This window comes from Actinomycetota bacterium, from assembly GCA_030018275.1.
Classification (GTDB): Bacteria; Actinomycetota; Aquicultoria; order Subteraquimicrobiales; family Subteraquimicrobiaceae; genus Subteraquimicrobium.
Window position 1 is genome coordinate 68,618 of record JASEGB010000001.1, and the last position, 57,671, is coordinate 126,288.

Consider the following 57,671-nt stretch of genomic DNA (forward strand, 5'->3'; position numbering starts at 1 on the left):
AGACAAAAGCTTGAGAAAGCTTTAGGTACCAATATTTAACAGAAACCCACTCGGGAGGATCTACATGGAACCAAGCAAATCTATAGCCCAAAATGAAATACATTCCTCCGCCAAGGACACAAATGGATAATCCCAGAAGATTGTGGACGACCTCTGGGCTTGTGAGAAATGCATGGGTTTTAGGATCGTAAAGAAGTGGTATGGTTGATCTCAATCCCGTGGCATGAATATTGTACAGTATATGATATGGATGAGATGCTGGGTCAAAACCGAAGTTTGCGAGAGCCGGCCCGATGAACTTTTCCAACAACCAGTTGGGCTTAAGTCCTATGAATAAAATTGTTGCGGATATGGCAAGCATGGCTATCCGCATCGATAGGGGTTCGGGCTTAACATCCTTGAACTTCTCCGGTCTTTTCCATATAAACACAAATGACCACATCTTCATGTTGGAGCAGAATGTACCGAATGCCGTGAGGACGAAGAATACTTCGGCTATTTTGAGCAGAATATCCGGTCGATGAAAAACTGAATAATGCGCCGAGTGATCAAAAGCTTCCAATATCGCATGATGGAGTATGGTCTTGGAGGCGAATCCGTTAAAGAGAGGTATTCCAGAGATGCCGCAGACGGCAATGAAGCATGCCAAAGCTGTGAAGGGCATATTTCTCCACATTCCACCCAGTTTGTACATATCCAGTTCACGGGTCCTAAAGTATACGGCACCCACAGCCAAAAAGAGTCCCGCTTTAAACAGGGCGTGATTGACTATGTGATAGAGTCCCCCTGCGAGACCCATGGCTCCATCCTTTCCCAGGTACGCAGCACATCCCAATCCCATCACAATGTAGCCCATTTGGGAGACGGAATGGTATGCAAGCATCCTCTTACAATTCGGAGAAAGCAATGCGTTTACCACGCCAAAGAACATGGTGACGACGCCCACCCATATCAATCCGTAACCCAAGCTGGTGAGTATGGTCCAGCCGGCTCCATGAGCAGCCTGGGCAGCCTGAGTTGCGTGTGACGCGTGAGTGCTACTGTGTGCTGCCGTTGCAACCGGGGCAAATAGAGTATTTACGGTTCTCAAGATTCCATAGGCTCCCGCCTTTATCATCAAACCGGAGAGCAATGCAGAAGCGGGTGTTGGAGCTATGGGGTGAGCTTCAGGAAGCCAGACGTGGAGAAGGAATATACCAGCTTTGCTCCCAAAGCCCGCAATCATCATGATGGCCACCAGATATTTCAGATAACCGGGCAAGGTTTTCTCTATAAGTGAAGCCATGGGGACGATATCTATCTTCCCAGCTCTTGCAGCCAGGATCATTATTCCCCCGATGAGAAGTAATCCTCCAATGACGGACATGAAAAGATACAATTTCCCAGCAGCCATGGCTTTTTCGTCTTCCTCGTGGATGACCAGGACATATGAGAAGATTGCCATGAGCTCAAAGAAGAGGAATAGGGAGAAGAAATCCTTGGTTAAAAGGACTCCGAGGTTTGCTCCCAAGGTGAGAAGGACAAAGAAAAAGTATCTCGTTTGGGCATGCTCAACGCTCATGTATGAAGTTGCATAGATACAGGAAAGAGCCCAAATGAATGCAGTTATTGCGGCTATTAGCAGCCCAACGGCATCCACTCCGAAGTTTATTCCAAAACCAAGACCTGAAGGAAAAGGACATTCAATGCCCTTGTAAAAATGTTCACCGATGTGGATGCCTTGGACCACTGGTTGATACATACAAAGGACGATGATAAAGGTCAAAATGGTGGTGGAGACAACAATGGCATTTCTAATCTTCGTCTTCGCATTGAAAATTGCCGCAAAAGTTGCTCCAATAAACGGAACGAGCACCGCAAGGAAAGGGAGAAAAGCTATGATGCTCACCTTAGGTGTTACAGGTCCCAAAACTTCAAGATGCATATATTAACCTCCGATTTGCAAGATTTTGAGCCTGGGTCGCAATTCTTAAGTGTTCTCTATTTTAAACCATAGGAAAATGTAAAAATCAAAGATCAAAAATCAAAATTACAGATCAAAATCCAAAAATATTTTGAGTTCCATGTTTCCTGTTTTCAAAGTCCGAAATCCAGATACCTCATTTAGACATCCTACAGACCTACAGAGGATATGCAGAACAGTTCCATAAGTATCTCCGTCGGACATAGGACTTGTCATTTTTCATTTTGAGTTTTAAATTTTGAATTTGTAGCTCCTGGTTTTAGATTTATGAGCCACGTTAATGATTTTATATTTAATGACCGAAGTAAATGTGAGCTAATGCTTTCGCCAAATTCAGTGGGAACTGAGGATAGATACCGAAGATTAAAGTACCCAGGGCCAGCACAAACATCGGAACAAGCATCAGCCAATTTGGATCAGCCCTCTCCACATGCGGCTTCTCGTGAGAATGCTCGTGAGCACCATGACCCTGCTCTTCCTCGGCGTGTTCTCCATGTTCGACTCCAAACCAGGCTCCGATGACGATCGGCCCGTAATAAACGACATTAAGTAAGCTGCTCAAAAGAAGGAAGCCAACTACGGCTATCCCAGCTGCCCTGCTGATAATGCCCATCGATGCAGATTGTAAAGCCCCTTCAGCTAATATCCATTTACTGATGAACCCACAGAACGGCGGAAAACCGATCATCGAACAGGCAGCAAGGGTAAAGCAGATCATGGTCAGGGGCATGCGGAAGCCTATGCCCCTCAAATCCTTCAACTGCCTCAAACCAGTCTTGTATATCATTGCCCCAGCACACAGAAATAATGTCCCCTTCATCAAAGCGTGATTGAAGATGTGCAAAACTCCTCCCGTTAAACCCAAGGACGACAAAAGAGCTACACCCGTGATCACGTAGCCAATTTGAGCGATGGAGGAGAATGCAAGAAGTCTCTTTATCTCCTTCTGAAGGATGGCACATCCGGAACCCAAAATCATGGTGATTATTCCCAAGATCAGTAAGAATTTGCCGGTGGCGGGATTCGCCAATACGGTTGGTCCGAAAACAGCATAAATCGTTCTGACAATCCCATAGGCTCCCGCCTTTATCATCACTCCGGAAAGAAGAGCAGAGGCGGGTGTTGGGGCAACGGGATGAGCATCAGGGAGCCAAACGTGCACCGGAAACATACCCGCTTTGACGGCGAATCCAAAGATAAAACACCAAAAAATCCAGGTAAAATAGGGACTTTCCCTAAGAGGAGCCAGTCCAGCGCGAGAGAGTGTAGTCGTTCCGCAAACACCCTGTGTGGCTACGATAGCCAAAAATAAAAGAAGCCCTCCGACTATTCCCATAAATAAATATTTGAGACCAGCCCTCATGGCTTCGGTGGTTTCCTCGTGGATTACAAGCACATAGGAAAGAATGGCCATGAGTTCAAAGAAAATGTAGAGGCTGAATAGATTACCGGTGAATCCGATGCCCATCATTCCACATAAGGAAAGAAGGGAGAAAATATTGAATCTAGTCTTTGCATGCTCGGGTTTCATATATTCGATGGCATACAAAGAAGCCATGAACCATAGCAAAGAGGAGATAAAGCCCAAAAGGAAACCCAGAGAATCAACATATAAAGTTAAGACCACCGGAAGAAGCGAATAAAACCTCAATTCCACGATGTATCCCCTGGCGATTGCCGGATACATCAAGCACACCAGGAAAAATGTTATCCCGCAGATTATAGCCGTAAGGGTACATCCTCGCTCTTCAGAAACTTTCTTCGAGATATAGTAAACACCTATTGCTCCCAACGCGGGAGCTATGATCGCAAGTAAAGCAAATACACCCAATTCAAATTCCCCCAAAATTTATCGATGGGATAATTCATTCAATGATGTGCATGCGGCGAAGCGTGCTCATCGTGGGAAGCTATCCCCTTGTGAGCGGAAGCATGTCCTTCATGTGGGGGAACATGCTCTTCATGCTCTTCATGTTCCTCATGGCGCCCCAGAATCCCGTAAACGGTCACAAAGGCTCCCGCGAGGATCATGATACCGAATTTGAGAAAGCCCACAACTGATGGTTCATGATATGCATGCATTGATGGATGATAATTCAAAGCGTAACAAATAAGTATCAAGAAAGTTAAAATGTAAGCCAAAGTTAAACCTTCATGGTGAGACCTCCCACGGGTTCGAATCTTTCGAACATAGGAAGTACTTAGTCCGAAAATAACTAATAGGAACCCCCATTGGAGGAAATAAAGCAAAGGGGGACCATGATGCTCCTCGTGTTCTGCTTCATGTTCAGCTTCGTGTTTCCCCGTTTCATCTTCAGCATGAACCTCTTCATGAGGCTTTTCGTGCGTGGCGGGTTTTTCGGTGGCAAGGACGGGAACCGAAAAACTAATGATTAAAATGAAAATCAAACTTAGAATTAAAAGCCTTTTAATCATCTAATTTTTTATTTCCTCCTCATGTGACAGCATTCACTTCACATTTTACTTTAAAAGAAGCTTTACAGCAACCTTGGATAAGGGCAAAGCCAGCCAGTGTATCATGGATCCAAAGCCGAGAATAACAACACACAATGTTCCAACAAATATGGGCAGGAGCATCGTCCAAGGGACGCTTCGTGTTTCGAATTGAATCCTTCTCTCCTCCACGTGGGTTTCCTCTCCCTTGGTATGAGCTTCTTCAAAAGCCTCCATTTCTTCCCTCGGTCTGGCAAAGAAAGCGGTGAAAACCACGGGTAGCAAATAGGCTGCGCAGAGCAGAGAACTAATGAGCAGAACCACAACGAAAATGGGTTTCCCCGCCTCGAATCCTCCCACACAAAGCATCCACTTACTTATAAATCCCGCCAATGGTGGACATCCCATCATACCCAAGGATACTATAGCGAAGCAGGCCATGGTTATGGGGAGCACATAACCGATCCCTTGCATCTGACTTATATTCCTTTTTTTAACCCCTTTTATGATCACCCCAGAACAGAGGAATAAAGTCGACTTCATGAGGCCATGATTGGCGATGTGGACCATGCCTCCGATGAGGCTACTTGGTGTGAGAAGGATGGCTCCCAAAACGATATAAGACATCTGACCTATTGTGGAATAAGCGAGCCTACGTTTGAGATTATCTTGATCCAAAGCGATGATGGAGGCAACGACTATCGTTGCCGCAGCGACATAGGCCAGAATCGTCCCAAATCCCAATCGCCTCAAAAGTTGAGTCCCAAAGACGTTATAAATCACACGCATAATCCCATAACAACCGGCGCAAACCAAAACACCGGAAAGTAATGCCGATGCGGGCGCGGGAGCGGCGGGGTGGGCGTCGGGGACCCATCCGTGGAGGGGCATGATCGCGGCCTTTACTCCGAAACCCACCACAAAAGTGGCGAATAAAATTGCTAAGGTATTATAACCATACTTCATGGAGAGTATCCCAGTTTTCACCAGAGTCTGAGAGTTGGCTAAATAAAAGGTCAAAACGATGCCCAATAATATAAAGGTTCCTCCGACCAGCACATAAATTATGTACTTTTTACCCGCCGCCAATGCTTCGGGGGTTTCTTCGTGGGCGATTATCGGATAGGAGGAGACCGAGAGCAATTCGTAGAATATGAAAAGCGTGAGTAGATTACCTGCAAAGCCAATGCCCATAGTCCAAGCTAGACAGAGTATTAAGAAGCCATAATATCTTGTGAGCGCATGTTCGCCTTTCATGTATCCCAAGGAAAAAACGGTGGCTAAAACCCAGAGTAAAGACGCGGTAAGGGCAAATACAAGGCTTAATCCATCCGCTCGGAAATGAAGCCAAATGCGAGGTGTCATGTGTAGAACATGGCATTTGTAAATGATTCCTTTTAGAGAACCGGGGAGCATCAAAAAACAGAGAAAAAAAGCGAATAACGTGGCAAAGACGGCAGCCCATTCCCTGAGCTTTTCCAATCTATTCCCGAAAAAAAGAATGATAGCTGCGAATAAGAAAGGTACCACCACAGCGAAAGCTGGAATAGCCCAAGTCACCACCCTAGGCATGATCTCACCCCCAAGTTATCCAGACGGATCCGTAGGACGCACCAACTCCATTACTTAAGAAAAATCCCAACCGCCGTTTCCGCTAAGGAGACGGGCATACCTGGAACCATGGACAATGTTCCCAAAGCAATCACATAGATGGCACATATGATGCAAGGATAAAGCAAGAGCCAATGAGCTTCATCCATCCTTATATCTCCATCGGGAGGATTTTTGAAATAGGCTATGTAAATTATGGGTAACCAATAGGCAGCATTTAGTAAAGCGCTTACGAGCATGACGACCACGAAGATCGGGCTCCCCGCTTGAAGTGAGCCAAGGCACATGTACCATTTAGTTATAAATCCAGCGAAGAGTGGAATTCCTATGAAACCTAGGGAAGCGATGGAGAAGGTGGCCATAGTTATGGGCATCTTGTGACCAATCCCCTCCATTTCACTTATATTCCTCTTGCCCGTTTTCCTCTCTATGGCTCCGGCCACGAAGAACAATGTTATCTTCTGAAAACCCTGATGAGCAAGGTGAATTATGCTCGCAAGAGCCGCAGAGGGAGCATGAAATGGGGCAAGGGATGCCCCTAAGATGATATATGACAATTGACTCACCGTTGAATACGCCAACCTACGTTTGAGATTGTCCTGTAAAAGTGCCAATATTGATCCACAAATGATGGTCACCACAGCCACCCAAGCGAGAATGAGACCCACACCCATTTGACTCACCAGAGCAACTCCAAAAACGTTGTAGATAACGCGCAGAACTCCAAATACACCAGCTTTAACAACGGCGACTGCATGAAGCAAAGCGCTGACGGGGGTTGGAGCTACCATCGCCGTTGGCAACCAACTATGGAGGGGCATGATTGCGGATTTCACCCCGAAACCCACGATGAAGGTAGCAAACAGGAGATACAAGATTTTCCCGTGCTTCTCTAGCGACAGTATTCCATTTTTGCTGAGTTCGGTGGTACCCGCAAGATAAAAGGTCATGACGATGGAAAGCAAGAGAAAGGCTCCCGCCGTAAGAGTATATACGAGATACTTTCTACCAGCCTTCATGGCTTCAGGAGTCTCCTCGTGAATTACCAGAGGATAAGTAGCTATGGTAAGCATTTCATAGAAAATGAATAGGGTGAAAAGATTCCCAGAGAAGGCTATTCCAACGGTGGTTGAGACACATAGAGCAAAAAAACCGAAGAATCTCACCTTGGCATGTTCTGGTTCCATATAGCCGATGGCATAGACCGTGGTAACTATCCAAAGTGTGGAAGTTACCAAGGCGAAGAACAAACCCATGGGATCGACTCTGAAATAAACGGTTACCCCTGGAGCGAAGGGTAAAAGTTTTGTATAAAAGATCACCCCTCTCAAAGCCGCGGGCAGCATGGATAATACAATGACAAATTTTATTGCCGCGGCGCCCAAGCTCCAGAATCTTCTTAAGAAAGTATTTGCACCCGTTAAAAAGACTAAAAGGCTACATAACATCGACACCGTCGGAGCCAAGAGAGGCCTCCAAGAAGCGATTTCCATTCTCGCAACCTCCTATCCTCGAAGTAAGGCGACGATCCAAGGTTTAACGTAACGCACTGGAAGATATGCTAAAGGCAATCCCATCATCAGACAGACTAAAGCGAGTATCGCTACGGGTATGAGCATGGACAAAGGTGCCTCCTTTGCCTCTGCAATCTCTTTCCTCGTGGGCTCCCTGAAATAGGCGGCATTAACAATCTTGATATAGTAAGCAAATATGAATAGTGCTCCAAATAACAAAGCTGCGGCGAAGAGCGGTGCATTTGCTTCCATGGCTCCCAAAGCGATGAACCATTTACAGATGAATCCGTTGGTGGGAGGAATCCCCACGATGGAGATTATTCCTATGCTCATTGCCGCCATGGTGATGGGCATTCGTTTCGCTATACCTCTCAAATCGGTGAGCTTTCTGAAACCCGTTTGATGGATTAAAGCACCCGCGGTTAAGAATAGTGAAACCTTTATAATGGCATGATTAAATATGTGTACTACGCCCCCACGCAAGCCATCGAAGGAGGCAAGACCTATACCCAAAACGATGTAGCCAATGTTTGATATGGTGGAATAAGCGAGCATCATTTTGATATCGTCCTGGAAAAAGGCGAAAAATGCCCCCATGACGATGGAGATCGTCCCCAACCAGGCCAAGATCGTGGTGATGGGGGTGAGATCTAAAACTCCTCCGGTGAGTCTGTACACCTGGAAAACCCTCAATATCCCCAAAAGTCCCGTCTTCACCACCAATCCGGAAAGGATGGCACTGACGGGACATGGAGCAATGGCATGGGCATCCGGTAACCAGATGTGGACGGGAAATAGAGCCGCCTTGACGCAGAAACCCACGATGAATAGGGCAAAGGCCACAGCGGCCACTCTCAAAGAATGGACTTCAGGAAGTCTCAATGTCATATCACGCATATTCAAAGTACCCGTTATAGAGTAAACGAAACCGATAGCTAGAAGAATGGAGAGTGAGGAGACTGCCCCCACTAAAAGATATTTAAACGCCGCCATTTCTGCAATTTTCTCGCCACCGATGGCCACCAGGGCATAGGCACTCAGCGATAAAATCTCGGTGAATACGAAGAGGTTAAACATATCTCCAGTGACCACGAAACCAAGCATCCCAGCGATATTCAGGAGAACAAGCGTATAATAAGTGGAGACTTTCTCCGCGGGGAGCTTTTTCTCTATATATCTTTTAGAAAATATGAGAATGAGAAGGCCTAGGACTGTAATTAGCAGAGAGCTGGCACTGAGCTCATCGAAGTATATCTCTATACCAAAGGGTGGTTTCCATCCACCTAGGTAATAACTTACGGGTCCAATAAAATAGACCTTAGCGGTGAGATAGGCGGACATGATCATCGAAAGAAAAATGGCAAAGGTGGCAAAGGGCATACATGCTTTCCTCCGCCACATGCCGATTATTGGATTTATTGCGGCAGCTGCCAAAGGAACTACCACTACTAAAATTGGGAAATGGTGTGCGATACCCATTTTTTACTCCATTTTTTTAAGCTTATCCGCTTCAAGAGTTCCGCAATGTTCGTAGATTTTGATCATCAAGGATAAAGCCAAAGCAGTGGTGCTCACGGCAACCACGATTGCAGTTAGAATTAAAGCTTGAGGAAGAGGATTCACAAAGGGACCTTTGATCGTTCCCATCATAATCGGAGCTTTTCCTCCCCTCACGGCACCAAGGGAAATAAAAAACAAAAATACCGATGTCTCCATGATGTTTAAACCCATGAACTTCTTTATCAGATTAGACTTCATGGTCACGGTGTATAGACCGATGAGAAAAAGGGTCATGGATACCACGTAATTGAAATTGGTTACGAGTTTTTGGAGAATTTGCAAGGTCATGCTCTCTCCTCCCTCTGCATCGAGAAAAATATGGACGTGAATATGGCGCCTCCACCGACTCCGATGCCTACCTCGAGCAAATCCAACATCACTTTCGCTAAGAAGTGCTGATAATACGGTGATAGACCTGGGAGCATAAAGGACAGGAAATTGAGCCCGGAAAGCAATCCTATGAGTCCCACGATGAAAAAGGTAAACGGGGCTATGCCTTCAATGGAAACCCTTAAGCTTAGTGGAATCCTCCTCATACCAACCAGTAGACCGAATACTAAAGCGTAAATGATGAAAGCCGCTGCCATTATTGTCCCCCCTTGAAAACCGCCTCCAGGAGAAACGGTGCCAAAAGCTATCACATAAATCGCAAATAGCAGGATGAATGGAAAGATGATGCGGAGTATGGTGTAGACAATCAAGCTCGATTTGACGGGGGAGACGTCCATCACGGAAAAACTGGTCTTCGCTTTCTCCCTCATGAGGAGAGCGAGCACGCCACAGAGGGCGGTAAATATCACCGTTACCTCCCCCATGGTATCATATCCTCTATAGTTTAGGATGACAGCGGTAACGATATTTGGGCAAGCGGCCTCTTCCTTTCCCCTCTCAAGATAGCGTTTAGTAACTTCATAATCATTGGTGGGGTTCTTTAAGCTGCCCATAGGGGGTATGTCCACCACGGCCGAAAGCAACATCACCCAGAATACGAGCAAACATATGACCATTAAAACCCATCTCATTGGGAACTTTCTCATTCTTCCCTCCGCGTGGTCTTGCTTATGGTCACAATGAACAAAACCGTAGTCAACCCGGCTCCCACGGCGGCTTCAGTCAGAGCGATATCCGGGGCACCAAGCTGTTGCCAAACTATGCACATGATGAGACTATATCCCGAGAAGATGAGCGCTGCCGCCAGTAAATCCTTCATGCGAACAACGGCCAACGCCGTGGCAATCAAGAATAGTAAAAGTAAAACGTCCAATCTCCAAATCATTCCGCTTTTGCCTCCTTTTTCTCTTCAATTAAGGGAGGTGGTGCTACCTTCCTCCAAGGTTGAAGACCCCTTCTGAATGAGGCTCTGGCAATGGCGTGACCCATGGTCGGGCTGGATATCAAAACCAGAGCGAAAAGAACCAATATCTTAAGGGCATCAAAGGAAAATCTCTCGTATATTGCCAGTCCGAGCAAGATTGAGCACGCCCCCAAGGTGTCACATTTGGTGGCGGCATGAGTTCGGCAGTAAAAATCGGGTAAGCGCAATATACCTGTGGTCCCAACGATAAAGAAGAATATTCCTATAACTGCAAAAATCATGGCGATTATGCGCGTGATTATCTCTATAATCTCAATCATGCTCCCAATCACCCCTTATCTTTCCAGTCTCCAGGTATCTTGCCGCTACGACGGTAATAATGAAGTTTAACAGACCATAAACCAGAGCCACATCCAAATACATCGCCTGACGGAATATATAGGCTATGAGTACCAAAATTACCAGGGTTTTAGTACCCACGATGTTCACGGCGAGGATCCTATCGGGGACAGTTGGACCCCGAAATGCCCTGTACAGACAGAGAAAGGCATTGGCTATTAAAATTATTCCAACATATAAGTAAAACGTGCTCACTTTTCTTTCTCCTTATATACCCCAATGACGTGCTCCTGAAGGGTCCAACCGAAGATGCTCTCGACATGTTCTTCAGCGAGGCAATGAATGAAAAAGGTGTTATCCCGAATGTCAACGGTTAGCGTACCTGGGGTAAGCGTTATGGAATTAGCCATGGTGATTTGGGCAAGATGAGAGTCCAAGGGAAATTCGAATCTTATGATTATGGGACTTATTGGCAATCTGGGATCGAGAACCCTCTCCGCCACATCGATGTTTGCTTTGATGATTTGGGTAATCAAATAGGGAACGTAAAGTATAAAACGTCCAAGTTGCTTCCTTGACATCTTGATTGTCTCCATATGACCAGCTAATAATCCTCGGCAGAGAATGGCGACAAAGGTGGACAAAATAAGACCGATTATTAAAATGGCAACTTTGAAACTCGCCGTAAGAATGATCCAAAAAATCCACAGCGAAAAAGTTAAAATAATGGTCTTCTTATCCATATTCCAACCTCAATTAGTGAATTTTTTCTCAAAAACTTTTGAAAAACTCCCACCAAAAATTCAAAAAATCTAAGGATTATACCGAGATTAGTCCTCTCTAACTTGCTCCTTAGGGACAGACTCGCGAGAATAAATGCAAACCCTATTTCTTCCAGACTCCTTAGCCGAATATAGTGCTTGATCCGCGTTAACAATTAATTCAGTATCATCGCCAGCATTGTAGGGATAAATGGCTACACCCGCACTTATAGTCTTTTTGACCCTGGGATTCTCCACGTCACCTTCGAATTCCTCTGCTTCTACGGCTTTCCTTATCCGCTCAGCCACAATCCCCGCTTCTTTCGCCACGCCTGGTAGGAGCACTGCGAATTCTTCTCCTCCATATCTGGCCACGATATCTATATCCCTCAGCCTTCTCCTAATGATCTTTGCGAGCCTGTTCAAAAGTTTGTTTCCTTTCACGTGTCCAAAGGTATCATTAAACTCCTTGAAATGATCGATATCTATCATGATCAAAGAAAGGGGCATTCCAAACCTATCAGCCCTTTTTACCTCCTCATTCAGTCGATCTATGAAATAGCTATAGTTATAAAGACCAGTTAATTTATCATGAATGGAGAGCCGTTCCAACAAAGCTTGCTGTGCCTTTTGTTTTGCAGATAAAAAGCCAAATATTATCCCCGATACAAAGAAGATGAAAGTACCAAGGGATATCTCGTAAATAAGATTGACCAAATTTCCAGTGATTAAACCCAGAGAAACTTCCCTATATAGCCATAAAGCCATCAACCCAATGCTCAATAATCCAGTGACTATAGCTCCTACCACATCGAAGGTGAGAGCGGCGATGAAAATGGGGATAATGTAGAGATACCAATATAACTGTAACTCGCGCGTGTAATAAATGAGCAAAGATACAAAGGCCAAACTGATGAAAACCAAAAGCAAATATCTCAAGCGAATTGCCGGTCTCATTACCGTTTTCCCTTCTAGAAATTTTCCCTATAATTTTACAACATAAAGCCCGAAATTTCTCTTATTTTCCGAAGATAAACCAAATTAAATTTAACTTATTTATATACTTAAATGCAAGCTTTTTTAATCCTATGAGAGCGTTCTAACAATTGGTGATTCACTTTTCAGAACCCACCACTTGGTAGACTGGATTACATTCTCTTCAGTTTAACATATGCCAAGTGAGCTTCTTTAGCCAATCTTCCCCGCTGTAGGTTGAGTTTATCTTCTCCCTCCAGATATCGAGATAGGTCTGGATGTAACGTTCCGAACGAAAGATCTCCATGGGCCTATACATCCTCCTAAATTCTCTGTTTGTCCGCTCCACGTGGCTTGTGGTCCTTCTCGCAAAGGGAAGCTTATAAGATAAGTTAAGTGATTTAATCCGAAACCAGAAGCCCTTAAGATGCTCTGGCAGACCTCGGGCTCCTCTCTCCTCCAGCGGGATAAGAAGGCTTTGAGCTTTTCTTGGGCGGGCTCTAAGGTTTTCTCCTCGAAGATGGCCTTGGCCTGGGATAGAAGAGCATTCCGCCTCGTCTTATCCCTGGCTAAGAGGGCCACATTTCTGTAGATATGCCAGAGGCATTGGCCCTCACAAGGATTGTTCAGCAGATCTCATTTTTTCTATTTCCTCTTGGAATACTTTCAGTGCGGCTTTCGCTCTTTCGCAATCACGATAGGTAGCCCAAATAATGCAATCGGCAGGATCCTTCATAGAATCTCGCCTAAAATTGCGCAGAGGGCCTTTAAAATTGGGCTTATTCTGGCAGTTTCCTCTTAAGCTCCTCCTCGATCTGGTCGAGCAGATTTTCTACTATTGAAATGCAGTAATTAGCGTCTTCTGCTGTTACTTTCTCTCCTCTATGCATTATCCTATTCCTCGTGGGGATAATCTTATTTTCGAAATCGCTCCACCCTTTAAATTTCTGAGGATCTATGTTCCATAGTCTTTGGACTAGTTCCCTGAACTTACCAGTCATCCTTGGACCTCTACCAAATATTTGCTCCAAGAAAAAGTCAGCTAAGTCTGGTGCGTTCTGGAACAATCTTTCCTGAAAATATGGTCTTAAGATCGCCTCCCTGGCAAAAAATTCAAACGCCGTAACTGGCCGAATATAAGCACTAGCATAAAATCCATTTTGGATAAGTCTCCTTGCTTCCTGAAGAAACTCGTCTGTTCTTTTCCTCTTACCGTCAACAACCTTTCTTGTTAAACTGAATTTCCAAGCAACAACCCTGAGTACGATGTCAGAACTTCCCATTTAAAAAGTCAAGTAAAAATAGAAAGTTTTTTCTAAGCAGCCTTCTCCATTTCCTCTTTTAAAATATAATCTCGATCCTCTTTTAACATCTTAAAAATAACTTTTATTAGCTGTCTGGCAAGGCAACGTAAAGTATGGTTATGCTCTTTTCCTTCAGCTCGTTTTTTAGCATAGTAGGTCATGGATTCTGGAACGAATCGAATTGTAGAGCCTGCAATTGCAATCATGGTTGCTTTACATATTTTATTAGCTTTGTAAACAACTTTTGTTGTTTTCTTTTTACCAGAATCATCATCTATACAGGCTACACCACAGTAGATGGCAAGTTGCCTTTCATTTTTAAACCTGTCGATATTACCAATTTCCCCAACAAATCTGCTTGAGAGTTTTGTTCCTATCCCAGGGATATTTTTAATCGCTTAGCTTCTGGACTCTTTTCTCCCATCTCTTTAAGCTTCTTATCCACTATTTCAATCTCGTCTTTTAATTCCAAAATGCGCCGCGCATATGACAATATAATCATTTTGTAAATATCTACCAGTTCTTTAACATATTTTATATTGCGCAGGTCTTCCAATATTAAAGAAGCTTGTTTTTCCCCAATCATTTTTATTTTCAGTAAAGACCTAAGAGTAAGTTTTTTATAGCTCGAAAAATCAGGGTATTTTGCCAAAAGCCTTAACATCTTCTTGCTATCTATATCGCCAAGCTCTAATATATCAGGACATACTTCCAATAGCTTCTTTCTAAGCCGGTTTTGTAGCCTTGTCTTCTCATCTATCAAAGTTTGTTGATGCCGGGACAATATTTTTAACTTCTCATTGATTCCTTTTATCTTCTCTAATGGAATGAGTGCCTTCTCATCTTCAGCGTTTAAATAATCTCTTAATTTCAGCATCTTTGCTAACATTTTTGCGTCTCGCCTGTCGCTTCGCCATTCTGCTCCAAATACATCCCGAAACCGTTTTAATTTTAGGTTATCTACATTGTACAAAGTAAATCCCTGCTCTATGAGTATCCGGTCAAATGGGGCTCCGTATCCATTCTTTCCTTCAATCCCAAAAGATACTATCCCTTCTTCTCTTTCCTCGATTTCTCTGAACTCTTTGACAGCTTTATCAAATTCGCTGAGTTTGTGGGCTATCTTCTTATCGTACAATACTTTTTCTTCATCGTTCATAACAATTATGTGATGATGCTTACTGCCAACGTCTACTCCTCCGGATAATCTTTTCACTTGCTTTACCTCCTTTTACGTTTGATTTGATGTTCTATGGCTCTGCCAATACCCTTTATCCCGTCTATAATAGCCACTTAAAGGCATCTTCCCATTAGACAAGGTATTGGCAGGGGAACATCCGGCAGTTCTGACAGAGTCACCTTATTCCAACATTATGTTGGACTGACACCGCTGGCCACAAATGCTCCCCTTGCCATTTATTATTCATATCACATAAAGAAGGCTACTTGACTTCATTCCCCCTTTTTTACTCTTATTATTTAATTATAGAACTGTTTTGAAGTTGTGTAGATTAGATAGATTATTTTGGGGGGAATGAGTGTAGCAAATCGGAGACGATTTTCATTCCAAAATTCGGTTGTCTGGTTCATGCTCTAAAATGTTGAGTGAAACTGAATCGCAGTGATATTTTCGTCGGAGACTGCAAATTTCTCCCTTAAATTATTTGCAGTTTCGGTTAAAATAGCTGGAGATAATCACATCATTTCGACTTTTGGGGTCTGGCGATTCTTTCGGGGATGGCGAAATTTTCTCCACCCAGGTGCATGAGGGGTTTTGCTTTGAGCAGATCAAATTCCCCTTCACGGAAGAACTCATCCTTTACCTCAGCATTTAACACTCTGCCAACCACAATTACGTGGTCTCCCGCCTCTTTTTCAAACTCCAATGTACATTCAAACCAACCTATGCACTCCTCAATACCAGGGGCTTTAACGATCTTTGATTTTCTCTCAGTGAGACCAGATTCCCTGATCTCACTTACCCCTTTGGGGAAAGACTTGCCACAAATCCATAGTTCATCGAGGATTTCCTCTGGGGCGATGTTGACCACGAATTCCCGAGTTTCTCTGATATTCGCCAAAGTGTGTCTCTGAGGTGCCAAGGCAAAAGCGATCAAGGGAGGAGTGCGTGAAACCGGCATCACGAAACTGAAGGGAGCCGCATTCGTCCTTCCCCGAGCGTCGATGGTTGAAATGAGCACCGCTGGTCTCGGTGCCAAAATCTTGTAGAAATTCCCCAGTTCAAGTTTCATTATGCTCCCTCCTAAATACCCTCATTTTAATTCCCAGTATCACCGCTTATCACCGCGTAGGTGATAATTATGGTTTTTATTATTTTAAACCTATGGTTTTACGAAGGGCTTTTATCTCAGATGGATGTAGAAAGCGGTAACGACCGGGGGGCAGATATCCCAACTCGATGGGACCAAGGGAAATCCTCCTTAGCCTTATGACCGGATGTCCCACCTTCTCAAACATCCTTCTGACCTGGCGCTTACGTCCTTCCCAAATCGTGATCTCCACCACCGTGCTCTCCCTCCCTCTCTCGAGGACATCGACTTTTGCCGAAGCGGTCAGCCCATCTTCCAAGACCACTCCCCTTCGCAACATCCGCAGGATAGTCTCCTCTGGATGACCTCTGACCTCAGCCAGATAGGTTTTTTCCACCTTATATCGGGGATGAGTTAGGCGATAAGCTAGCTCTCCATCGTTGGTGAGTAGGAGTAAACCCTCCGATTCCCTATCCAATCGACCGACGGGAAAAACTCTGGTCTCCTCCTCGATTAAATCCACGATGGTCGGTCTATTGAAGGGATCCATCATCGTGGTGAGATAACCCGCCGGTTTATTGAGTAGGATATAGAGCCTTTCCGCGGTGAACTGGAGCGCCTTACCATTTACCTCGATTTTGTCCTCGCTGGGGTCGACCTTTGCCCCCAACGTTTGGACGACCTGACCGTTGACTTTGACGCGACCTTCGAGGATAAGATGCTCACATTTCCGTCGGGAGGCTACCCCCGCTTGAGCCATGACCTTATGAAGCCTCTCCAACCTCACTCACTTTCACCCTCTTCTCTCGTGGTTAACTTCTGTATTATTTCTTTTCTGGTCCTCTCATCGGGTTCAAACTCCTTTAAAGGAGGTAAATCGGAGAGATCCTTTAGACCGAATGTCTCCAGGAAAACCTGAGTTGTTCCATAGAGTATGGGTTGTCCCGGTGAATTTGCCCGACCCATCTCACGGATCAACCCCTTCTCAAGCAGTGAATTAAGCACGGTTCCGGCATCCACCCCTCGAATGGAGCTTATTTGGGCCTTAGTCACCGGCTGTTTATAAGCGATGATGGCCAGGGTCTCCAAAGCTGCTTGAGTGAGCCGCCTCTGATCCCAGGAAAGGACGAGCTTCTCAACGTAAGGAGCATATCCGGGATGAGTATAAAGTCTGTAACCGCCGGCGATCTCTCGAAGCTGAAAACCCCGACCCTGCTTTCGATATTCCTCCCCGAGCTCATCGAGGATTCTCTTGATGGTGACTTCGTCAACCTCCACTATTTCACTCATTTTCCGCAGGGAAAGAGGTTCAGTGGTCACGAAGAGGAGTGATTCAATTATTCCCCTTAATTCCGTGAGTTCCATCATCTTTTACTTCTCCGAGGTCAAGCCTATCTCTATATCTCCGAAGGTTACAGCCTGGCTAAGGGATATGAATCCCCTTTTATAGAGTTCGAGCAAGGCGATGAAAACCGTGACGATTTCGATTTTATCCTCAAGCTCACTGATCAAGGAGGCAAAGGTCTGGCTGCCTCTTCGATCCAGTTCCCCAAGCACAAAATCGATCTTTTCCTCCAGGTTTAAAATGATGGAGACAACAGGCGGCTCTTGCTCTTCTGCGATCTCGATGGTTTTTCTCGCCAATATGCCTCGCATCGCTTCGGTAAGATCTGCGACCGTGACCCCTCTTAGGTAATCCGGGAGAATCCGAGTAAATCTTTCCTCCAGATGCTCTCGACCGTAAAATCTTCTCTCAGCTTGGGCTCTCGCGGCTAATTCAAGAGAGACATTTTTAAATTTCTTGTATTCTAAGAGCCTGGCTATGAGAATATTCCGAGCCTGAGTGGGAGGGATTTCCTCCTCCCAATCCTCCTCCTCTGGAAGGAGATTAGAAGCCTTTATCTCAAGCAAAGTCGCGGCGACGAGTAAAAACTCGCTGGCGACTTCCAGATCCACATCCCTCATATGTTGTAAATAGGCTAGGTATTCTCGGGTAATTTTGGCGATGGGGATATCGCAAATATCTATTTCTTTCCGGGATATGAGATTGAGGAGTAAATCGAAAGGTCCCTCAAAAATCTCAAGCTTAACCTGATAACCCATATTAACACCACGGACTCAAACATTAATTCTTCGACGGACTTCCCGCAGAGTAGCTCCGGCGATTGGGCGCGCCCTTTCAGCTCCCCGCTCCAAAATTGTACCAACCAGACCCGGCTCCCTCTCCAACTGGGTCCTCTTCTCTCTAAATTCGGCATGGAAGTCGCTGATCCTTTCGGCCAGAAGATCCTTGCAATCGGTGCACCCTCTCACTGCTTTCTCGCATTTCTCCCTTATGTCCTGAATTTCATGGGAACTGTACAGCTCATGTAGGGAAAAAACGAGGCAGATATCGGGATGTCCCAGATCGGTACGATAAACCCGCTGGGGATCGGTGATCGCCATCCTTATCTTTCTTCTGATTTCACTGGGCGAATCACTTAAATTGATGGCATTATTATAACTCTTGCTCATCTTCCGCCCATCGATTCCCAATAGCTTTTTAATGGGAGAAAGAAGGGGCTGAGGTTCAGGGAAATAATCCCCGTATAAATTATTGAAGCGACGCACGATTTCCCGAGCGAGCTCGAGGTGGGGTAACTGATCCTCACCAACGGGAACAAATTCTCCATGATAAAGGATGATATCCGCCGTTTGAAGGACGGGATAACCCACAAATCCATGGGTTGCTATCTCCTTGCCCCTTAACTCACGTAGCTGTTCTTTGTAGGTTGGACAGCGCTCCAACCAAGCTAGAGGGGTGAGCATGGATAAATACAGACTTAACTCCGCCACTTCGGGAACACTCGATTGCTTGAAAATCACACACTTTTCTGGATTAAGCCCTGCAGCAACCCAGTCTATTATCATTTCGTTTATATCCTCTTGTAAGCCCGCAACGTCATCGTATCTCGTGGTCAGGGCGTGCCAGTCCGCCACGAAGAAAAAGCATTCATATTCATCCTGCATACGAATCCAATTGGTCAAGGTACCATGATAGTGGCCTAAATGTAATTTCCCAGTGGGGCGATAACCACTAACAACCCTGGCTACTTTCATTTCTCCTCTCTAATATAATGATTAAAAAGATTTTATTACATCCTGATCTTTATAGGATGTCTAATGCAATTCCCAGAAGTCCCCATGTACTACTTCAACATCTATTCTACAAGACCTTTCCCTTTCATCGCCAGGTAGCGCCGGGCAGGAAAAGCCCTAGAATGAGATCGATAATTGGAGTCAAAAAATAATCAAAAAGATAGCGAGGAAAGACGAACATCAAAAGAACCAGGAGTAACACCCCATACCTCTCAAGCCACCTGTAAAAAGAAAATCTACCGCTGGGGATAAATGCCGCCATTATCCTCGATCCATCCAAGGGAGGAATGGGTATTAGATTAAATACCCCCAGGGCTACATTGATTAGAACTATATAGAAAAAGATCGAATAACCGAGACCACTGGGGATAAAACCCGATTTCACCAGGAAGCTGGCAACAAAAGCGGTGATAAAATTGGCCATCGGTCCAGCCAGTCCCACGTACATCATATCCCTTTTAGGATTTTCAAAATATGCCGGGTTGACGGGTACTGGCTTTGCCCAGCCGATGTGGAATATGAGAAGCATGAGCGTTCCCAGGGGATCCAGATGGTGGATGGGATTCAAGGAAAGCCTTCCCGCATGGCGAGCGGTTGGATCGCCTAGCATTTCAGCCACTTTGCCATGAGCATATTCATGAACGGTAACGGCGATGAGCAAAGCTGGTACTACGAGTACGAGCTCCAGTAAACTTCCCAATTTCACACCTCAAAGAGTTCCGTGCTCAGATACTTCTCGCCACAGTCGGGGAAAATTACTACCAAAACACCATCATCCATCATCTCGGCCTGCCTCATTGCCTCAAACATGGCAGCTCCTGAAGACATACCCACAAAAAGTCCTTCCTCTTTGGCCAGTCGTCTTGCCGTGGCAAAAGCATCCTCATCCGTAACTTTGGCTATGTCATCTATCATCTCGCTGTTAAATATGGCAGGAATGAATCCCTCACCCAGACATTTCAATCCCTGTATCTTCGATTTGCGATAGGGCTCAACGCCGATTATTTTTACCCTGGGGTTGCTTTCCCTCAATCTTTTGCCCGCACCCATTATGGTTCCACTGGTGCCGATTCCGGCGACGAAGACATCCACCTGTCCCACCTGCTCAAGAATTTCTTTACCAGTCGTCTCGTAATGAGCCAATACATTGTTTGGATTGGCGAATTGATCGGGCATGAAATATCTTGGATCCTTGGCCAATCTTCTTGCCTCTTCATATGCTCCTGATACACCAGCTTCCCCCGGAGTCAGGATCAACTCCACACCATAAGCTCTTAAAACCTTCCTCCGTTCGATGCTCATGCTCTCGGGCATCACGATTTGAACCCTGTACCCCTTGATTCTCCCAACGATAGCCAGACCAATACCCGTATTTCCGCTTGTGGCTTCAACTATGATCTTGTCCTTGGTTAATTCGCCGGTTTCTTCCGCTTTCTCGATCATGTATTTGGCAATGCGATCTTTCACTGAACCGCCCGGATTAAAGCCCTCAAGCTTGGCATAAATCGTTACCTTGGGGTTCGGATTCATCCTATTGATCCTCACCACGGGGGTATTGCCAATCAATTCCAATACATTCCTTGCCACAGCAACCTCCTGGCAATCGATTTCAAAATCTTCACGTTTCCCCGCTTGCTCATCTACCCTTTTTATTTTCGGTGATTATATCACAAACTAAAGGTCTAGGTTGAGGTCTTTCATCGGAAATTATGATCGCCTCTTTTAAGATGGAAATCGCCTTTTGCAGCTTACTGTAGTTGTTGGCATGAATTTTGATGGTTTCTTCCTCATTTAATCCTCTGATGTATGCAGCCATAAGAAATGCAGACATCTGATAGTCCGGGATATCGCCCTCAACAAAGCCTTGAACCATGAAATCGATCTCTTCTGCATTAAGCCTTAATCCATCTCCCTTTCTAGCTATAATATCGCATGCCCTCATCATCAACTCTCCCAAACATCAATCAAAGCAAAACTCAAAGGTCTTCTCATAAAATCCTCATAAAAATTGCTTTATTCTAATATTCTTAAGAACATTGGAATATGGCAATCAGCCAGGGTTAATGATTCAAGTTAATAGTCACCATCAAGAGCTTGTATTAGCTTTTTGAGTCGAGGTTTGAACATGGCCGCTGCCAATCATCATCTAAACTGTTATCACCTACGCGGTGATAAATGGTTTTTGAGGTTATCACAGTCTTAATATCTGCTTTAAAAAGCTGGTTCCCTCAACTGGTGCCTCGAATCCTAGCAGGTCAGCTACTGTTTTGCCTACATCGGCGAAGGTTTTGCGAATCCCCAAATTTACCCCAGTTTTGATTTGTTCTCCATAGACCAAAACGGGTGCATATTCCCGAGAGTGGTCGGTACTTGGAGTGGTGGGGTCACAACCGTGATCTGCCGTAAAGATCAAAACGTCCTCCGACGTCAATGCGTCTAGAATTTCGGGGATGCGGGCATCCACCTCTTCTAACCCCTTCGCATACCCAAGGGGATTATTTCTATGACCCCAGAGCATATCGAAGTCGACTAAATTGGCGAAGATGATACCAGCCGCGATGCGGTGCATATACTCGAGGATCTTGTTTATCACATCCATATTGTTTTCGGTGTGCTGACATTCGGTTATACCTCTATATCCAAATATCTCCCCTATTTTTCCAACGGCATAAACTCTTACTCCACCATCCAAGGCGTAATCCAAAACAGTTTTGGTTGGAGGTTTAAGGGAAAAATCCTTGCGGCGATGGGTTCTCATAAAGCTCCCTGGTTCCCCCAGAAATGGGCGGGCAATCACCCGTCCCACATTATGCTTTCCCTTAAGTATCTCCCGAGCCACCTCGCACATATCATAAAGCTCAGGTACAGGTATAACTTCCTCATGGGCGGCGATTTGAAAGACGCTGTCCGCAGAAGTATAAACGATGGGGTAGCCGGTACGCAAGTGCTCCTCACCCAACTTTTTTATTATCTCCGTCCCAGAAGCCGGTTTATTACCCAGTATCCTCCGCCCAATCCTTCGCTGAAATTCCTCAATGATTTCGGGGGGAAAACCTCGGGGATACGTGGGAAAGGGTTTGGGCAGGTACAATCCCATGAGTTCCCAATGGCCCGTGGTGGTATCCTTTCCCGCGGATCTTTCGATCATCTTGCCATAGGATGCCAGTGGATTTTCCGAAGGGGGAACACCCTCAACGGGGATGATATTCCCGATTCCAAATCCTTGAAACCACGGAAGATGCAGACCCCAAACCGCCCTGGCAGTATTTCCCAAGGTGTTACTCCCCTCATCCCCATATCTGTGGGCATCGGGAAGTTCCCCCACTCCCACGCTATCGAGAATGGTTATGATGACTCTTTCGATTCGTACCAAACTTTTTTCCCTTTTAACTGCTACATTATCTGGCACGCGGGTGAGTCTCAAGGTAAATCTCCTTTAAATCCTGGCGGGTAAGACTGGTATAGATTTGAGTGGTGGAGATGAAGGCATGCCCCAACATCTCCTGTACGGCTCGAAGGTCCGCGCCCGCCTCAAGGAGATGGGTAGCAAAGGAATGTCTCAGCGTATGAGGGTGAATATTCTTCAGACCAACTTGAACCGCATATTTCTTGAGGATGTTCCAACATCCTTGACGAGTGAGGCGCCTTCCGCGAGCATTCACGAATAACGCAGGTATACGAAATACTTTGACTAATTTAGGTCGCCCCTGCCTCACATAGTTTGATAAAGCTTCGAGGGCGTAAGTTCCCAAGGGGACTATTCTTTCCTTCGAGCCCTTCCCCATACATCTTACACACCCCTCTTTGAAATCCACATCATCGAGATCCATGGCCACCAGTTCAGAAACTCTTACCCCCGAAGCGTACAAAACCTCCAAAATTGCTTTGTCCCTAAGCTTAAGCGGATCTTGACCTTTGGGCTGAGTGAGCAACATTTCTACCTCCTCAACGGAGAGAACGAAGGGAAGCTTCTTGGAAGTTTTTGGAAATCTAAGATCAAGGGTGGGGAAGTTCTCCGTTAACCCCTCTCGAACCAAAAATTTATGGAAGGTTTTAATGGCAGCGACCTTTCGAGAAATACTTGAAGGTGATAATTCTTCCTTGAGGGTGGCCAGAAAATTTATGATATCCGTACGGGATATCTCGTCGGGGGAAGAAATCCCCTTGTCACGAAGGAAGCCCATATAACCATAAAGATCCCGTTCATATGCTTGGAGGGTGTTTTGGGCTAAACCCTTTTCCACGCTGAGGTAATTGAGGTATTCGCGTATTAATTCTTCCATTACTGCATCCTTGAGTAGCAAAGTCCTTGGTTATGACCGCAAATGCTTCTCAGCAAGAGAAAGACCGATGATCGTTTTGCCATCCCTTATTTCCCCCGAGGAAATCATATCCAATGCATTTCGTAGCGGTATTTTGACCACTTTCATTTCCAGCTCCTCCCCTCCTTCAGGCTGCACGGAACCCTCCTCCAAATCCGTAGCCAAATAAAGGTGGAAGAACTCATCGCTATAGCCAGGGGTCGTGTAAAACTGGGCGAGTTTAATCATCCGCCCACACTTATTCCCCGTTTCCTCCCTCAATTCTCTGATGGCACACTGGAGAGGATCTTCACAACCACTCAATTTACCAGCGGGTATCTCCAAAAGGAAATCTCCTATGGGATGGCGATACTGCTTGACCAGAATAACCTCATTCTGCTCATTCAAGGGAACTATACCCACTGCGCCCTTGTGCTTTACCACCTCTCTCTCACAAACGGATCCATGGGGTAATCTCACTTGATCCACAATTAAGGTTAAAATTTTGCCCTTGAATTTGACCTCCGATTTTATAACCCTATACCTGGTACGATCCACGCTTTTCCTCCCCCATATAAAATAATCTATTATAGGCTAGACATAAATGCCTGAGGTAGACGAAGCTCTTTTTACTACAACAACGGCGTTATCTCAAATTACTGTAGTTTGGCAAAAAATTAGCTAAAAGGAACAAAACCACTGATGTGGAAAACCTCCAGAAAGTGAAAAGTGAATATTGATAGCAAACAACAATCCACCTTCTGGAGGCAGCTTCCATGATAGCAAAAATCGCAGGACCATCAAAGCATTTACTGGAATTCCTTTTAGCTCTCAATCTTAGACTCACCAAGCCTCAATTTAGACATTTAAGAGAGGTAGTGGATGCATTGATAGTTTGCGAAGCACCCAAAACCTTAACACAATTGAATCGACAGTTAATGGAAAAAAGAGACCCTTATGCATTAGCCGACTTCTTCACTTATAGCCCTTGGGACTGTGAGGATGTCCAATCAAAGATCAAAAAGTCCTTGATAGATTCCGCTTTAAAGGATAATTCCTCTGAATCCAAGGTCATCCTGATCTCAATTGATGATTCCATGACCAAAAAACCGAAGACAAGCAAGCATTTTGAACCAGTTGATTTTCACTTCAACCACACAGAAGGGCTCTCGTCTTTTGGGCTTTCCTTTCTAACCATGCATGTTAAGATCGGCAAGCACTCCTACCTCATTGACCTGAGGCCATACTTGAAAGAAAGGACGGTTCGCAAGTTAAACAGGAAGCGTCCCAAAGAGAAAAGAGTAAAGTTTAGGACCAAATATTCTTTAGCCAAAGAGATGCTTGCTGATTTAGAACCACTCCTCCCCAAGGACAATCAGATCTATGTTCTCTTCGATAGCTGGTATGCCTCAGCTAAGTTGATCAAATTCTGTTTCCGCAAAGGTTTTAATGTCATCTGCAGGATCAAACATAACCGAAAGATTAACGGTAAGAGGGTCTCATCTTATGCCAAGCGCTTAAGGAACAAGAGCTTTAACAAAGTGATGTTGAGCTCCGCTACCCACCTCACATCCACTTTTAAGGGCTTCATAAACGATTTCGGTGAGGAGGTTAAGGTGATCATCTCAAAAAGGCACCCCCGGGATAGATACCCGGAGTACTTCTTGTCGACAGATACCTCCCTTAAAGCAAAAGAAGTGCTGAATTACTATGAGAGGCGCTGGCAAGTAGAGATCGACCATCTTTACCTTAAGACTCGGTTGGGTTTGGGAGACTTCAGGCTAAGAACGGTTGAGGGCATCACCAAATACCTAACCCTTTGTCTTCTAGCCTTAGCTTATCTTCAGCATCGTTTGGTTAAGGACGCTCGACTCAAAAACATCTCTCAAGTAATCTTCAAACATCGCCAGGAACACTTCCAGCTGTTTCTAAAAGAGGTCTGCAAGATGACTCTTGAAAAAGTTCTCTTGAACCAGCACTTGAAAGATTTATGCCAAAGGCAGCGTGATATTCATTTGTGAATGAGCAATTAAATTTGCCAAACTATAGTCAAATTAAATTCTAATTTCCAAATACTAAGAATTTAGAATTTCGGATTTAGGATTTGGACTTAAAGGTTGTCAAACTACTTTCTGAAATTATGTCTAGGGTATAGTTTATTTTAACAAGCTAAGGGCGTATATGCCAGCAGCTCCCGCAGCCTGAAAGAATTCAGGTTCCTCTTCAATGCCACGACCCATGGTGGTCACATCATCAAAACCAAACCTTTTCAAGGCTTCAAGGGTCACACCATTTTCGATTATTTCGATCCGGTGTTTGGAAGCTATACCGGATTCCTTGAGTTTATGCAAAACCATTTCCATTTTTCCCCGAGACATTCTGGGCAGAGTAACCACACAGGAAACGAGTGCTCCCTTGGAAAGGGCGGTGATGGTGTGGTGGCTTACCCCAATATGGCGAGCTCGCTTATCCTTAAAACCGATTCGAGGAATGGCGATAGGACATCCATTAAGAGAGGCAACGGCATTTATGATTTGTCCCTGCTCCATAGCGCTGAATCCCATGTGGGTATCAGTTCCCACGGTACCCGGTCCCATTATCACCACTGTGATATCGGTTTGGATGACTACTCTACACGCAATCAGACCACTGAAGATATTAACGGCCTCAAGATCTCCACCAAAGGCGTGACCTATGGTTACCGTTGCATCCAACAATTTTAAACTTTTCAGTTTATGAACCAAATTACTGAAGGCGATGGGTAACGCGGCTCCATCGGTCATGATATATGCCATCTTCGCCTTACCGTTAATCGCCTTCACCGTTGTCACCACTGCCGGAAGCTGACTATGGAGAGTTCCCACGATAACGGGCATTCCCTCTAAGTTCATGCTTTCCCTCATCAACTGGTGAAAGGGGCTTTCCTGTTCCTCCACGGATAGACATCTGAGCTGGAGAGGCGTATATCTGAGCTTCATTATATGCCCGGGGTGTTGGAGAGAAGTTGATCTATGGCCATAATTCCACAGCACGAAGTGTTTCCCGCCCGTACCCAACTCCAACTCCACAGCTGTGGTGTTAAGAACCACTTTGTCGCCGGGTTTGATATCGCCCGTTAATTGATCATAGTTTATAGCCCTCGAAATCTCACCTTCAAGTTCAACCTTAACTTCTGTGAGATCATTCCTTCGATTTATGACCTCTAAGACCTTAGCTTCCTTGAAGCTGATGGTTCCCAACTTACCTTCATCCCCACACAGTTTTCTATCCTCTACCCTCGACTTACCAATCTCACTATTTCTAGGATCATGTTTGCTGCAACTTCCAAATCTGCGATGGTAATCTGCTCACTCGTCGAATGAACGTTCACCGCTCCCACACTTAAATTGACAGTGGGAATACCCGCTTTGTTGAAGATATTGGCGTCGCTGCCACCACCCGTGGCGATGAGTTTTGGCTCAATGCCCACAGCTCGTGCAGCATCCACAGCAATTTTTATAACCTGATCCTCACCACTCAAAGCGAAACCATCGTAAACCCGATTTACCTCAAGATCCAATTTAGCTCCCACGGTTGTGCTCCCCTTAACAAGACAACTTTTCATGTGCCTCACTTGAGTTTTGAGCTTCTTGAGGGAAAGACTCCGAGCTTCACCTTCGATTGAGGTTTCTTCTGGTACAATATTAGCTGCTAAGCCTCCCTTTATAACTCCAATGTTAGCCGTGGTTTCACCATCGATCCTTCCAAGATCCATCTTAGAGATGGCGATGGCCGCCGCCTGAATAGCATTTATTCCCCGTTCGGGACATATCCCGGCATGAGCGGACTTGCCCCTGAATAAAGCCTTAATGGAATCCTGGAAAGGTGCACGGGTTACGATTCTTCCCGGAGGTCCTTCGCAATCCAGGATATAGCCAAACTTGGCTTTAAATCGAGAGAGATCAAGATTCTTGGAGCCAAAGAGTCCTTTTTCTTCAGCGATGGTGAACACGACCTCGATATCCCCATGGGATAATCCAACGGCTTTAAGGACATAGAGCAGTTCAAGAATGATGGCCACACCCGCTTTATCATCGGCGCCAAGGATGGTATCACCTTTGCTGCGGATGATTCCATCCTTTATCTGAGGTTCGATGCCTATACCCGGCTCGACGGTATCCAAATGAGCATTAAATAAAAGGGTGGGAGCCGTGGTATTACCGGGAAGATGCGCTATTACATTTCCGGTATCGCTCCCAACTCTTTCGCCCGCATCATCGATGCAGACATCGATATCTAATTTACCCAGTTTGTTTACAATATATTCAGCTACTCTCCTCTCATAGAATGTAAGACTGTCGACTTTTATTAGTTCCGAAAAAGTCTCAACCAACCTCGATGTATTTATCATTTTTCCTCGCTATTTCAATCCTACCTTCCGGCAGGCGGGCTTGCGCCTCCTCCGCTTTTGATATTGCAAAGCCGCTCCGATGAAATCCTTGAATAGAGGATGAGGTCTATCGGGTCTGGATTTAAACTCCGGATGGAATTGGGTGCTCACGAACCATGGATGATCCGATAATTCGATGATTTCCACCAATTTCTCATCCGGAGAAAGACCGCTGAAAACCATGCCCCTATCGGAAAGCTTTTGTCTATACCGGTTATTCACCTCATAGCGATGTCTATGTCGCTCGAAAACGAGATCACTTTCATAGGCAGCATGGGCTTTAGTACCCGGGACAAGGGTACAGGGATAGGCTCCAAGTCGCATTGTCCCTCCCATCTCCCTTATCTCCTTTTGCTTCGGGAGTAGATCAATTACCGGATGGGGCGTATTCGGATCGAACTCCGAACTATTGGCGTCCTTCAGTTCCGAGACATTGCGGGCGAACTCCACCACCGCGCATTGCAAACCCAGACATATCCCCAAGAAGGGGATTTTATTTTCCCGGGCGAATGTTACGGCACGGATCTTCCCCTCTATTCCACGAACACCAAAGCCTCCCGGCACCAAAATTCCGTCGATTTGAGAAAGCCTTCTCTCAACCTCCGCCGGGCTCAAAGTCTCCGCATCCACCCATTGCAGATCGATTTCCCTCTCGCGATAGAATCCCGCATGTCTCAAGGCTTCGACCACGCTCAAATAGGCATCGGGGAGTTGTACGTACTTCCCGACCAAAGCGATTTTAACTTTCTCACGGATATTTTGAACTCTCTCAATCAGCCTCTCCCACTCGGAGAGATCCGCCTCCCCACAATCGAGCTCCAAGTGTCCGACGACGATATCGTCCAATCCTTCCCGATGAAGAATGAGTGGAATCTCATAAATATTATCCAGATCGATGGCGGAGATGACGGCATGAGGATCGACATCGCAAAAGAGAGCGATCTTGCGCTTAAGAGCATCGCTCAAAGGGCGGTCCGAGCGACAGACTATGATGTCCGGTTGAATTCCTATGCTCCTCAATTCCTTCACACTATGCTGGGTAGGTTTGGTCTTAAGCTCAGCGGGAGCGCGGAGATATGGGATGAGGGTCACGTGGATGTAGAGAACATTTTCCTTCCCCACATCTTTTCTGAACTGCCTAATCGCCTCCAAGAAGGGTAAACCCTCGATGTCTCCCACGGTTCCACCCACTTCGGTGATCACGATGTCCGGCTGATTCTCGCCGGCCATTTTCAAGATTCGTTCCTTTATCTCATTGGTGACGTGAGGGATGACCTGAACGGTTCCTCCAAGAAAATCTCCCCTGCGCTCCTTGGTCACGATGGACCAGTAAATTGTACCCGCGGTGACATTACTATCCCGGTTCAGATTCTCATCTATGAAGCGCTCGTAATGTCCAAGATCAAGATCCGTTTCGGTCCCATCCTCAGTCACGTAGACTTCTCCATGCTGGAAAGGACTCATGGTCCCAGGGTCCACATTCAGATAAGGATCGAGCTTTTGAATGGTCACTTTAAGTCCCCTACATTTTAATAGCCTTCCCAAAGAAGCACAGGTGATGCCCTTTCCCAGCGAAGAAACCACGCCTCCGGTGACGAATATATATTTTGCCACACAAACCCTCTCCTTTAATCCAGTCGATGATCACGATTTCATAGTTAAATTCTACCAATTACTGCCGGTTACCACTAGTTACTCCCTACTTCCTGCGTCCCCATTCATCCATCCTCCTTAGAGCGGGTACCCTTAAAATAAAAGCGGAAATTGAATGCCTCTCCGCATAAATTTGAATCGTTATGAGCATGGCCAGGATGACGAGATTTATAAATCCCTGAAAATTAGCGATAAAGGAAAGACCGATGAGGGCTCCCAGAATATTCGATCCCACATCGCCCAACATGCACCGCTCGATGAGATCGGCTCGAAACAAAATCAAAATCGGTCCTACAAAAATCCCCCCAAGTTTCCAAATCGGACTGCGAAGGGTGAATAAAAAGATCGCCAAACTTAATATTAAAAAAACTTTAATTGCTCGTCCAGGTCTTACATCGAGAAGGTTGAATGTATTCATGCACAGAGCCAATAAAATTGCATTAACGATGAGAAAAAATGAGTTTTCCGAAAAAATGCTGGCCACAAAGAGGGAAAGCAGTCCCCCTCCCAAAGCCTTGAGGGCACCCGTGGTCAAATGACCCCTTGCAAGTTCTCTGAAATGTCCTTTGAATCCACCCTGAGCCCTGGTTCCAAAGAGATCATCCAAAATTCCCAGAAAGCCCATCCCTAAAACTAGGGCGGTCAGGGGGAACAGCCATCTTTCAAAAAACAAAAGCTCTTGTGGAAATAAAACCGAGGTTATACCAAGGATGGCTATGAAATTGATTATTAACAAAAGACCTCCGCAGTTTGGTATCTTCCGTCCCCGATAATTCTCCCGCAAACAGCTTAAGGAAAGGAGAGAAAGGAGAAGGGGGAAAATCACCGCACTCACCATGAGTGATGTCAACAAGAACCAAAGAAACAATGAATTCACCTCCCTGGCCAGGCAGGCCCTGGCCGGGCAGGCAGGCGAGACAAAACTGACCTTAGAACGTGATAAAATTGACGACCCCTATGTACAAACCCTCCGATATCCCTTCCCGTTTCAGCATGGGACATGGTCGTGGGTATCTCCACGACTTTAAAGCCCAATCGAATGGTATCGATGGTAAGACCAACTTCAACCCCGAAACCGGGGTCAAATTTCCTCACCCTCTCCACAACCTCGCGGGTCAGTGCCCGTTGACCACATAATGGTTCGGACACAACCCTTCCTGTGCACCGTTTAATCCCCCAACGAGCAAATTTCTTGACCAACCCAAATCCCCCTTTAAGGCTTGGCTCGGGAAAATCGGCGATTGTCATATCCGCCTCTCCTCTGAGGACGGGTTGTAAAAGCTTCTCCACCTCAATGGCGGCATCCGCCAAATCTCCATCGACCAAGAGTAAAACATCGTAATCCAATCCCCTAAGAGCTAGGTTCAAAGCTCCGCCCTTTCCAAGATTCCTTCCAGTGCGGATTACGCTCGCCCCCGCCTTCTGAGCCTCAAGTCCAGTATCATCCCTCGATCCATCATCTATTACGATTATTTCATCGATGAGCGGTATTCGCTTCAAAGCGGCAACGGTTTTGCCGATTCTCTTGGATTCATTGAAAGCGGGCACTAAAACTACAGTCCTTTTCCTCAACACTTCTCCTTAATATCGTGAACTAAGGGGGTAAAAGCCTCTCAGCCGTGGACTTAATGCCAAAATTTCCAGCCTTTCCTTGAAGTACAAGGATCAAAGCCACTCGCCCGGGGATGGTATCTACATTGTCAACGCTGGTTATACCAGCATTTTTATAAGCTGGAATGGATGAAACTTTTGCATCGGTGGTTTCCACCCCGACCACAAAAATTTCGAGTTTTTTGAATTGTTCGATCAAAAGTGAATCTACATTGGAAATTTCGGATTTCTTCTGACTTTCTCCAAAGAGGACGACGTTCTCCACGGGAAGATTGAGTTCTCCACTTATTCTTATCAACCCCAAATTCGCTAACTCCGTTAGGAAAACGGAATCCGATGTTGTAACGAGCTCCATCGCCAGCTTTTCAACGACTTTTTTCTCCAGTTCCGATCTCGATAGCTTTTCCTCCGGAAAAAATGTGCTCAGTTTACCTCGGATATCAGAGCGCTTCGATCCAAAATCGGGGTGGAGGATTAAAAGAATGAAGCTTTTGGCATTAGCTTGATCCAAGGCTTCCTTCACTCCCCTTTGAACCTCTTCGGAGACCTTCGAGGTCACAATGATGGTTATTCTTTTCCCCTCCAATCGCCCCTCCACAATATGGGGGAAAATTTCCCCTTGGAATTCTTCATTCCTTTTGAGTTCTCTTCCAAGCAAACGATTTTCCCCTCTGAGCTCATTGATATCCCTTTTTACGCTTTCCACCAGAGCTTTTTGCTGCTCAACCAAGATACCTTTATCCACAATTACCGTTCCCAACAGAATTCCAACGCCCAATGCGAGGAAAACCGCAACCAAAGAGGCTATATGATATCTCATGTCAAACATCGTGCTTCTCCTTAAATCCCAAAAATTAAGCGCAGTTTGTAAGCAAGCAGAGTAAGAAGTTGCCTGATGAGGGGTGAAGCTGCGACGATTGCGATGACAGTGACAAAAGCAGCCAAGAATATGAGTAATAAATAGGAAAATTTGACTCTACTGCGGTAAAGCTTATTCACACCTTTAGCATCAACCAATATACCTCCCACTTTAAGCCGCACTAAAAAGGTGCTGGCCATTCCCTCTCGACCTTTATCCAAAAATTCGATGAGATTGGCGTGTGTTCCCACGGCTACTATTAATTCCGCCCCCTTCTCATAAGCCAAAAGCAAGGCTACATCCTCGCTTATTCCAGAGGCTCTAAAAATTATGGGAGAAAGACCCAAATTCTTTAAGCGAGAAAGCCCAGGTGCTCGGCCATCCGAATAAGCGTGGACTATCAGCTCGGCACCGGAGAGCAAAGCCTCATCGCTTACGCTGTCCATATCTCCAATGATTATATCAGGTTTATAACCCTCGTCTATCAGGGCATCGGCTCCTCCATCGACACCAATCAAGACGGGTTTGATTTCACGGATATAAGAACTCAATGCCTTCAGATCGGACTTATAATCATAGCCTCTGACTACCACCAGAGCATGGCGCCCATTGAAATCGACGGAAGTTATGGGTAAATTCACTCCTTCTAAAAGTAGAGCCTTTTCCTTTTGCATATAATAAAGGGTATTAGTGACAAATTTCTCGATTTCGGTGCTCAAACCTTCCTTGGCCTTTTCTATTTGCCGTTGAATGGTGGGAATCGTGAGGACTTCGCCACTGGCAATGGGCTCACCGCGTAAGAAAATTTTACCTTCCCGGATGACGAGCCTTTCACCCTCCTTGACCCTCTTAAAAATTTCGTCACCCACATTATCTATTAGATATACACCCGCCGAGCACAGGAGCAGGGGTCCTATATTTGGATAACGTCCAGTACTAAAAGAGCTTGCATTAATGACCGCCCCCGGTTTAATCTCGATTAGAGCTTCCGCGGTTACTCTATCCAAATCTCCGTGGTCTATTACCGCAATTTCCCTTGGCTTCAAACGCTTGACCAGGTTCTTTGTCTTTCTATCCAGACGAACCCTTCCCTCAAAATACATATATTACCTCACAATATCCCACAGATATTTTACTCCTAAAGATTAGATGTATTATTAACAAAATGGTTAACACTATGGTCGGGTGAAGTGCTCCGAAAACACGCGGTCGGCCTGGTTTCAGTTTAACCAAAGTCATCTCCGGCCGCCGCTCGGGTCTCGCCTCGCTACAAAACTTTGAGTATATTCAGAACCTTTCATAGGCGAGGCTCCGACACTTTCTTAACACTTACCCCTCCCTCGAATGTATAAAATGCAAACCTAACTCGTTAATAGTCCAGTTAAGGAAAGAAGGTTAAACATTCCCATGATAAAATTGAGAGGGCGAAATTCAAAATGCAGCAGTGCGGTATCCGTTGCTTAGAAGGATTCCCAGATTGCAAGTTTCTCTTTTAAAAGGGTATAGAAGTTTCGCCCATTGAGCTTCACCAAGCTAATGGAAGAGGCCGAGGTAGAAACCCTCACAAAGTCAAAGGGTTTTCCCTCAAAAATGATCATCCCATCTGCGCTCACCGTGACCCTCAATTGCTCACTCTTAGAACACACTTTTATCTCGTCCGTGTCGTTCAAGATCACAGTCCTGTTAAAGAGGGAATGTGGGCAAACCGGTGTCATAAGAATAAGTCTCGTATCGGGAGAAACGAGTGGTCCTCCCACCGAAAGGGAATAGGCCGTTGAGCCCGTGGGGGTTGCAAAAATGAGACCATCGGAAGCATATCTACCGAAAAACTCGTCGTTGATGTAAACGTCGAATTCCAGCAGTCTTTGCCGCACTCCTCTCCCAACAACTATTTCATTTAGGGCCATATGCTTGGCTAAACTTTTTCGCCCCTGAACGACTTCACAATCGAGCATCATCCTCTTCTGCAAACTAAAATCTTTATTCATTATCCTGGTGAGTGCGGGATATAAATCTTTGACCTCTATTTCGGAAAGGAAACCAAATTTACCCAAATTGACCCCGAGAATCGGTATATCACTGCCCCGAAGCAATCTCACAGCTCTTAAGATTGTGCCATCCCCACCGAGAACGATGACCAATTCAATGTCCTCGGCGATCTTCTCCTCGGGATAGCCTAAATCTGGACGATTTAAGGTTAAAGCTTCATCTTCGGGTATCTTTACCTTAATATTCCGTTCACAGAGCCAATTTACGACATCCCGTGTGATGGAGGCAACCTCTGTTTTTCCAAGATGAGCCACGATGGCCACGGCTTTCATGATAATCCCCTACGATTCTGAAATACATTTAATATTTCCCAAAATCTCTATAAGGATCTTTGGGCCTCCTCTACAATGCTCTTGACCCTTTTCAATATATGGGGTTCTTCCGTTTTCCTTTCACCATCCAAGACTAAGTGCATGAGGAATTCGATATTTCCCTCCGCTCCTCGAAGAGGAGAAAAGATAAGATCTTTGACCTCAAACCCTTCGCCTTCGAAATATCTCCAGAGATCTACGAGGACCCTTTCATGCACCTTGGGATCCTTTACGATTCCCCCCTTGCCCACGAATTCTCGGCCAGCCTCAAATTGTGGCTTAATTAGAACCACCAATTTCGCCTTGGGCTTCAGGAGCTTAATCAAATTCGCGGTTATCTTCTTTACGGAAATAAAGGATAGATCGACCGTGGCAATATCGGCTAAGGCGGGTATTTTATCCGGTGTCAGGTATCGAATATTGGTCCGCTCTAAGAGATAAACCCTAGGATCTTGGCGGAGACGCCAAGCTATTTGCCCATAACCTACATCCACAGCAATCACTCGTTTTGCCCCATGTTGGAGTAAGCAATCCGTGAATCCCCCCGTTGAAACCCCAACATCCAAAGCTATTTGCCCCTCCACATCTATTTTAAACTCATCGAGAGCCCTTTTGAGCTTAACCCCACCCCGGGAGACAAAGGGAGTTTCCTCCCCTTTTATGCTAATAATGCTCTTGGGATCGATTAGAGTCCCCGCCTTGTGCACAACTTTATTATCCACGAGGACTCCTCCCTCCAAAATAGCAGCTTGTGCTCGCTCCCTGCTGGAGAAAAATCCCCTGTTGACCAAAACCACATCCACGCGCTCTCTCCTGCCCATGAACCCTCCATATTTCACAGTTTAAGCAACTAGCTTGGAAGCTCGGTAATCCGAGAGCTAACTTCTTCAACGTCGCGATCGAACTTCTCCACCAGTTTATCGAGCTTCTTAAGTCCATCCTCTACGGTTGATGCGACCCCTGGCGCATCGAGATTCAAAGAGGATAAGAGATCATCAATGGACCCGTGGGTTATAAACTCGTCCGGGAGACCCAACTTAAGCAAGGGGAGAGAAATACCCCTATCATTTAAAACTTCCAATACGCCACTGCCGAAGCCGCCTATCGAGGAATTTTCCTCCAGAGTTACGGTAAGATCATGATTTGGACATATCGTGTAAATCAACCTTACATCGAGAGGTTTGACGAACCTTGCATTCACAACGGTGCACGAAATTCCCTTTCCTTCCAGAATCTCCGCAGCTTTTAAGGCTATATTTACCATCCTCCCAATGGCCAGAAAACATACATTTTTGCCCTCTTTTAGGATCTCTCCCTCGCCTATTTTGAGCATATTAAAATTCTTGGAGCGTTTCACACCCAAGGCAGAACCCCTGGGATATCTCACAGCCACTGGGCTTTCAATGTTAATGGCAGTATACAGCATATGGCATAGCTCGTCTTCATCCTTCGGAGCCATGACCACCATATTGGGAATATGTCTTAAGTAAGTGAGATCAAATGCACCATGATGAGTGGGACCATCCTCTCCCACAAGTCCAGCTCGGTCTATGGCGAAAACAACGTGTAAGTCCTGTAGGCATATATCTTGGATGATTTGATCGTAGGCTCTCTCCAAAAAGGTTGAATATATTGCGACCACGGGAAGCAATCCACCCAGACTTAGACCCGCTGCAAAGGTGACCGCATGCTGTTCAGCAATGCCTACATCAAAGAAGCGGTCCGGAAAAGCATCCGCGAATTTATCCAGACCCGTGCCGCTGGGCATGGCCGCGGTTATTGCTACTATCTGTTGATTCTCCTTCGCCAGCTCCACCAAGGTATCGCCAAATATTTCAGTATACGATGGAAACCTGCTCTTCTTCTTGGGTTCCCCCGTCTCGATTACAAAGGGCGCTGTTCCATGAAACTTATCCGGATTTCTTTCGGCTGGTGGATAACCACGTCCCTTCCTGGTCAAAATGTGGATGAGCACTGGTCCACTGATTTCCTTGGCCAGTCGAATGTTTTGCTCCACGGATTCAATGTTATGACCATCGATTGGTCCCACATATTTTATTCCCAGTTCTTCAAAGATCATGCCAGGTACCAGTAGGTGCTTGAGACTCTCCTTTATGTGACCCCCAATTGTATACATCATTTCGCCGACGGCGGGTATCCTCTTTATTCTTTGCTCGATTTCCTCCTTTATCCTGTTATAGGCGGGGTCAAGGCGAATTCGACTGAGGTAGGAAGACATGGCTCCAACATTATTGGCTATGGACATCTCATTATCGTTCAATATCACCATCAATTTCGTCCTTAGATGACCGGCTTGATTCAGAGCTTCATAGGCCATCCCCCCGGTGAGAGAACCATCCCCAATGACGGCAACGATGGTTTCACCGGTGCCCCTTTTGTCCCTGGCCTCGGCCAAGCCCAAGGCTATACTTATAGAATTGCTAGCATGACCAGTATCGAAGACATCGTGCTCGCTCTCCGACCTCTTGGGAAAGCCACCTAGGCCACCGTATTGACGGATGGTGTCAAATTGATCCTTTCGCCCGGTGAGCAACTTGTGAACATAGGATTGATGTCCCACGTCCCAGACGATTTTATCCTTCGGGCTGTCCAGAGCACGGTGTAATCCTATGGTCAGCTCGACTACCCCAAGATTGGGGCCGAGGTGCCCACCGGTCTTTGAAACGGTGGAGATAATTTTCTGACGAATTTCTTGAGCTAAAATTCGTAATTCGTCAGGTAAAAGATTTTTCAAATCAACTGGAGAATGGATTTTATCTAGAATTTTCGAACTCACTTTGAACGCCCCTTAAATTCAGTTGATAGCCATAGTCAATGGTAATAATCTTTTCTTTTTAAACTATCTAATATATTGATGGCGTTATGACTCTCTTTCACGAACAAATTCTGCAAGATTCGCCAAAGCCCGAGTATCTTTATCCCTCAATCTGGTCAAAGCTTCTTTTGCTTTATCCGTTTCTTCTCGTGCCAATTCCCTGGATCTCTCCAAGCCAAAAGCCGCAGGAAATGTTGGCTTTAATTGCTCTCGATCGGAACCAATTTTTTTCCCCAAAAGAACCGTCTCTCCAACTACATCGAGAATATCATCGGTGATTTGAAAGGCTAGACCAAGATGGTGTGCATACTCAGTGATAATCGCCAATTCTTCTTCGGAGGCACCGGCCAAGATGGCACCGACTCTGGCTGCAGCCTTTATAAGCTCACCGGTTTTGTGGGTATGAATGAAATTCAAGGTGGCGAAATCAACTCGTCTCCCTGAGGAGAGAACATCCATAACTTGTCCTCCAACCATTCCCCGAGCACCAGAAGCCGATGCCAACTCCCCGATAACCCTAATGATCTTGAGAGGATCATCGGTTTGTTGTTTGGCGGAAACAAGATAAAAAGCTTCAGCAAAAAGGGCGTCTCCAGCTAAAATTGCAATATCCTCACCAAATAAAACATGGCAGGTTGGCTGGCCTCGTCGAAGATCATCATTATCTATCGCCGGTAAATCGTCGTGTATCAGGGAGTAAGTGTGGATATATTCAATGGCACAAGCTGTGGGAAGAACTCCTTCGGGTGCACATTCAAAAGTCTCGGCACTGAGGAGGGTGAGTACTGGCCTAAAGCGCTTACCACCTGAAAAAAGACTATGCCTCATGGCCTTATAAATCACTTGGGGATAATTATCCTCCGAAGGGAAAAAGCGGTGTAAGGCATCCTCAACCAGCAACCGTTTTTCCTCAGGATAGATTGCTCTCACTCTTATGCTCCTCCAACCCCTCTTCGAACCAGCGGGTGTTATCAACCTTTTCGGTACATATATTGGCCAAACGAATTCCCTCTTCCAGCAGATCCAGCGATTCCTCTAAACTTGCTTCCTTTCTCTGCACCAAACTTACGATTTTTCGAAGACGATTTAAAGCTTCTTCAAATGTAAGTTCTTCACTACGAGTCATGAGTCCCTCCTTGCTGTAACTATTCTTACCACTCTGGTTAAAGATATTTCTCGATTTTTATTGCATCTTAATCCGAATCCACCACCTCAATTCTTCTTCCAATTATAAAACATAATCTTTTGATCACAAATTAGTTCGAGAGAGATCAGGATTCGCTTCCACTGCAGGATTTTTGGAGATCGAGAGCAATTCGACCCAAAATGCCATTCACAAACTTACCCGAATCTTCGGTGCCATAGGCCTTGGCCAATTCAACCGCCTCGTTGATGGAAACGCTGAAGGGTATATCGCTTTCATAGATCATCTCGTAAATGCCCATTCGGATGATATTTCTATCCACGGGGGGCATCCTCTCCAATGCCCAATTATCCGCATAGCCTTCTATCATTTCATCTATATGCTTTTGGTGCTTGGCAACGCCCTCGATTATCCTCAAAGAAAATTCGGAAAGGGGTTTCTCCCCAGCTAAAGCTCTATTCTTAATTATCTCGCATAGAGAGCTACCAGTAATTTCCCTTTGATAGAGAACTTCTAAAGCCATTCTTCGAGCTTTTCGCCTCTCAAGCATTTTAATACCCCGAGGGCAAATCCCACTTTTAATAAGAAATAATCCATCACCGATTTAAAATCCGTCTCGAAATGAAATCGGTGTAAATCTCCCCTTTTCTGAAAAATTCATCTTCCACGACCTTTAAATGGAAGGATATGGTGGTCTCCAGGCCGACAATGATGAACTCATTCAAAGCCCTTCGCGCCCTTAGGATCGCCTCATCGCGAGTTTCGCCCCATACGATGAGCTTGGCCAAGAGCGAATCGTAATGTGATGGGATGACATATCCGGAATAGAGATGGCTGTCAACCCTGACCCCGGGGCCCCCAGGCGGATTGAAGAGTTTGATCTTCCCCGCTCGGGGTAGAAAACCTTCCTCTGGATCTTCAGCATTTATCCTGAACTCGATGGCATGTCCGTAAAGCTTAATATAAGATTGAGAATGGGCCAGCCGCTCCCCAGCCGCTAAACGAATCTGCTCTTTAACGATATCTACTCCGGTCACCATTTCAGTTACCGGATGTTCAACCTGAATCCTGGTATTCATCTCCATGAAATAGTAATTTCCCTCTTCATCAACCAAAAATTCAACGGTTCCAGCATTCACATAATTGGCCGCTTTAGCCGCAGCCACGGCGGCTTTCCCCATCTCCTCTCTTTCCTCACGGTTAAGAATCGGCGAAGGTGATTCCTCAATGAGCTTCTGATAGCGCCTTTGGATGGAGCAGTCTCTTTCACCCAGATGAATCACATTTCCGTACTTATCTGCTAAGATTTGGAATTCAATATGGCGGGGTTGTTCAATGTATTTTTCAAGATAAATATCGGAATTACCAAAAGCCGTTCCGGCCTCCGACGATGCCGTTTGAAGTAACCTCTTCAAATCACCCTCATTGTAAGCTATTCTCATTCCCCGACCCCCTCCACCAGCCGCGGCTTTGATAATCACGGGATAGGATATCTCCTCGGCACAGGCCAAGGCTTCCTCCTCACTTCCAACAATCCCATTACTCCCGGGGATAACAGGAACCCCCGCTTCCTTCACTAGCCTTTTAGCCTCGATCTTATTGCCCATAGCAGAGATGGCTTTAGAAGAGGGACCGATGAATGTAATACCGCACGACTCGCAAACTTCAGCAAATTGGGGATTTTCGGCGAGGAAGCCATAGCCAGCATGGATGGCATCGGCACCGGTAACCTCGGCGGTGCTGATGATACCCGGTATATTCAAATAGCTTTTACCGCTGTCCGGTGGACCAATGCAAACGGCCTCATCTGCAAGCTTCGTATGAAGAGAATCCGCATCCGCTTCGGAATATACCGCCACTGTGGGGATATCGAGCTCCCTACACGCTCTTATAATCCTCAATGCGATCTCGCCTCGATTAGCGATGAGTACCTTCTTGAACACTTCATCCTCTCCTTATCCCTCAATGCTGGTCGCCAGTCTCGCTTAAAATTTACAACCTCTTATCAACTTTTTCATCCTGTTGGTTCATACAAAAATAAAACCTGACCATACTCCACTGGGTGACCATTCTCCACCAAGATTTCTTTGATTATTCCCTTTTCCTCGGCGGTTATCTCATTCATCAACTTCATGGCTTCCAGAATACAGATCGTCTGCCCCTCCTCAACGGCATCGCCAATCTCCACAAAGGGAGGTGCACCAGGAGCTGGAGCTCTATAAAAAGTGCCGACCATTGGAGCAGTTACCTCCTTCCAATGGTCGGGATATTTCTTAGCCTCAACTTGAGGCTTAGTCTCGCTGGCTTGTCCGCTTTCGGTAACCTCAACGCTGGGAGCCGATCCAGTGGTCCCCTTGCGCACGCAAATCTTGACCCCTCCCTCCTCCACAACAATTTCACTTACATTGCTCTGCTCGATTATCCTCACGAGTTCCCGAATCTGCTCTACATCCATATATCCATCCTCCTTGACTGCGCTAATTTCTCGGCTCGTCAAGAAAACGGTCTTCTCCACGCTCTTCCTGGCGCGATTCTCTAAATATTCCCTAGCCGGTTTTGGGAAAAGAGCAAAAGTTAAAACATCCTCTTCGCTCTGGGCTAAATCTCCAATTTCCTTGGCATAATCCTCAAAGGTTTCCGTTAAAAGCTCCGCCGGTCTTACATCTATGCGCTTTTCACCACTCAAAATCTTTCGTTCGATTTCGGGATCCATGGGACCAGGGGGACGACCATATAACCCCTTCACATAATCCCTCATTTCATCGGGAATAACGTTCCACCTTTTTCCGCTTAAAACGTTGATTACAGCTTGAATTCCCACGATTTGACTCAAAGGTGTTACAAGAGGTGGATATCCAACTTCAGCTCGCACGCGCGGTATTTCCTCTAAAACCTCAGGCAATCTATCCAGGGCATTTTGCTCCTCCAATTGACTGTAGAGATTGGAGATCATTCCCCCCGGAACCTGGTGGGAAAAGACTTTCATATGCGTAAGAGAGGTTACTCCGCGCTTAAAGCCCCTCCTTTCCCGAACGGATTCCCAGTATTCAGCTATCTCGTAAAGGAGATCCAAATCAATCCCAGGATCATGGGGAGTATCCTTGAGAGCAGCCACTACCATCTCAACCGCAGGCTGAGAGTTTCCAAAAGCCAAAGGCACAGTAGCCGTGTCTATAATATCCACACCCGCTTCTATTGCCTTGATGTAATTCATGGGAGCCATGCCCCCAATATAATGGCAATGGAGCTGTATGGGTAAATCGATTTCCTTTCGTAGACGCTGAACTAGTTTATGAGTGCGATATGGGGTAAGGAGAGCCGCCATGTCCTTGATGCAGATGGAGTCCGCCCCCATTTCCACGAGTTCAAGGGCGGTGTTCACATAATGTTCAAGGGTATGAATGGGACTAATGGTATAACAAACCGAAGCTTGAAAGTGGGCACCGGCCTCTTTGACGGCCTCAACGGCGGTTTTGAAATTCCTCGTATCATTGAGGGCATCGAAGATACGAAAGATGTCGATGCCATTTTTTGCCGCATGATGGACGAATCTCCTCACTATGTCATCTGGATAATGCTTATAGCCCACAAGATTCTGACCCCGTAGGAGCATCTGTAAAGATGTATTTCGCACGTGGGACTTGATCGTCCTCAACCTATCCCAAGGACTCTCATCGAGGAATCTCAAAGGTGCATCGAAAGTGGCTCCACCCCAAACCTCCATTGAATGGTAACCGACTTTATCCATTTTCCCAAGGATGGGTACCATATCCTCCGTGCGCATACGGGTAGCCCAGAGAGATTGATGGGCATCCCTCAAAGTGGTATCGGTGATTTTAATCCGCTTTGGTTTCTGTCTCATTCCACCCACCTTTTGAATTCCTATTTTAACAGGAAAATCCCTCCCTTGCCTACCACCCTTCCATTATTCCACTCTTATTTTCCAGTTAACCTCGTAATGTACTCACCCGAACGGGTGTCTATTTTCACTATGTCTCCCTCCTCGATGAAGAGGGGAACTTGAATAACGGCTCCCGTTTCTAGGGTAGCGGGTTTTGTCCCCCCAGTTGCCGTATCTCCCTTCACACCCGGAGGAGTGCTTATGACCTTCAACTCCACAAAGGTAGGAAGCTCCACACCAATTGGTTTTCCCTCATACATCAAAATCTCCAAAGTCATTTCCTCCTTTAGATACTTTCTCGCCTCCCCGATTTGTTCCGAGGACAGGGAAAGTTGTTCATAGGTCTCAGCATCCATGAATACGTAATTACCATGGTCGGAATAGAGGTATTGCATGAGACGATGGTCAAGCCTCGCAAGTTCTACCCTCTCCCCGGCTCGAAATGTCTTATCAATGATAGCACCGGTTTTTATATTTCTTAGTCTTGTGCGCACGAAAGCCTGACCTTTGCCCGGTTTTACATGCTGAAAATCCAGAATGGTATATAGAACGCCGTCTACCTCGATGGTCATCCCCGTTCTAAACCGGTTGGTCGTAATCATAAGTCGATCTCCCTCCAATCAATCTTCTGAATCTATCTAGTATATCCATGATCGCGGAATGATAAACTAAAGCTCGAGTAGATCCTTAGTTGATGTTGTTAAAATTTCTATTCCACGTTCTCTTAAGACCACCAAGTCTTCGATACGGACCCCGCCAAAACCTGAGATATAGATCCCCGGTTCGATTGTTGTAACCATTCCGGCCATTAACCGCTCATTGCTCTTCGGTCCCAGTGTGGGGATCTCGTGAATCTCCAATCCAACTCCATGCCCCAGATTATGACCAAAATTGCTACCATAGCCCATTTGACTCAGATAATCTCTGGCGATCCCATCGGCCTGGGCGCCGGTTTGACCCGCGGATATCCCATCCAATGCTCTTTTCTGAGCCTGTAAGACCAGCCGATAAATCTTGCGTTGTTGCTCGGAGGCCTTCCCCAAAACCAAAGTTCTAGTTAAGTTGGAGTGGTATCCCTCATATACCGCTCCGAGATCGATTTTTACGAACTCGCCTGGGTGCAAGCCTTTATCAGTAGTTCGAGCATGAGGTATGGCAGAACGTGCACCGGACGCCACAATTATATCAAAACCCACTTTCTCAGCACCACTTTTGCGCATAAAGTATTCCAATTCAATGGCCACATCTCGTTCGGTTACTCCCACTCTTATAAATGGCAAAATATGGGAAAAAGCTTGATCCACTATCTTTGCAGCTCGAGCTATCCGAACTATCTCCCCCTCCTCCTTGATGGCTCGCAATTGTTCTACCATTTGAGGCAAGGGATGCAAAAGGATATCACCCAATTCGGAGAGCTCAATATACTCCTTAAAGGTGAGAAAGTGGGATTCGAAGCCAATCACCTTTAGTCCCAATTTTCTAATCAAGCTCGCCAGCTCGTCGTAGCCTGAATTCGTGACCTTAAGAATTTCACATCGGGAGGCTTCCTGAACCGCTTGCTCAAAATGGCGAAAGTCTGTGAGGAGAAAGGTGTACTTTCCATCTATCACCAGCATTCCTGAGCCCGTAAAACCAATAAGATACCGCAGGTTCTCGGGTTTTTTGATGAGCATGGCATCAACCTGAGCTTCTTCGATTTTTTGCCTTAACTTAGAAATCCTCTCAGAGATCATGAGTTTCTCTAACGGCGATTATTTTTCTTGTTCCTTCAGCAATCTTTTTGCCGCCTCCAAAGCTAAATAATAGCTGTCGGGACCAAACCCAGCAATTTGACCCACGGTGACCGGGGCAATAACCGATTCCCAACGGAACTCCTCTCGAGCATAAATGTTGGAAAGATGTACCTCAATGGTGGGGATATTCACGGAAGCAATAGCATCACGGATGGCTATACTGTAATGTGTAAAAGCTGCGGGGTTAATGATAATGCAATCGATTTTACCTGCTGCCCATTGAATCTTTTCCACAATCTCCCCTTCATGGTTCGACTGAAAAACCTCCAATTCTATTTGGCTCTGAGAAGCTTGTTCTTTGAGGGCGAAATTTATCTCCTCAAGTCTCGTGGTCCCATAAATCTCCCTCTCCCTTAACCCCAATAAGTTCAAGTTTGGACCATGGATCACTATAATCTTAGCCATTGCCATCATCCTCCCTACAAGTTTAATTCCCTTTTTAATTATTCCCTTTTTAATTCGGTGAGCTTATTCTTTGCCCCCTTATTTTTCGGTTCAATCTCTAGTACCTTTTCAAATTCGAGCATGGCCAGTGCCAATCTATCCATCTTCTCATAGATTAAACCAAGGTAAAAGTGAGCCACGGTGCTCCTTGGATTGAGTTTCACTACTTGCCCGTAATCCTTTGCTGCCTCCTTGTACATTCCCTTGTTGTAATATATCCACCCTCTACCCAGATAAGCCGTCTGGTTACGAGGATTTAAATCTAAAGTCATGGTAAATTCATGTAACGCTTTATCCAACTCACCGAGAGTTACATATTCGTTCCCCAGGTTAAAATGAGCTTTCTCAATATAGCGTAAAGCTCTTTGAGGATACCAGTATCTATATATGGGTTTTAAGCTTATGGCTTTCTTAAATTGACCTATCGCCATTGAATGGTCGCCTCTAAAAGCGTAAAATTCGCCCAACAGGACATAATGCGAAGGATCATTGGGGTATAGACTCTGAGCCCGTTCCAATTGTGATAGAGCCTGAGAGAACCACCCTCTTGACCAATAATAAACGCCCAAATCGGAATGATAGTCGGCCCAGAAAGGATTGAGGGCTATCGCCTTTTTTATTTCCCTGATCGCTTCATCCACCAATGAAATCCTCTTCAATCGCTGTGCTCTCTTGTAACAGACATCAGCGAGATGGGCGTGATATTCGGGGCAAATGGGATCAAAAAGTGTTGCCTTTCTAAAAACAACGCAAGCTTGGGAAAACTTTTCCCCTCTCATTAATGATTCCCCCCGCTGGGCAAATTTTAAAGCCACGGCATAGTTCGCTAGAATGAGTAGAATCAGACAGAAAGCTACAATTACTGTAGCTACGCTCATATTTTTAGATAGTTTTAAGGATGTCTTGACAACCCTTTGAGGGAATGCTAGCCCCTCGAGGGAAAAGGTCAACCCCACTAGGGACCAAAAAATCATGGCTACCAGAGGGGTGTACCAATCAAAATCGATCAAATTGCGAACAAGAAATGCTACGGATCCCGCAAACAAGGCTAAGGCAACTCCCCTTATAGGCTCATCCCGCAGGTTTAAAAGTAATCCAAATTGCTTTTTCAAAATGAGCAGAACTATAGCCAAAAAAGAGCAAATCCCACTGCTCCCGTTTCCGCAAAGAGCTCGAGATAAGTATTGTGAGCATGCTTTGAATAGATACCGCCATGCTGATATACAGGATAAATACGGGCGTAGGTTCCAATCCCCGTCCCCAGAAGGGGAAAATTCTTTATCATTCTCAAAGTCCCCTTCCAAAGATGTAATCTGCCCTGCACGCTTGTAACTCCTGCTTCCTTGGTAAGCCCCGGATACAAGGCAATCTCCGGGGAATACTTCCCAGTCATTGTGATCACGGTCAGACAGAAAATGAGGGCAAATATCCCCAAGAGCAGCAAATTCGCTACTCCCTTCCACTTCTGAGTTTTAGGAATCCCCACAGCCAAGATAGCCACCACGACCATGAAACAAAGCCAGCCTCCGCGGGAAAAAGTGAGAAATAAGCAGGTGACCATAACGACACCGGCGATCAGTAGTGCCACTTTTTGCCATCTATCCTTGGCATTTAACAATAGCACGAAGGCCACGGGAATGAGCATGCAAAGAAATCCCGCGAGATGATTAGGACTAATGAATATGGAGAATACCCTACTGGGGATATCGAGAGATAAGCCCCTTCCGGCTACATATTTCGAAAGCATCTTGAAACCAGCTACGTATTGAAAGATGCCGTAGCTGGATAATAAAGTTCCGCAAAGGACAAAAATGGCGAGGAGTGAGGTAACCTCCCATTTTAATTTGATGTTGTTGGCTACGAGCCAAAAGATCAAAAAATATGAGAATATCAGGAGCAAAGCATCTCGGCTAGCGTATAAGCAGACCAATCCAAAGGTGGAGATGACAGCGGTGATGCCGAATAAAATCAGGGGGATGTCAAGGTCAGTGTGGTAAAAACTTGAATTTTTCCGTCTCGCTTCCAAAAGCCAGAAGGTACCGAGGAAAATTAATAAGGTGTATAAACAAGCCTTCGTTTCCTGGAAATAACCCGCTCCATTGATAAAAGAGATATATAAAAAGAAGGCAAATATTAGGATGGGGGTGGATCTTTCCAGTCTAAGATGGGCTTTATTTGTCAATCCAGTCTCCTCACATCTTCTAGGGCTTTGCTGACTATGCGAGAGGAAATCCCCATGACCACGGGAGACCCAACTGCCTTTAAGAGCACAAAAATATTGGCTTCGCCCCGCCTCTTCTTGTCCACCACGATTTGATTTAATATGGCATTGGCATCGAGTTCGGGTAATTTAAGGGGAAGCCCTGCGCGTTTCAATAATCTAATGTGTCGATCAACCAAAGAGCGGTCTATTAGACCGAACTCATGGGCGATGAAGGCAGCACAAACCATTCCCACAGAAATGGCTTCTCCGTGCAAGAATCTCCTGTATCCGGTCAAAGCTTCGATAGCATGGCCGATGGTATGTCCATAATTGAGAATTGCCCGCCTGCCAAAATCTCTTTCATCCTCCTCCACTATCCTTGCCTTGATCCGGCAACATTCGGAGACCACTCGCGACACGAGCTCTTCATCCAATTTCAATATCGATTCCAGGTTTTTCTCGAGAAAGGAAAGAAACTCCTCTCCCTGCAGAAAGCCATATTTTATGACTTCTGCAAAACCAGCCTTAAGCTCTAGTTTAGGTAAAGTTTTTAGCGTTGCGGCGTCGGTGAGAACGAAATTTGGCTGGTAGAAGCATCCTATGAGATTCTTTCCCCGAGGGTGATTTACAGCAACTTTTCCTCCCACACTGCTATCCACCTGGGCGAGCAAGGTTGTGGGAACCTGAACCAAAGGTACTCCACGCATGTAAGTAGCAGCTACGAAACCCGCAAGGTCTCCAATTACTCCTCCCCCAAAAGCTATGATGGGATCGAAACGCTGAGCATCCACCGCCAGGAGTTCATCGTAAAGCTTTGATGCCATTTCAAGGGATTTATACTCCTCACCATCGGGAACTTCTAAAAAATGATATTCAAAGCGGGCTTTCAGAAAACTTTCTCGGACAACCTCTCCAAAAAGGTTCAAGATCGTGGGATTGGTAATGACAATGACTTTTCTTCCACAACGGGGAATGGATTTTACCCTGTCCCCAATGGTCGAAAGAATTCCAGATCCCACATAAATTTTATAACTGCGGCCTCCCAATGCCACCTCAACGGTTTCAAATAGCTTCATGACGTTATCTTCTCTCCCAACTCCCGCTGGATTCTTTGCACCACCTGTTCCACGGAAAGACCCGTTGTGTCCACGATCAAATCGGCTACCTCTTCATAAATCTTCTCTCGACTTGAGAGCAGCTTCTCGATCTGCATCTTTGGCTGTGGGACGTTTAAAAGTGGTCTTTCACCGGAGTTCTTTACCCGCTCATATATCGCCGATAAGGCCGTTTTAAGGTAAATTAAAATTCCTTTGCTTTTCAAAGCCTCTACATTCCTGGGATTTAAGACGGCCCCTCCACCACAGGCTATAATCTGCCCCTCGCCCAAAGAAACTTCGGCGATTATCTTCGCCTCTAAGGCACGAAAAACAGGTTCACCAGAATCTTCGAATATCTCCCTTATCCGTCTCTTGGCTCTTTCTTCTATCAAGGAATCCGTATCCACGAACCTGTAATGCAACCTCTCGGCCAATCTCTGCCCAACACTACTCTTACCCGATCCCATAAACCCTATGAGCACGATATTCTTCACATCCATTCACCTTCGATTCATTCACTATTTACATCTGCTAATTCACTAGGTGGGCTGTTTGATTCTAAAATTAAAACTATCAACAGCCAAACAAGTCTAAGATTCTGTGAACTGTGAACCGTGAACCAATCACTAAATCACCATTTCCTCACTCTCTCGATGTAATTTTGATAGTTACATTTGACCTCATTGAGGCTATCTCCACCGAATTTTTCAAGGACAGCGGAAGCCAGCTCCATGGCCACAACCGCTTCTCCGATCACAGCAGCGCTGGGGACTGCACAGACATCGGCACGTTCTTTAAATGAAACGGTCGACTCTTTAGTTATTATATCAACGGTTCGCAATGGTTTACCGAGGGTGGGGATGGGCTTCATAACAGCCCGAAGAAGGACCGGTTCCCCATTCGTTACTCCACCTTCCAATCCCCCAGCTCTATTCGTCTCACGGTAGAACCCTCTGGAAGCATCGAAAAATATCTCATCGTGAGCGGATGAGCCCCTCATCGAAGCCAACTTAAAACCCTCTCCAATCTCAACTCCTTTAATTGCAGGTATGCTCATAATCGCTTGAGTCAACCTCGCATCCAATCTCCTATCCCAGGATACATAGCTTCCCAACCCTGGAGGAACTCCATAAGCTATGATTTCAAAAATGCCCCCCAGAGTGTCCCCATCACTCCCAGCCTCTTCAATCTCCCTCACCATTTCGAGGGATGCCTTTTCGTCGATGCATCTCACTGGGGAACGATCTATCTCGGGAATATCCTTAAGCTTAGGTGGGGAAACGATCTTCGCTGTATGGGTTCCGATGCCTATAACGTGGCTTAGGATTGAAATGTTCAATTCCCGAAGAAGAGCTTTGGCAATGGCTCCAACACCCACCCGAGCTGCGGTTTCCCTGGCGCTTGCCCTCTCCAAAACATTGCGGATGTCCCTTTGCCCCGTCTTTAGAACACCAGCGAGATCTGCATGCCCAGGTCGAGGCGTGGTTACTGGTTCCATTTCCACAGCTTTTTCAATGGACATCGCCCTCGACCAATTTTCCCAATCCCTATTCCTGATGAGTAAGGCTATGGGGCTACCGAGGGTCTTACCAAAACGCACTCCGCTTAAAATCTCCACTTCATCCCGCTCTATCTTCATTCTTCCACCCCGACCCACGCCCATTTGGCGTCGAGAGAGTTCAGAATTGATGTATTTTGCGGAAATCTTTAAACCACAGGGAATCCCCTCCACAATGGCAATAAGAGCTGGTCCATGGGATTCTCCCGCTGTAAGAAACCTAAGCATCATCTCACCTCTTATTCATTTCAAAAATCATTCAAACTGCTTCTTATATAACATAAAACGGCACCGAGCAGGAGTGCCGCCCATGGACTAATATTTCTATTACTTGTATGCCATAGACATAATTTCAAAAAGGTGGCTCAAATCCTAAATTCGAAATCCTAAATCCTAAACAAATTCAAAACGAAGTTTTGGTCATTTGATATTGTTTAGAATTTGGTGCTTTGTGCTTAGAATTTGAAACATTCCTTTGCTTAAGGATAATGTTTTGGCAAAAAGAGCTTCTGCCGTAGCGATTTATGTCTAGCCTTACTATTACTTGTATATCTCCTCACCCAACTTTAATACAATTTTATCATCCCCGTAAAGAAGGGTGACACTATCGGTCCCTATCGATAATACTTGATAGGGAGAATCATTTATTCGATCTCCCTCTTTAACCTTATATATGGTGCTCCCATATTTTATGGAGGCATATTTCGTTCCATCCTCAGTATAAATATCCTCAAGGGCGAGAACTTTTAGCGTTGTTTCAGTCGTATCCGTGACAGTGGGCGTAGTCACCTTGGTGATCAAAGGCTTAAAGGGATCTTTACTCTCGTATACTTCAAAAGACTCAACCCGATCAACAGGGGAAGGAGGAGCCGTTGCAATCATTTTCTCCGCCTTCTCTTCCTCCTTTGGTGTGGATCGAGGTGGTTGAACCACACGCCGGGGTTCCCTGGGAGCCTTGCTAATCACCAAAAATAAAAGCGCCAAAGCAACGACGAATATGATAAGAGCAGCGATGATGATCATTAAAACCTTTTTGCCCTTGGGCATTTCTAAAAACCCTTTAACTTTGGTTACATAATCCTTCACCTCTTGTGCCATTTTCTATCCACCACTTTTACTCGTCTGAGATTTACCACTTTCACTAGCTTGCTGGGGTTTGATGAGTGTGAAGGCGCTCGCGGAAATATCCACGGAGAGCTCGGGGTACTCCTTCACGGATATGCTCACCACATTTACTTTTATCTCCCGGGGAAGTCCTTCAAGACGATAGAGAAAATCGACCACATCGAAGAATCCTCCAGTAATGTTAATACTCAAGGGTATTTCGGAAAAACTCTCCTTCGGGCTGAGAACAGAGGGTTTTATGGAAATAAAGTCAATGCCCGCTTGCGTGGCTATATCCTGTAGCTCGATTATAAGGGATGGAAGTTCGGGCTCCTTTGGAATTCTTTTGCTCAAGCTCAACAGCTTTGACTCAATTTGGGCTGATTCCTCCTTTGCGGCTTTAAGGCGTGAAAGCGTAGACTTCGCTGTCTCCTGCCTCTTCCTCTCCTCCTCCATTTGCTTTCGAATTTGGGCTTTTCGGTTCTGTTGAGGTAGCCAAGCCAGGAGGAAGAATGCGACCACGAGAAGAATTGCAAATATGCCCACTGCCGTTATCCTAGACTTAAGCGAAATGGTCATGCCCTCACTCTCCCGAATTCTTAGGCGGGGCAGGAACGGAAGGCTTCGCCGTTTTTAATTGAGAAGTCGTCTCAAATCGGATGGCTTCTTGCTCTTCTACCTCTGTTTTTTCTGAAACATTGAGCCAAATCTCGGTAAACTGCTTAATTTCCTTCAACCTGACCATCCATTTTGCCACCGAATTATGGGTGAAGGTGTGACCTTGAAAAGTGATTCCAGCATTCATGTCTCCCTTAAAAGAAGTCAACCAAACATCGCTCGGTATGACCATACTAATTTCGTTGAGTAGCTTCGACCATGATACCTCGCCTTCCATTGCGGTCTTGAGGATTCTCTCTCGCTTTTCAACCTCAGCCTTTTTCTTCTCATAAATTTCATACTCCGCGATTACCTCTTGTAACTTTTGATTTTCGGTCTTAATTGCGGAGAGTTCTCGCTCCTCCTGACTGACGACCCAGGCATTAATGGTATATATAAAAAATAAGATAAAAACGAGGACCACTATTCCCATGAATGAGTAAACTAGGATTCTTTCAGCTCTCCTCTTTCCAAGGATTTCCGGAGGCAATAAATTGATGTTCGTCATCGCTCAAACCCCCGTAGAGCAAGACCAAGACAAATGGCAAGGGAAGGTTCTTCAGCCATGAGCTCCCCTTGAGGTAATTTGGGATCGATCTGAAATCCCTTCAAAGGATGACCAAATTCCACATCCACTTGTAAGCTCTGACTTAGATAACGATCAAGGTATTCCAGTTTCGATCCACCTCCACTTAAAATAACACACCCAATGCCTTTGACCTGGGTGGCTTGCGCAAGATAATAATCGAAAGAGCGTCGGACCTCGGTCACAAAATTATTTATTTCTTTCCCCAAAACCTCTTGCACCAGAGGCACTTTATCGGCCATCTCAGACCGAATCTTTTTGGATTTTGACTTCTTATTCAAAGGAGTTAGCCCTATCTCGACTTTCAAATCCTCGGCTTCGTCGAAGGATACGTTCAAGGCATCAGCTATGGCACGGGTAAAATCATTTCCCGCCAGAGAGGTCACCCGAGTAAATCTCGGTATTCCTCGCTCTACAACGACGATATTGGTGATCCCGGCACCGATGTTGATCAGAGCTGTTGCTGTTCCCTCCAACTCCCCTTCCCCAGGAACAATGGGTGACTCACCTATGAGCGAACGCACGAGGGCGAAGGAAGATACATCGATTACCACGGGTTTTAATCCAGCCCCCTCAACAGCGGCGACATTGTTCTGGATCATGTCCTTCTGTCCAGCTACAAGGAGCACCTCCATCATCCGCTCATTATTCTCCGTGGTGAATTCGCCTACCACTTGGAAATCGAGAATGGCTTCCTCGATGGGAATTGGAATGAATTCCTGAGCTTGATACTGAATAGCTCCTTTGAGCTCTGATTTCTCCATGAAAGGGAGTTCGATGAGGCGGACAACGACCTTCTGATTGGCTACACCGATTACCACTCTCCTGTCCCCAAAACCTGCATTCTTCCAGAGTCTAAATAAGGAGTTTGAAATGGCTTCGACGTCGACTACTTCGCCCTCTACAACCGCTCCCATGGGGACCTTTACCTTGCCATACTTAATGAGGATGGGTGAACCCTGCGCTGGCTTAAGCTGAGCCGCTCGGAAGGTATTCGTGCCAATATCAAGACCTATTGGTGGAAGGATTCTAAATGGAAAAATGCCCAAAATACGATTCCTCCTACGATCATGGCTTCCGCTTGATTTAAACCTTTGTTGCTTCCCCTCTTCGGGCGGGGCATTACCTTTTATCTCTTTTAAAACCGATTACTTGATTCGATAAAATTTTGTATTTCCCTCTTTTAAAAATTCCAGAAATTTATCGGCATTTCCGCCCATTTCTTTAATAAATCACTATTGCTCACGCCAAGTCCTGTAATCGAGTGTCACACCTTGTATGATCCCAAAGGTACTTGGATACTCCGAGGGCATGGCAGATCCCCTGAAGGTCAACTTGACTCGTCTTTTGATATTATCAAACCAAAGCTGACCATCATCATTATCGACGTCTCCCGCAATTATACTCCCGATAACCGCTATTTCCCGACCATTGGATTCGGTGCGGAATCGGATTCCCCTCCGGGAGAAGACTACCCCTTCTAGTTGAATGTGGTTTCCAGTATCGGTCGATCCCGCATTGGTATTTGAAGTCAGAAATATAACATATCTGGAGAGGAGACTGGATTGGGTGGAGTAAATATAATCGTAAACCCTCGTTCGAGCATTGCTGTAGAGTTCGGTATTCGCTCCCATTTGAGTTGGCTTTGGTTTGGTTCCTTGGATGACCAGGGCATCCGTATTCGTATTCGGATCATCATCCCAACCACCGGCGATGATTTGTATCTTTTCCTCGATGGTTGAGCTATTTATGGTCACATTGCCATAAGCCACAATCGTGGTTACCGTGGAGGTATCCGTGCTGGTTACGGTAGCACCATCGATGGTCAAATTCCCATTTATGTAGGTCTTGCTTCCCCCCGTGAGTGTTACTGTTCCGGTCCATGTTTGGTTTCCGGCGGGGTAAGTGCTCGCCGTGCGAATTTCCCGTTCGTAAGGGGCTGTTCTAAAGGTGGGTAGCCCCGAGGGATCGGCGGAAGTGGCTTCCTTCCAATGCGCGTCGGGAAATTCCCTCACACCGGCAACGTATTTATTATCCACGGGGCGCACACCGTCTTCGTCATAGGCATATCCAAGATAATTGGAACTCGTGCTCGGTTCCCTGATGTTTATGACCCAACCGTGGATGTTTAAAACATCGCTCCCCGTACCGTAGATCATGACCCTCGTGGTTTCCGTCGTATCATTGTATATGAAGACGTTATCCTCCGCAGAGGGATCATCATCATTTCCGGGTATGGCGTTGAATTTAGCTGCGGTCAAGGCACGTTGGAAAGAGGCGGGCACCGTATTCACGACCGCTTGAACTCTTATTCTCCTCGTTACCCCCGTAACTTTCCCCACGGAAATGAGCAACCCAGTGTTCGAATCGTAAATCGTATAATAGCTTCCCGATCCAAGAGCAACCGGTGTGGTCTCGCTTCCAATCGTGCCGGACATGTTGCTGTTTAAACTCCACAGGGCGTGGTTTATTCCAGCTTCTGCTAGATAATAAGCTTTTGTGGAATTGGCATGCTGAATTACCATATATGCCTCATTTATGGTCAGGGAAATGAGGGCAGTCCCCACAAGGATCAAGATCAAGACGGCGCTTAAAGCAAAGGCTAGCGTGTATCCCTCTTCCTTGATTAAAATCTTCAATCTAAGCGGAAACTTGACCATTCTTCCCATCTCATAAATCCTCCATCACTTCCTCAACCTACATTCATTCTCCAGCCTGTATTCCTCTGGAAACTCACCCGGATTTTTATCCATGATTAAGGTGATATAAATCTGGTAGGGTTGATTGACATCATCCGCCCTGAAAACTGGGACTGATTTATTCCGGTTGATCAAATATCTAGCCACAATTTGGCTTGAACTATCAACTTGCCTTGTTAAAATTCCATTCGTCGATAGAGAGTAAATCACCGACGTATCATAGGTATAATCGGCATGAACGATATCGGTTTCCGCCAGAGAATAATTGAAGGTAACCGTTCCCCTCTCATAATTTACGCTATATTCGCTGGATGGACGGGGGATGCCATTTTTGTAGATGGTTGGAGGTGCCCATGATAACCATGGATAATATCGCGATGGTCCGTAGACCTTCCGTCTGGGATCGGTTGTGGACAATTTCTCTCCAACTATTTGCAATCCGGATATGGTGAGGCTATAATCGGTAATCCCCGTAACCTTATAGCATTCCCTAAGCTCTTGAGCTATCCTCAACATGGCAATTCGCACTCCGTTGAGCATCTATCTGCCCCTCGGAAAGATTCCAGGTCTCCAGGCCTTGAACTAACAAGCCGTATAAAGCCCCAACTATCAAAAAGAGCAAAGCTCCAGCCAAAAGTAGCTCCACCAGAGTGAACCCTCTCTCTTCATTGGATTTAATATATCCCAGCATGAACCTCGCCCCCGCTTATAGCTTCCTTGCCCTGTAAGTTACCAGTATTACGGCTTGCGTTTGACCTTCCCTCGTCCAGCTCACCTTAACCGTAATTCTCTTAATATCCGCATTCGAATTTGTGATCTCAGAAGGCGAAGAGACTATTGTTACCTCACGATTAAAGATCTTACCCCCTGCAGTTCTTGTATCCGAATAAGTGCCATCTTGAAGCTCGGGGTCATCATAGGCTTTATTCCTCAGGTACTCCATCTTCTCTTGGGCAAAATTGGTGGCAAGATTCTTATCCTTGGAGGAGGAAACGAACCCAACCCCTTCATAAAACATAATGAATATGGGAATTAGGATGAGAGCAACGATCGTCGCCGCTCCTAAGACTTCGAGAAGGGAAAATCCTTTCTCGCTTCTTGTCATTACTCCCACCCGCTTCTGTAAAGATTGCTCGCTATTTTTATCGGCATCGCAGGTGGAGAGCTAAAGGCACAGGATCTATAGGAAACATAAGCTTAAATAGTAGCGGAAAATCTGGGGGCCGAAGAATAGGGTTATGAATCCACCGAGGGCAAGGAATGGACCGAAGGGAATAATATCCTTTCTGCTCATTCCCTTGAAGATGATGAGTGCAATGCCGGAAATAGCTCCCAAAAGAAAACCAAGGAATAGAGCGGTCAGCACATGCCAGCCCAGGAATATACCCAAAAATGCCGCGAGCTTTATATCCCCTCCCCCCATCCCCTCTCTCCTTAAAAAAAGATGAGCCAATAATGCCACCAGCAGTAGTAATCCTCCACCGATGAAAAACCCAATCAATGAGGAGCCTATCGCTTGTGGATTGGACAAAATCACTAAGATGAACTGTACCACTAAAGCCGGCAAAATTACCTTATTGGGAATGATCTTGTGCTTCAAATCGATGGAGGCAACTAAGAGAAGGATGGAGGTGAAGAATGAAGCCGATAAAAACCCCGAGCTTAGTCCAAACTTTAAGAAACAAAATAAAAACAGGAGTCCGGTCAATAATTCCACCAGGGGATATTGGATGGATATCCTTCCCTTGCAATAGCGGCACCTGCCCTTGAGCAGAAGATAACCGATAAGCGGAATATTGTCATAAGCTCTTATGATTCTACCACAGTGGGGGCAATGAGAGCTGGGAAAGATGATCGATTCTTTCCTGGGAAGACGGTAAATACAAACATTCAAGAAGCTTCCAATGGCTAATCCGAATATGAAAAAGACCAATCCCATTATTCCCTTTAGCATATGTCCCTCATTTCGACATAGCGCCCCTTCAATGCCTTTTAACCTTCGATAATGCCTTTAAATTTATCGACCTCTTTGCCACCATTATTTAGAGTGCAATAAAAAAGTGGCACCCAAATGGGTGCCACTTTCCCTAAAGGCTAACTTTAGTACGTATGAGGTGGAATGTTAGGACATACCGCATAAGGAGGATCCCCTGGAGCGATGGTGTAGAGAGCTTCAGCCTTCGGGCACTTCGGTGGAGCCTTGAGATATTTCTCCGTTATCAGAGGATGCTGATCGTCCAGCGGGCCAGTGGGAGGATAAACATCTTCAGTGGCCTTGTAAGTAGTTATTGCTCCGTCGATCGTTCTTAAGTTTGCCTGACAAGTTCTCTTTTGAGCGCTCTCACGTGCCACGTTGAATACCGGAACTGCGATGGCGACCAAGATAGCAATGATCAGAACGACGACCATTAATTCTATCAATGTGAAACCTCTTTCCTTCCTAATCACCTCTTTTCACCTCCTTGCATGAGTGAGAAAATTTAAATTGCATTTGGAGCTCCAACATCACCTCCGAGAAAAGTTACCTCACTAACTTTATCGGCACCTTGCTTTGAAACCTTAATATCCTCAAATTCTTTGGACCTGCGACCTGCATCAAGCGGACCTTTACCCTATTTAATCAGGGTAATCACTTGGAACATCGGCATATACAGGGAGATAATTATGCCTCCAATTAAGGTTCCCATGACCACGATCATTAAGGGTTCGATCAAAGAAGTGAGCGCATCCACCGTGGCTGAAACCTCCGAATCATAGAAATCGGCAATCTTATTCAACATTGAGTCGAGGGCTCCCGTCTCCTCGCCAACGGCGATCATTTGAACCACCATTGGAGGGAACACAGTGCTTTCCTCCAGAGGTCTCGCGATGCTTTCACCCTCCTTGATACTTGCTCGAGTCCTCATCACAGAGGTAGCAACCACAGCATTGCCCGATGTTTCCGCCACAATGTCCAAAGCTTGGAGTATGGGGACGCCACTGGAGACCAAGGTTCCCAGAGTTCGAGCAAATCTAGCTATGGATATCTTACGAACCAATGACCCGATGATGGGCAAGTGCAATTTTATCCTATCGATCTGCAATCGACCTGTTTCCGTCCTCCCAAACCATCGGAAGGCATAAACCAATGCTATGGTAATGAGCAACCCTATGTACCAAAAACTTTGCATGAAACCGCTTGCGGCCAGCAAAATCCGAGTGGGTAAAGGAAGTTCGCCACCCAAACCTTCGA

The 57,671-nt window shown here is 45.7% G+C and carries 62 protein-coding genes and 1 pseudogene (1 of these 63 cut by a window edge); 1 reads left to right on the forward strand and 62 read right to left on the reverse strand.

What is annotated here, in order from left to right; all coding sequences use genetic code 11:
- From QMD66_00440 to QMD66_00575, 28 genes and pseudogenes are all read right to left on the reverse strand, one after another.
- Positions 1–1,924, reverse strand: a 1,924-nt coding sequence (locus QMD66_00440; protein MDI6821340.1) for a complex I subunit 5 family protein, incomplete at its 3' end; no start/stop codon positions are given.
- Between the two features lie 331 nt (positions 1,925–2,255).
- Positions 2,256–3,794: a proton-conducting transporter membrane subunit gene (locus tag QMD66_00445; protein MDI6821341.1), complete on the reverse strand. Its 1,539-nt coding sequence runs from the start codon at positions 3,792–3,794 to the stop codon at positions 2,256–2,258.
- Positions 3,795–3,832: 38 nt separating this feature from the next.
- On the reverse strand, positions 3,833–4,399 hold the full coding sequence (locus tag QMD66_00450; GenBank protein MDI6821342.1) for a hypothetical protein: 567 nt from the start codon (positions 4,397–4,399) through the stop codon (positions 3,833–3,835).
- 45 nt (positions 4,400–4,444) lie between these two features.
- A complete protein-coding gene (locus tag QMD66_00455) occupies positions 4,445–5,989 on the reverse strand; it encodes a proton-conducting transporter membrane subunit (GenBank protein MDI6821343.1) in 1,545 nt (514 codons plus the stop codon).
- 50 nt (positions 5,990–6,039) lie between these two features.
- Positions 6,040–7,494, reverse strand: coding sequence for a monovalent cation/H+ antiporter subunit D family protein (locus QMD66_00460; GenBank protein ID MDI6821344.1), 1,455 nt, complete (start codon positions 7,492–7,494; stop codon positions 6,040–6,042).
- A gap of 39 nt (positions 7,495–7,533) precedes the next feature.
- The gene (locus QMD66_00465; protein MDI6821345.1) at positions 7,534–9,021 is read right to left on the reverse strand and encodes a proton-conducting transporter membrane subunit; all 1,488 of its coding nucleotides are present in this window, start codon (positions 9,019–9,021) and stop codon (positions 7,534–7,536) included.
- Positions 9,022–9,024: 3 nt separating this feature from the next.
- Positions 9,025–9,390: a cation:proton antiporter subunit C gene (locus QMD66_00470; protein ID MDI6821346.1), complete on the reverse strand. Its 366-nt coding sequence runs from the start codon at positions 9,388–9,390 to the stop codon at positions 9,025–9,027.
- The gene (locus QMD66_00475) at positions 9,387–10,139 is read right to left on the reverse strand and encodes an MnhB domain-containing protein (protein MDI6821347.1); all 753 of its coding nucleotides are present in this window, start codon (positions 10,137–10,139) and stop codon (positions 9,387–9,389) included. The genes QMD66_00470 and QMD66_00475 overlap by 4 nt, the downstream gene beginning before the upstream one ends.
- Positions 10,136–10,378, reverse strand: a complete 243-nt coding sequence (locus tag QMD66_00480; GenBank protein MDI6821348.1) for a DUF4040 domain-containing protein — start codon at positions 10,376–10,378, stop codon at positions 10,136–10,138. Before QMD66_00480 ends, QMD66_00475 begins: the two co-directional genes overlap by 4 nt.
- Positions 10,375–10,737, reverse strand: coding sequence for a monovalent cation/H(+) antiporter subunit G (mnhG, locus tag QMD66_00485; protein ID MDI6821349.1), 363 nt, complete (start codon positions 10,735–10,737; stop codon positions 10,375–10,377). The genes QMD66_00480 and mnhG overlap by 4 nt, the downstream gene beginning before the upstream one ends.
- Complete coding sequence (locus tag QMD66_00490; protein MDI6821350.1) at positions 10,730–11,011, reverse strand: cation:proton antiporter; 282 nt, start codon at positions 11,009–11,011, stop codon at positions 10,730–10,732. The genes mnhG and QMD66_00490 overlap by 8 nt, the downstream gene beginning before the upstream one ends.
- The gene (locus tag QMD66_00495; GenBank protein ID MDI6821351.1) at positions 11,008–11,499 is read right to left on the reverse strand and encodes a Na+/H+ antiporter subunit E; all 492 of its coding nucleotides are present in this window, start codon (positions 11,497–11,499) and stop codon (positions 11,008–11,010) included. Before QMD66_00495 ends, QMD66_00490 begins: the two co-directional genes overlap by 4 nt.
- Positions 11,500–11,586: 87 nt before the next feature.
- Complete coding sequence (locus QMD66_00500) at positions 11,587–12,474, reverse strand: GGDEF domain-containing protein (GenBank protein ID MDI6821352.1); 888 nt, start codon at positions 12,472–12,474, stop codon at positions 11,587–11,589.
- A 202-nt stretch (positions 12,475–12,676) separates the two neighbouring features.
- Positions 12,677–12,811: a hypothetical protein gene (locus tag QMD66_00505; GenBank protein MDI6821353.1), complete on the reverse strand. Its 135-nt coding sequence runs from the start codon at positions 12,809–12,811 to the stop codon at positions 12,677–12,679.
- Positions 12,812–13,271: 460 nt separating this feature from the next.
- The gene (locus QMD66_00510; protein MDI6821354.1) at positions 13,272–13,775 is read right to left on the reverse strand and encodes a hypothetical protein; all 504 of its coding nucleotides are present in this window, start codon (positions 13,773–13,775) and stop codon (positions 13,272–13,274) included.
- A 32-nt stretch (positions 13,776–13,807) separates the two neighbouring features.
- Entirely contained in the window at positions 13,808–14,002 is a 195-nt protein-coding gene (locus tag QMD66_00515) for a hypothetical protein (protein ID MDI6821355.1), read from the reverse strand.
- Between the two features lie 167 nt (positions 14,003–14,169).
- Positions 14,170–15,012 (reverse strand): transposase, encoded by an 843-nt coding sequence (locus QMD66_00520; GenBank protein ID MDI6821356.1) that lies wholly within the window; start codon positions 15,010–15,012, stop codon positions 14,170–14,172.
- Positions 15,013–15,496: 484 nt separating this feature from the next.
- Positions 15,497–16,048, reverse strand: coding sequence for a flavin reductase family protein (locus QMD66_00525; protein MDI6821357.1), 552 nt, complete (start codon positions 16,046–16,048; stop codon positions 15,497–15,499).
- A 79-nt stretch (positions 16,049–16,127) separates the two neighbouring features.
- A complete protein-coding gene (locus QMD66_00530; protein ID MDI6821358.1) occupies positions 16,128–16,853 on the reverse strand; it encodes a pseudouridine synthase in 726 nt (241 codons plus the stop codon).
- Positions 16,850–17,434 carry an SMC-Scp complex subunit ScpB gene (gene scpB / locus QMD66_00535; protein ID MDI6821359.1) on the reverse strand — a complete coding sequence of 195 codons (585 nt, stop codon included), beginning with the start codon at positions 17,432–17,434 and terminating at the stop codon, positions 16,850–16,852. Before scpB ends, QMD66_00530 begins: the two co-directional genes overlap by 4 nt.
- Positions 17,435–17,437: 3 nt before the next feature.
- Entirely contained in the window at positions 17,438–18,169 is a 732-nt protein-coding gene (locus tag QMD66_00540) for a segregation/condensation protein A (GenBank protein ID MDI6821360.1), read from the reverse strand.
- 15 nt (positions 18,170–18,184) lie between these two features.
- Positions 18,185–19,165 carry a tryptophan--tRNA ligase gene (gene trpS / locus QMD66_00545; GenBank protein MDI6821361.1) on the reverse strand — a complete coding sequence of 327 codons (981 nt, stop codon included), beginning with the start codon at positions 19,163–19,165 and terminating at the stop codon, positions 18,185–18,187.
- Positions 19,166–19,289: 124 nt separating this feature from the next.
- Entirely contained in the window at positions 19,290–19,904 is a 615-nt protein-coding gene (locus QMD66_00550) for a site-2 protease family protein (GenBank protein ID MDI6821362.1), read from the reverse strand.
- A gap of 2 nt (positions 19,905–19,906) precedes the next feature.
- Positions 19,907–20,791 (reverse strand): cysteine synthase family protein, encoded by an 885-nt coding sequence (locus QMD66_00555; GenBank protein ID MDI6821363.1) that lies wholly within the window; start codon positions 20,789–20,791, stop codon positions 19,907–19,909.
- A 190-nt stretch (positions 20,792–20,981) separates the two neighbouring features.
- A pseudogene (gene deoA / locus QMD66_00560) lies at positions 20,982–21,146 on the reverse strand (pyrimidine-nucleoside phosphorylase).
- A gap of 249 nt (positions 21,147–21,395) precedes the next feature.
- Positions 21,396–22,568, reverse strand: coding sequence for a phosphopentomutase (locus QMD66_00565; GenBank protein ID MDI6821364.1), 1,173 nt, complete (start codon positions 22,566–22,568; stop codon positions 21,396–21,398).
- 34 nt (positions 22,569–22,602) lie between these two features.
- On the reverse strand, positions 22,603–23,487 hold the full coding sequence (xerD, locus tag QMD66_00570) for a site-specific tyrosine recombinase XerD (GenBank protein MDI6821365.1): 885 nt from the start codon (positions 23,485–23,487) through the stop codon (positions 22,603–22,605).
- 30 nt (positions 23,488–23,517) lie between these two features.
- Positions 23,518–24,063 carry an NUDIX hydrolase gene (locus QMD66_00575; GenBank protein ID MDI6821366.1) on the reverse strand — a complete coding sequence of 182 codons (546 nt, stop codon included), beginning with the start codon at positions 24,061–24,063 and terminating at the stop codon, positions 23,518–23,520.
- A 218-nt stretch (positions 24,064–24,281) separates the two neighbouring features.
- Between QMD66_00575 and QMD66_00580 the strand changes: the two genes are divergently transcribed.
- The gene (locus QMD66_00580) at positions 24,282–25,526 is read left to right on the forward strand and encodes a transposase (protein MDI6821367.1); all 1,245 of its coding nucleotides are present in this window, start codon (positions 24,282–24,284) and stop codon (positions 25,524–25,526) included.
- A 135-nt stretch (positions 25,527–25,661) separates the two neighbouring features.
- Here the strand turns inward: QMD66_00580 and QMD66_00585 are convergent, their stop codons facing one another.
- The 34 genes from QMD66_00585 to QMD66_00750 all read right to left on the reverse strand — a co-directional run.
- Positions 25,662–26,744, reverse strand: coding sequence for a DUF3866 family protein (locus QMD66_00585; protein ID MDI6821368.1), 1,083 nt, complete (start codon positions 26,742–26,744; stop codon positions 25,662–25,664).
- Between the two features lie 32 nt (positions 26,745–26,776).
- The gene (locus QMD66_00590; protein MDI6821369.1) at positions 26,777–27,895 is read right to left on the reverse strand and encodes a M20/M25/M40 family metallo-hydrolase; all 1,119 of its coding nucleotides are present in this window, start codon (positions 27,893–27,895) and stop codon (positions 26,777–26,779) included.
- 9 nt (positions 27,896–27,904) lie between these two features.
- Positions 27,905–29,548 (reverse strand): CTP synthase, encoded by a 1,644-nt coding sequence (locus QMD66_00595; protein MDI6821370.1) that lies wholly within the window; start codon positions 29,546–29,548, stop codon positions 27,905–27,907.
- Between the two features lie 85 nt (positions 29,549–29,633).
- Complete coding sequence (locus QMD66_00600; protein ID MDI6821371.1) at positions 29,634–30,455, reverse strand: hypothetical protein; 822 nt, start codon at positions 30,453–30,455, stop codon at positions 29,634–29,636.
- A 5-nt stretch (positions 30,456–30,460) separates the two neighbouring features.
- Positions 30,461–31,159 carry a glycosyltransferase family 2 protein gene (locus QMD66_00605; protein ID MDI6821372.1) on the reverse strand — a complete coding sequence of 233 codons (699 nt, stop codon included), beginning with the start codon at positions 31,157–31,159 and terminating at the stop codon, positions 30,461–30,463.
- A 22-nt stretch (positions 31,160–31,181) separates the two neighbouring features.
- Positions 31,182–32,027, reverse strand: coding sequence for a copper transporter (locus QMD66_00610; GenBank protein MDI6821373.1), 846 nt, complete (start codon positions 32,025–32,027; stop codon positions 31,182–31,184).
- An 11-nt stretch (positions 32,028–32,038) separates the two neighbouring features.
- Entirely contained in the window at positions 32,039–33,160 is a 1,122-nt protein-coding gene (gene steA, locus QMD66_00615; GenBank protein MDI6821374.1) for a putative cytokinetic ring protein SteA, read from the reverse strand.
- Positions 33,161–33,517: 357 nt separating this feature from the next.
- Positions 33,518–34,378, reverse strand: coding sequence for an NAD(+)/NADH kinase (locus QMD66_00620; GenBank protein ID MDI6821375.1), 861 nt, complete (start codon positions 34,376–34,378; stop codon positions 33,518–33,520).
- Positions 34,379–34,425: 47 nt separating this feature from the next.
- Positions 34,426–35,238, reverse strand: coding sequence for a TlyA family RNA methyltransferase (locus tag QMD66_00625; GenBank protein ID MDI6821376.1), 813 nt, complete (start codon positions 35,236–35,238; stop codon positions 34,426–34,428).
- A gap of 29 nt (positions 35,239–35,267) precedes the next feature.
- Positions 35,268–37,214: a 1-deoxy-D-xylulose-5-phosphate synthase gene (gene dxs, locus QMD66_00630; protein MDI6821377.1), complete on the reverse strand. Its 1,947-nt coding sequence runs from the start codon at positions 37,212–37,214 to the stop codon at positions 35,268–35,270.
- An 84-nt stretch (positions 37,215–37,298) separates the two neighbouring features.
- Positions 37,299–38,183, reverse strand: a complete 885-nt coding sequence (locus QMD66_00635; protein ID MDI6821378.1) for a polyprenyl synthetase family protein — start codon at positions 38,181–38,183, stop codon at positions 37,299–37,301.
- Entirely contained in the window at positions 38,164–38,379 is a 216-nt protein-coding gene (gene xseB, locus QMD66_00640; GenBank protein MDI6821379.1) for an exodeoxyribonuclease VII small subunit, read from the reverse strand. Before xseB ends, QMD66_00635 begins: the two co-directional genes overlap by 20 nt.
- Before the next feature lie 145 nt (positions 38,380–38,524).
- The gene (nusB, locus tag QMD66_00645; protein MDI6821380.1) at positions 38,525–38,947 is read right to left on the reverse strand and encodes a transcription antitermination factor NusB; all 423 of its coding nucleotides are present in this window, start codon (positions 38,945–38,947) and stop codon (positions 38,525–38,527) included.
- A gap of 46 nt (positions 38,948–38,993) precedes the next feature.
- On the reverse strand, positions 38,994–40,340 hold the full coding sequence (gene accC / locus QMD66_00650) for an acetyl-CoA carboxylase biotin carboxylase subunit (GenBank protein ID MDI6821381.1): 1,347 nt from the start codon (positions 40,338–40,340) through the stop codon (positions 38,994–38,996).
- A 71-nt stretch (positions 40,341–40,411) separates the two neighbouring features.
- Entirely contained in the window at positions 40,412–42,259 is a 1,848-nt protein-coding gene (gene accB / locus QMD66_00655) for an acetyl-CoA carboxylase biotin carboxyl carrier protein (GenBank protein MDI6821382.1), read from the reverse strand.
- Between the two features lie 74 nt (positions 42,260–42,333).
- Complete coding sequence (efp, locus tag QMD66_00660) at positions 42,334–42,900, reverse strand: elongation factor P (GenBank protein MDI6821383.1); 567 nt, start codon at positions 42,898–42,900, stop codon at positions 42,334–42,336.
- Between the two features lie 66 nt (positions 42,901–42,966).
- Complete coding sequence (locus QMD66_00665) at positions 42,967–44,031, reverse strand: Xaa-Pro peptidase family protein (GenBank protein ID MDI6821384.1); 1,065 nt, start codon at positions 44,029–44,031, stop codon at positions 42,967–42,969.
- A gap of 18 nt (positions 44,032–44,049) precedes the next feature.
- Positions 44,050–44,496 carry a type II 3-dehydroquinate dehydratase gene (gene aroQ, locus QMD66_00670; protein MDI6821385.1) on the reverse strand — a complete coding sequence of 149 codons (447 nt, stop codon included), beginning with the start codon at positions 44,494–44,496 and terminating at the stop codon, positions 44,050–44,052.
- Between the two features lie 38 nt (positions 44,497–44,534).
- On the reverse strand, positions 44,535–45,668 hold the full coding sequence (locus QMD66_00675) for a tetratricopeptide repeat protein (GenBank protein MDI6821386.1): 1,134 nt from the start codon (positions 45,666–45,668) through the stop codon (positions 44,535–44,537).
- Entirely contained in the window at positions 45,659–46,717 is a 1,059-nt protein-coding gene (locus QMD66_00680; GenBank protein ID MDI6821387.1) for an O-antigen ligase family protein, read from the reverse strand. Before QMD66_00680 ends, QMD66_00675 begins: the two co-directional genes overlap by 10 nt.
- Positions 46,714–47,814 carry a 3-dehydroquinate synthase gene (gene aroB / locus QMD66_00685; GenBank protein MDI6821388.1) on the reverse strand — a complete coding sequence of 367 codons (1,101 nt, stop codon included), beginning with the start codon at positions 47,812–47,814 and terminating at the stop codon, positions 46,714–46,716. The genes QMD66_00680 and aroB overlap by 4 nt, the downstream gene beginning before the upstream one ends.
- Positions 47,811–48,329 carry a shikimate kinase gene (locus QMD66_00690; protein MDI6821389.1) on the reverse strand — a complete coding sequence of 173 codons (519 nt, stop codon included), beginning with the start codon at positions 48,327–48,329 and terminating at the stop codon, positions 47,811–47,813. The genes aroB and QMD66_00690 overlap by 4 nt, the downstream gene beginning before the upstream one ends.
- Before the next feature lie 137 nt (positions 48,330–48,466).
- Positions 48,467–49,621, reverse strand: a complete 1,155-nt coding sequence (gene aroC, locus QMD66_00695; protein ID MDI6821390.1) for a chorismate synthase — start codon at positions 49,619–49,621, stop codon at positions 48,467–48,469.
- Positions 49,622–49,933: 312 nt separating this feature from the next.
- Positions 49,934–50,491, reverse strand: coding sequence for a hypothetical protein (locus QMD66_00700; protein MDI6821391.1), 558 nt, complete (start codon positions 50,489–50,491; stop codon positions 49,934–49,936).
- 3 nt (positions 50,492–50,494) lie between these two features.
- Positions 50,495–51,076 carry a type 4a pilus biogenesis protein PilO gene (pilO, locus tag QMD66_00705; GenBank protein ID MDI6821392.1) on the reverse strand — a complete coding sequence of 194 codons (582 nt, stop codon included), beginning with the start codon at positions 51,074–51,076 and terminating at the stop codon, positions 50,495–50,497.
- A 4-nt stretch (positions 51,077–51,080) separates the two neighbouring features.
- Entirely contained in the window at positions 51,081–51,662 is a 582-nt protein-coding gene (locus QMD66_00710; protein MDI6821393.1) for a PilN domain-containing protein, read from the reverse strand.
- Entirely contained in the window at positions 51,659–52,789 is a 1,131-nt protein-coding gene (gene pilM / locus QMD66_00715) for a type IV pilus assembly protein PilM (GenBank protein MDI6821394.1), read from the reverse strand. Before pilM ends, QMD66_00710 begins: the two co-directional genes overlap by 4 nt.
- Before the next feature lie 186 nt (positions 52,790–52,975).
- A complete protein-coding gene (locus tag QMD66_00720) occupies positions 52,976–54,409 on the reverse strand; it encodes a pilus assembly PilX N-terminal domain-containing protein (GenBank protein MDI6821395.1) in 1,434 nt (477 codons plus the stop codon).
- Between the two features lie 15 nt (positions 54,410–54,424).
- On the reverse strand, positions 54,425–54,979 hold the full coding sequence (locus QMD66_00725) for a hypothetical protein (GenBank protein MDI6821396.1): 555 nt from the start codon (positions 54,977–54,979) through the stop codon (positions 54,425–54,427).
- Positions 54,930–55,130, reverse strand: a complete 201-nt coding sequence (locus QMD66_00730; protein ID MDI6821397.1) for a prepilin-type N-terminal cleavage/methylation domain-containing protein — start codon at positions 55,128–55,130, stop codon at positions 54,930–54,932. Before QMD66_00730 ends, QMD66_00725 begins: the two co-directional genes overlap by 50 nt.
- Before the next feature lie 15 nt (positions 55,131–55,145).
- On the reverse strand, positions 55,146–55,544 hold the full coding sequence (locus tag QMD66_00735; GenBank protein MDI6821398.1) for a prepilin-type N-terminal cleavage/methylation domain-containing protein: 399 nt from the start codon (positions 55,542–55,544) through the stop codon (positions 55,146–55,148).
- Between the two features lie 75 nt (positions 55,545–55,619).
- Complete coding sequence (locus QMD66_00740) at positions 55,620–56,393, reverse strand: prepilin peptidase (GenBank protein ID MDI6821399.1); 774 nt, start codon at positions 56,391–56,393, stop codon at positions 55,620–55,622.
- A 146-nt stretch (positions 56,394–56,539) separates the two neighbouring features.
- Positions 56,540–56,887 carry a type II secretion system protein gene (locus tag QMD66_00745; protein MDI6821400.1) on the reverse strand — a complete coding sequence of 116 codons (348 nt, stop codon included), beginning with the start codon at positions 56,885–56,887 and terminating at the stop codon, positions 56,540–56,542.
- Positions 56,888–57,051: 164 nt separating this feature from the next.
- Positions 57,052–57,671: the 3' portion of a type II secretion system F family protein gene (locus QMD66_00750; protein MDI6821401.1), read on the reverse strand. It continues 595 nt past the right edge of the window; 620 of the gene's 1,215 nt are visible here — the last part of the coding sequence; its start codon lies off the right edge, out of view; it ends in the stop codon at positions 57,052–57,054.

Bases quoted from the DNA above. Each gene is read 5' to 3' on its own strand.
- QMD66_00735 (MDI6821398.1), bottom strand. From the start codon at position 55,544: ATGACAAGAAGCGAGAAAGGATTTTCCCTTCTCGAAGTCTTAGGAGCG.
- QMD66_00620 (MDI6821375.1), bottom strand. From the start codon at position 34,378: ATGAAAGCCGTGGCCATCGTGGCTCATCTTGGAAAAACAGAGGTTGCC.
- nusB (MDI6821380.1), bottom strand. From the start codon at position 38,947: ATGCTTGAGAGGCGAAAAGCTCGAAGAATGGCTTTAGAAGTTCTCTAT.
- QMD66_00505 (MDI6821353.1), bottom strand. From the start codon at position 12,811: ATGTATAGGCCCATGGAGATCTTTCGTTCGGAACGTTACATCCAGACC.
- QMD66_00740 (MDI6821399.1), bottom strand. From the start codon at position 56,393: ATGCTAAAGGGAATAATGGGATTGGTCTTTTTCATATTCGGATTAGCC.
- QMD66_00515 (MDI6821355.1), bottom strand. From the start codon at position 14,002: ATGATTGCAATTGCAGGCTCTACAATTCGATTCGTTCCAGAATCCATG.
- QMD66_00475 (MDI6821347.1), bottom strand. From the start codon at position 10,139: ATGAGAAAGTTCCCAATGAGATGGGTTTTAATGGTCATATGTTTGCTC.
- pilO (MDI6821392.1), bottom strand. From the start codon at position 51,076: ATGACCATTTCGCTTAAGTCTAGGATAACGGCAGTGGGCATATTTGCA.
- QMD66_00665 (MDI6821384.1), bottom strand. From the start codon at position 44,031: ATGATCTCTGAGAGGATTTCTAAGTTAAGGCAAAAAATCGAAGAAGCT.
- QMD66_00610 (MDI6821373.1), bottom strand. From the start codon at position 32,027: ATGTTTGACATGAGATATCATATAGCCTCTTTGGTTGCGGTTTTCCTC.
- QMD66_00455 (MDI6821343.1), bottom strand. From the start codon at position 5,989: ATGCCTAGGGTGGTGACTTGGGCTATTCCAGCTTTCGCTGTGGTGGTA.
- efp (MDI6821383.1), bottom strand. From the start codon at position 42,900: ATGATTACGACCAACCGGTTTAGAACGGGGATGACCATCGAGGTAGAC.
- mnhG (MDI6821349.1), bottom strand. From the start codon at position 10,737: ATGATTGAGATTATAGAGATAATCACGCGCATAATCGCCATGATTTTT.
- QMD66_00625 (MDI6821376.1), bottom strand. From the start codon at position 35,238: ATGGGCAGGAGAGAGCGCGTGGATGTGGTTTTGGTCAACAGGGGATTT.
- steA (MDI6821374.1), bottom strand. From the start codon at position 33,160: ATGTATTTTGAGGGAAGGGTTCGTCTGGATAGAAAGACAAAGAACCTG.
- QMD66_00510 (MDI6821354.1), bottom strand. From the start codon at position 13,775: ATGGGAAGTTCTGACATCGTACTCAGGGTTGTTGCTTGGAAATTCAGT.
- QMD66_00470 (MDI6821346.1), bottom strand. From the start codon at position 9,390: ATGACCTTGCAAATTCTCCAAAAACTCGTAACCAATTTCAATTACGTG.
- xseB (MDI6821379.1), bottom strand. From the start codon at position 38,379: ATGACTCGTAGTGAAGAACTTACATTTGAAGAAGCTTTAAATCGTCTT.
- xerD (MDI6821365.1), bottom strand. From the start codon at position 23,487: ATGGAAGAATTAATACGCGAATACCTCAATTACCTCAGCGTGGAAAAG.
- aroQ (MDI6821385.1), bottom strand. From the start codon at position 44,496: ATGGCTAAGATTATAGTGATCCATGGTCCAAACTTGAACTTATTGGGG.
- QMD66_00465 (MDI6821345.1), bottom strand. From the start codon at position 9,021: ATGGGTATCGCACACCATTTCCCAATTTTAGTAGTGGTAGTTCCTTTG.
- QMD66_00495 (MDI6821351.1), bottom strand. From the start codon at position 11,499: ATGGATAAGAAGACCATTATTTTAACTTTTTCGCTGTGGATTTTTTGG.
- QMD66_00590 (MDI6821369.1), bottom strand. From the start codon at position 27,895: ATGATAAATACATCGAGGTTGGTTGAGACTTTTTCGGAACTAATAAAA.
- QMD66_00540 (MDI6821360.1), bottom strand. From the start codon at position 18,169: ATGGGTTATCAGGTTAAGCTTGAGATTTTTGAGGGACCTTTCGATTTA.
- QMD66_00450 (MDI6821342.1), bottom strand. From the start codon at position 4,399: ATGATTAAAAGGCTTTTAATTCTAAGTTTGATTTTCATTTTAATCATT.
- QMD66_00730 (MDI6821397.1), bottom strand. From the start codon at position 55,130: ATGCTGGGATATATTAAATCCAATGAAGAGAGAGGGTTCACTCTGGTG.
- QMD66_00725 (MDI6821396.1), bottom strand. From the start codon at position 54,979: ATGCTCAACGGAGTGCGAATTGCCATGTTGAGGATAGCTCAAGAGCTT.
- QMD66_00710 (MDI6821393.1), bottom strand. From the start codon at position 51,662: ATGACGAACATCAATTTATTGCCTCCGGAAATCCTTGGAAAGAGGAGA.
- QMD66_00580 (MDI6821367.1), top strand. From the start codon at position 24,282: ATGATAGCAAAAATCGCAGGACCATCAAAGCATTTACTGGAATTCCTT.
- aroC (MDI6821390.1), bottom strand. From the start codon at position 49,621: ATGCTTAGGTTTCTTACAGCGGGAGAATCCCATGGACCAGCTCTTATT.
- QMD66_00480 (MDI6821348.1), bottom strand. From the start codon at position 10,378: ATGATTTGGAGATTGGACGTTTTACTTTTACTATTCTTGATTGCCACG.
- QMD66_00525 (MDI6821357.1), bottom strand. From the start codon at position 16,048: ATGAAACTTGAACTGGGGAATTTCTACAAGATTTTGGCACCGAGACCA.
- QMD66_00720 (MDI6821395.1), bottom strand. From the start codon at position 54,409: ATGGGAAGAATGGTCAAGTTTCCGCTTAGATTGAAGATTTTAATCAAG.
- trpS (MDI6821361.1), bottom strand. From the start codon at position 19,165: ATGAAAGTAGCCAGGGTTGTTAGTGGTTATCGCCCCACTGGGAAATTA.
- accB (MDI6821382.1), bottom strand. From the start codon at position 42,259: ATGAGACAGAAACCAAAGCGGATTAAAATCACCGATACCACTTTGAGG.
- QMD66_00700 (MDI6821391.1), bottom strand. From the start codon at position 50,491: ATGGCACAAGAGGTGAAGGATTATGTAACCAAAGTTAAAGGGTTTTTA.
- aroB (MDI6821388.1), bottom strand. From the start codon at position 47,814: ATGAAGCTATTTGAAACCGTTGAGGTGGCATTGGGAGGCCGCAGTTAT.
- QMD66_00500 (MDI6821352.1), bottom strand. From the start codon at position 12,474: ATGAGACCGGCAATTCGCTTGAGATATTTGCTTTTGGTTTTCATCAGT.
- scpB (MDI6821359.1), bottom strand. From the start codon at position 17,434: ATGATGGAACTCACGGAATTAAGGGGAATAATTGAATCACTCCTCTTC.